This is a genomic window from Cedecea sp. P7760, from assembly GCF_013386425.1.
Lineage (GTDB): Bacteria > Pseudomonadota > Gammaproteobacteria > Enterobacterales > Enterobacteriaceae > Cedecea > Cedecea selenatireducens.
In genome coordinates this window covers 1-46,244 of record NZ_JACARU010000064.1, presented here as the reverse complement: position 1 = coordinate 46,244, position 46,244 = coordinate 1, and the positions used below count along the sequence as shown (strand labels likewise).

The 46,244-nt window shown below is 54.8% G+C and carries 33 protein-coding genes, 1 other RNA gene and 1 other annotated feature; of the genes, 16 read left to right on the top strand and 18 right to left on the bottom strand.

Translation table 11 applies throughout. The features are described from left to right. Together HX778_RS20285 and HX778_RS20280 are read left to right on the top strand one after the other, a co-directional pair. On the top strand, window positions 1-399 hold a 399-nt coding region (locus HX778_RS20285), incomplete at its 5' end, for a hypothetical protein (RefSeq protein ID WP_218167214.1). Continuing rightward, complete coding sequence (locus tag HX778_RS20280; protein WP_176982879.1) at window positions 387-2,327, top strand: hypothetical protein; 1,941 nt, start codon at window positions 387-389, stop codon at window positions 2,325-2,327. The genes HX778_RS20285 and HX778_RS20280, both read left to right, overlap by 13 nt. Window positions 2,328-2,732: 405 nt before the next feature. Here the strand turns inward: HX778_RS20280 and ssrA are convergent. From ssrA to smpB, 6 genes are all read right to left on the bottom strand, one after another. Beyond that, window positions 2,733-3,096, bottom strand: a transfer-messenger RNA (tmRNA) gene (gene ssrA / locus HX778_RS20275). 117 nt (window positions 3,097-3,213) lie between these two features. Beyond that, window positions 3,214-4,404, bottom strand: coding sequence for an HlyD family type I secretion periplasmic adaptor subunit (locus HX778_RS20270; RefSeq protein WP_176982878.1), 1,191 nt, complete (start codon window positions 4,402-4,404; stop codon window positions 3,214-3,216). Beyond that, entirely contained in the window at window positions 4,385-6,592 is a 2,208-nt protein-coding gene (locus tag HX778_RS20265) for a type I secretion system permease/ATPase (RefSeq protein WP_176982877.1), read from the bottom strand. The genes HX778_RS20270 and HX778_RS20265 overlap by 20 nt, the downstream gene beginning before the upstream one ends. Then, entirely contained in the window at window positions 6,589-7,995 is a 1,407-nt protein-coding gene (locus HX778_RS20260) for a TolC family outer membrane protein (RefSeq protein WP_176982876.1), read from the bottom strand. Before HX778_RS20260 ends, HX778_RS20265 begins: the two co-directional genes overlap by 4 nt. Before the next feature lie 81 nt (window positions 7,996-8,076). Next, entirely contained in the window at window positions 8,077-20,649 is a 12,573-nt protein-coding gene (locus HX778_RS20255; protein WP_176982875.1) for a BapA/Bap/LapF family large adhesin, read from the bottom strand. Window positions 20,650-21,431: 782 nt separating this feature from the next. Further along, window positions 21,432-21,914, bottom strand: coding sequence for an SsrA-binding protein SmpB (gene smpB / locus HX778_RS20250; RefSeq protein ID WP_038479670.1), 483 nt, complete (start codon window positions 21,912-21,914; stop codon window positions 21,432-21,434). Between the two features lie 153 nt (window positions 21,915-22,067). Here smpB and HX778_RS20245 point away from each other — a divergent pair, with 153 nt between their 5' ends. Then, a complete protein-coding gene (locus HX778_RS20245; protein ID WP_038479681.1) occupies window positions 22,068-22,505 on the top strand; it encodes a type II toxin-antitoxin system RatA family toxin in 438 nt (145 codons plus the stop codon). After that, the gene (locus HX778_RS20240) at window positions 22,495-22,785 is read left to right on the top strand and encodes an RnfH family protein (protein WP_176982874.1); all 291 of its coding nucleotides are present in this window, start codon (window positions 22,495-22,497) and stop codon (window positions 22,783-22,785) included. The genes HX778_RS20245 and HX778_RS20240 overlap by 11 nt, the downstream gene beginning before the upstream one ends. A 58-nt stretch (window positions 22,786-22,843) precedes the next feature. On the opposite strand, the gene bamE is transcribed toward HX778_RS20240, so the two are convergent. The 3 genes from bamE to nadK all read right to left on the bottom strand — a co-directional run bounded on the left by bamE (window position 22,844) and on the right by nadK (window position 26,157). Further along, window positions 22,844-23,188, bottom strand: a complete 345-nt coding sequence (gene bamE / locus HX778_RS20235) for an outer membrane protein assembly factor BamE (RefSeq protein WP_008458182.1) — start codon at window positions 23,186-23,188, stop codon at window positions 22,844-22,846. 219 nt (window positions 23,189-23,407) lie between these two features. Beyond that, window positions 23,408-25,069, bottom strand: coding sequence for a DNA repair protein RecN (gene recN, locus HX778_RS20230; protein WP_176982873.1), 1,662 nt, complete (start codon window positions 25,067-25,069; stop codon window positions 23,408-23,410). 209 nt (window positions 25,070-25,278) lie between these two features. Beyond that, on the bottom strand, window positions 25,279-26,157 hold the full coding sequence (gene nadK, locus HX778_RS20225) for an NAD(+) kinase (protein WP_008458177.1): 879 nt from the start codon (window positions 26,155-26,157) through the stop codon (window positions 25,279-25,281). A gap of 123 nt (window positions 26,158-26,280) precedes the next feature. On the opposite strand from nadK, the gene grpE reads away from it, so the two are divergent. Beyond that, entirely contained in the window at window positions 26,281-26,859 is a 579-nt protein-coding gene (grpE, locus tag HX778_RS20220; RefSeq protein ID WP_176982872.1) for a nucleotide exchange factor GrpE, read from the top strand. A gap of 48 nt (window positions 26,860-26,907) precedes the next feature. Here grpE and HX778_RS20215 read toward each other — a convergent pair whose 3' ends face one another. Further along, window positions 26,908-28,194 (bottom strand): HlyC/CorC family transporter, encoded by a 1,287-nt coding sequence (locus tag HX778_RS20215; protein ID WP_038479696.1) that lies wholly within the window; start codon window positions 28,192-28,194, stop codon window positions 26,908-26,910. 25 nt (window positions 28,195-28,219) lie between these two features. Beyond that, on the bottom strand, window positions 28,220-29,008 hold the full coding sequence (locus HX778_RS20210; RefSeq protein ID WP_038479699.1) for an inner membrane protein YpjD: 789 nt from the start codon (window positions 29,006-29,008) through the stop codon (window positions 28,220-28,222). Between the two features lie 167 nt (window positions 29,009-29,175). Here HX778_RS20210 and ffh point away from each other — a divergent pair, with 167 nt between their 5' ends. From ffh to rplS, 5 genes are all read left to right on the top strand, one after another. Then, entirely contained in the window at window positions 29,176-30,537 is a 1,362-nt protein-coding gene (gene ffh, locus HX778_RS20205; RefSeq protein ID WP_176982871.1) for a signal recognition particle protein, read from the top strand. A gap of 113 nt (window positions 30,538-30,650) precedes the next feature. Then, the gene (rpsP, locus tag HX778_RS20200) at window positions 30,651-30,899 is read left to right on the top strand and encodes a 30S ribosomal protein S16 (RefSeq protein ID WP_038479704.1); all 249 of its coding nucleotides are present in this window, start codon (window positions 30,651-30,653) and stop codon (window positions 30,897-30,899) included. A gap of 18 nt (window positions 30,900-30,917) precedes the next feature. Next, complete coding sequence (gene rimM / locus HX778_RS20195; protein WP_038479707.1) at window positions 30,918-31,466, top strand: ribosome maturation factor RimM; 549 nt, start codon at window positions 30,918-30,920, stop codon at window positions 31,464-31,466. A gap of 46 nt (window positions 31,467-31,512) precedes the next feature. Continuing rightward, window positions 31,513-32,280 carry a tRNA (guanosine(37)-N1)-methyltransferase TrmD gene (gene trmD, locus HX778_RS20190; RefSeq protein WP_176982870.1) on the top strand — a complete coding sequence of 256 codons (768 nt, stop codon included), beginning with the start codon at window positions 31,513-31,515 and terminating at the stop codon, window positions 32,278-32,280. A gap of 166 nt (window positions 32,281-32,446) precedes the next feature. Continuing rightward, a complete protein-coding gene (gene rplS, locus HX778_RS20185) occupies window positions 32,447-32,794 on the top strand; it encodes a 50S ribosomal protein L19 (RefSeq protein ID WP_038479713.1) in 348 nt (115 codons plus the stop codon). Between the two features lie 74 nt (window positions 32,795-32,868). On the opposite strand, the gene HX778_RS20180 is transcribed toward rplS, so the two are convergent. The 3 genes from HX778_RS20180 to HX778_RS20170 are packed head-to-tail and all read right to left on the bottom strand — an operon-like array spanning window position 32,869 to window position 35,106. Then, window positions 32,869-33,354: an OmpA family protein gene (locus HX778_RS20180; protein ID WP_038479716.1), complete on the bottom strand. Its 486-nt coding sequence runs from the start codon at window positions 33,352-33,354 to the stop codon at window positions 32,869-32,871. Then, a complete protein-coding gene (gene dgcN, locus HX778_RS20175) occupies window positions 33,351-34,595 on the bottom strand; it encodes a diguanylate cyclase DgcN (RefSeq protein ID WP_038479720.1) in 1,245 nt (414 codons plus the stop codon). The genes HX778_RS20180 and dgcN overlap by 4 nt, the downstream gene beginning before the upstream one ends. Next, window positions 34,588-35,106, bottom strand: coding sequence for a YfiR family protein (locus HX778_RS20170; protein WP_038483249.1), 519 nt, complete (start codon window positions 35,104-35,106; stop codon window positions 34,588-34,590). Before HX778_RS20170 ends, dgcN begins: the two co-directional genes overlap by 8 nt. 492 nt (window positions 35,107-35,598) lie before the next feature. On the opposite strand from HX778_RS20170, the gene aroF reads away from it, so the two are divergent. The 3 genes from aroF (at window position 35,599) to HX778_RS20155 (ending at window position 38,751) form a co-directional block, all read left to right on the top strand. Continuing rightward, window positions 35,599-36,669, top strand: coding sequence for a 3-deoxy-7-phosphoheptulonate synthase AroF (gene aroF, locus HX778_RS20165; RefSeq protein WP_038479723.1), 1,071 nt, complete (start codon window positions 35,599-35,601; stop codon window positions 36,667-36,669). Window positions 36,670-36,679: 10 nt separating this feature from the next. Continuing rightward, complete coding sequence (gene tyrA / locus HX778_RS20160) at window positions 36,680-37,801, top strand: bifunctional chorismate mutase/prephenate dehydrogenase (RefSeq protein ID WP_176982869.1); 1,122 nt, start codon at window positions 36,680-36,682, stop codon at window positions 37,799-37,801. A gap of 77 nt (window positions 37,802-37,878) precedes the next feature. Then, window positions 37,879-38,751, top strand: a complete 873-nt coding sequence (locus HX778_RS20155; protein WP_038479729.1) for an SMP-30/gluconolactonase/LRE family protein — start codon at window positions 37,879-37,881, stop codon at window positions 38,749-38,751. Between the two features lie 37 nt (window positions 38,752-38,788). On the opposite strand, the gene pheA is transcribed toward HX778_RS20155, so the two are convergent. The 4 genes from pheA to bamD all read right to left on the bottom strand — a co-directional run bounded on the left by pheA (window position 38,789) and on the right by bamD (window position 41,554). After that, window positions 38,789-39,949 (bottom strand): bifunctional chorismate mutase/prephenate dehydratase, encoded by a 1,161-nt coding sequence (gene pheA, locus HX778_RS20150; RefSeq protein ID WP_038479732.1) that lies wholly within the window; start codon window positions 39,947-39,949, stop codon window positions 38,789-38,791. A 21-nt stretch (window positions 39,950-39,970) separates the two neighbouring features. Beyond that, window positions 39,971-40,095, bottom strand: a sequence feature (Phe leader region). Continuing rightward, the gene (gene pheL, locus HX778_RS25045) at window positions 40,047-40,094 is read right to left on the bottom strand and encodes a pheA operon leader peptide PheL (protein WP_193216298.1); all 48 of its coding nucleotides are present in this window, start codon (window positions 40,092-40,094) and stop codon (window positions 40,047-40,049) included. It overlaps the preceding feature by 48 nt. A gap of 108 nt (window positions 40,096-40,203) precedes the next feature. After that, complete coding sequence (gene raiA / locus HX778_RS20145) at window positions 40,204-40,548, bottom strand: ribosome-associated translation inhibitor RaiA (protein WP_008458158.1); 345 nt, start codon at window positions 40,546-40,548, stop codon at window positions 40,204-40,206. A gap of 268 nt (window positions 40,549-40,816) precedes the next feature. Continuing rightward, window positions 40,817-41,554, bottom strand: coding sequence for an outer membrane protein assembly factor BamD (gene bamD / locus HX778_RS20140; RefSeq protein WP_038479735.1), 738 nt, complete (start codon window positions 41,552-41,554; stop codon window positions 40,817-40,819). A gap of 133 nt (window positions 41,555-41,687) precedes the next feature. On the opposite strand from bamD, the gene rluD reads away from it, so the two are divergent. From rluD to clpB, 3 genes are all read left to right on the top strand, one after another. Beyond that, complete coding sequence (gene rluD, locus HX778_RS20135) at window positions 41,688-42,668, top strand: 23S rRNA pseudouridine(1911/1915/1917) synthase RluD (RefSeq protein ID WP_038479738.1); 981 nt, start codon at window positions 41,688-41,690, stop codon at window positions 42,666-42,668. Beyond that, window positions 42,665-43,396: a purine nucleoside phosphorylase YfiH gene (gene yfiH / locus HX778_RS20130; protein WP_176982868.1), complete on the top strand. Its 732-nt coding sequence runs from the start codon at window positions 42,665-42,667 to the stop codon at window positions 43,394-43,396. Before rluD ends, yfiH begins: the two co-directional genes overlap by 4 nt. A 130-nt stretch (window positions 43,397-43,526) precedes the next feature. Then, the gene (gene clpB / locus HX778_RS20125) at window positions 43,527-46,100 is read left to right on the top strand and encodes an ATP-dependent chaperone ClpB (protein ID WP_176982867.1); all 2,574 of its coding nucleotides are present in this window, start codon (window positions 43,527-43,529) and stop codon (window positions 46,098-46,100) included. The last annotated feature ends 144 nt before the right edge of the window (window positions 46,101-46,244 follow it).

The window sequence follows — 46,244 nt, the reverse complement described above, 5'->3', positions numbered from 1 at the left end:
AAGCTAACGTACTTGATGCAGCTAATTTCTAGCTCAACAGCTATAAATATTTTGATAGAAAATTACAGTGAAGAGAATTTAAAGCCCTTCGATAAAGAATTTTTATTTGATATTTATGTAAAGGCATCATTGCACCAAAGAGAAATATATAAAATAATCAGAAGTCTTGAGAAGAATGGGAAGATTACAGTAATTGATACAGCAAAGGTTGATTGTTATAACATCGAAATTGTAGATAAGATTTGGTTGGGATCCTTTTTTGATACTGATATATTTGATAGAGAATTGAACAATATAGTTATATTGAAGTCTTACTTTAAGTCCATAACCAAACTTGGACTTGATGGTCTAATTGAAAAGTTTTTCACTGAATATGGGTTGAAGTTATGGGCCAATTAAAAATACACAAGATGCACTATGAAGGAAAACGCTACAGCTTTAGTTCTCCGGAATTAGATAATTATAAAATAAATATAATCGAAGCACCAAATGGGTGTGGTAAATCTACTTTTTTTGATCTTATTTATTATGGGCTTGGTGGTAAAGTCTCACATTTTAACAGCGCCGAAAAAGAGACTCATAAAGAAATAGTAAATGATAAGTCGAATTTCGTCGAGCTTGAGGTTTCTCTAGGAAAAATTAAATTTAAATTTATCAGAAAAATCGGTGAGAATCTTATAACAATTTTGTCTGATGAGCCTTTTTTGATTAAAGAAGGTGAATCAGTCGATTTTTTATGCTTGCCAATTAATAGAAATAAATCTGAAGATTATATTTTTTCGGACTGGATTCTTGAGCAGCTTAATATTCCAAGCATTGAAATTTTCCATGCAGGTAAGAATTTCAAGATAGGTTTCAATGACTTATTACGCCTTGTGTATCATAACCAAGGCACTGATGTTAATGGCATCTATAAACCTGCAGATAATCAAAACTATGTCAGTGATTCTGTTTTTCTTAGAAAAGCCATTTTTGAAGTATTAATGGGGAAAACATTAATAAAGTTATATGAGGCTTATGGGAATCTTAAACGTAAGCAATCAGAACACGAAAAAGCTAATGCCATACTTTCTGAATACAGAAATATAGTTTCAGATATGTATAAACAACTCGGATTTAAAGAAGTGATTAATGATTATCACTTGGTTAAGGAAATTGAAGAGTTAGAATTGAGCATTGAACGTTTAGTTACATATCGTTCGAAACAGTTAACATCAAAGATCAGCGAGAATGCCGGACTTGCCCACACTCAGAAGTTAAAAGAAGCGTATAGTCGAACTGAGTTAAATCTCATTGAGTTACAGAAAAACATTGATCTTAAGTATAAAGATATAGATTCTCTTCATCGTGTAATAAAACAAACTCGAGAGGATGCATTTCGACTTCAAAAAATTATCCATACTCATAGACAGTTGGAGATATTTACACCTGATACATGTCCATATTGCTTGAAAAATGTTGATAGACCAAGCGACAAGTGCGTTTGTGGCCATGAAATTGATGAAAATGATTACCGAAGGTACTTTTATGATCCAAGTGAATATTATACTTTACTTAAAAGTAAAGTTAAATCTCTTGAGACAATGGAAGTTGCTCTTAAATCAGCTAAGGATGAATTAAAAAGTCTTGAAAATGAGCTGAAAGAATCAAACATCGAAAACCTAAATTTAAAGAATGAACTTTCACATGCATTAGGTGAAATTGAATATATAACTGACTTCGATGAGTTGGATGATATAGAAGATCTATTGCTTGCAAATAAAGAGAAAATTAGCAATCTGAAGCAAGCTCTTTTACTTGAGAAAAATCTCCAGTCCTATCAAGGAGTGAAAGACTCTGCAAAAAGAGAGATGGAGTTTGCAAAAATTGCAGTTGAAAAATTAGAAGCATCATCTGAATCTGAGCTTATCGAAAAAGTCGATAAGTTCAATAAGTATTATAATCATTTTATGAAAGCGTCATTGTTGGATTGCAGAGTCGCAGAAATTAACTCTGATGACTATATGCCTCTTATAAATAATGGTGATTATAAAGAGGCCAGTGCAGCCGTTCATAAAAGATTTTTGTATTATTTAACACTACTCCAGCTTTCACTCTTGGATGATATACCTTTCCCTCGCTTGCTATTAATTGATACCCCAGAGAATATTGGTATTGATAATATTAATTTAAATCGGATGCTTTCCTGTTTGAAACTGCTTGAGAATCCTAACAATGTTGACTATCAAGTAATATTGTCTACGGGTGAGAATAAATACCCTGAGTCAATGAAAGATAATGTGATCATCAAATTAAACGAAAGTAATCGATTGCTCAAAGAGAAGTAAACAACCGCCTTTCTTGAGGGCGGTTGTTTACGCCCTATAAAGATGTAATAAAGGACTATTATCGCAATCTCTAATAATCCTCTAAACAGTTGAATAAAGCTAAACATGTTTATGATCGTGCTTATGTCTACCCTGCTCATGATACCTTTTCATCTAACGCCTTCTTTATACGGTGTTTTTCATCACTTAAATCGCTGAATTTTTTCTTCAGTGGTAACGCGTAATGAGAGTTAATCGCTTATGAACACATAGTGAAAATAACAAGGTGCCTAAAAGGTTCGGATTTAATTAGTTGGCATCAGACTTCGCGGGACAAATTGCAGGCACAAAAAAGCCCACATAACTTTCGCCATGCGGGCTTTCAGGACTTCATTTCGGGCTCTGGTAACCGTCAACAAAGGATTTTGGTGGAGCTGGCGGGAGTTGAACCCGCGTCCGAAATTTCTACGTCCTCGGTACTACATGCTTAGTCAGTCTTTACATTCGCCGGGCAACTGCGGACAGACACGCCATTACCAAACTATCCTGATTAGTTTTAATGCTTCAACCCCAGGCAAGGCATCCACACGATCTCTTTTGGGTTTGACCTCTCTTTGATCCCCGTCTTAAGAGCGGAAGCTAGGGAGAGAGGGCTCAGAGCAGGTTATTAAGCTGCTAAAGCGTAGTTTTCGTCGTTTGCGACTATTTTTTTGCGGCTTTTTACGAGGCCAACCGCCCCTCGGCATGCACCTTGGGTTTCGCAAATCCCGTCGAATCCAGAATCAGCCCCAATGTGTACCAGCGAGTATAACAGATTTATTACGCGCGTGACCAGCCGTCTAAAGAGAAATCCCGCTGAGTGCCGGGCGTACAAAATTCCTTCAGCACCAGCGGGATAGATGGTCAATTAACGTTCGCGCAGCGCCTCGCGGGCGCGGTTGAACGGCTTAATCAGGTACTCAACGATGGTTTTCTGCCCGGTTTTAATGTCCACGGTCGCTACCATCCCCGGTGAGATAGAGAAATGGTGGCCGACTTTATTCACCAGGTAGTCCTGGTTAGTGCGGATAAACACCCGGTAGTAGACGATTTCCGGCTTCACCTTGTCCTGAATGGTGTCCGGGGAGATGGTTTCTACGGTGCCTTCCAGCCCGCCGTAAATGGCGTAATCGTAGGCGGTGATTTTCACCAGCGCGCGCTGCCCTGGGTGAATAAAGGCGATGTCGCGAGGGGAAAGCCGGGCCTCAATCAGCAGGTGATCGTCCACCGGCACAATCTCCATCATCTCACCGTTCGGCGGAATAACGCCGCCGATGGTGGTCACCTGAATGTTCTTCACGATGCCGCGCACCGGCGAGCGCACGGTCATGCGGGTCACCGAATCCTCACGCCCTTTGATGATGGAGGTCAGCATGTCCACTTCGGCATTGGCTTTCGACAGCGCCTCACGTGCCTGCACGTAATACTGCGAGCGCAGGTCGGTTATTCTCAGGCCCAGGTCGCTTTTCTGCCGCTGCAGGCGCAGCACTTCCACGTGGCTCGCCGCGCCGCTTTTTACCAGCCGCTGGGTGATATCCAGCTCTTTGTTGACCGACGTCAGCGCGTCCCGCAGCTCGGATTCGGAGTCGTTCAGCTGCGCCCGGCGGGTTTTATACAGCCGGGTTTCGGAGGCGACTAGATCGGGCGAGGCCTTGAGCGAATCCGGGAATTTCAGCGGCTGGTCGTTCACCTCTGCGTAAAGCCTGGCGCTGGAGGCGAGCGAGGCGCGGTAGCGAGCCGCGCTTTCGCCCACGTTGGACTCGGAGCGCGTCGGGTCGAGGCGGGCGACAATTTGCCCGGCCTGCACCTTATCGCCCTCGTGCACCAGCAGCTCGGTGACTATCCCGCCGTCCAGCGACTGCAAGATTTGCTCGCGGGAACTCGGCACCACTTTGCCGGTGCCGGTGGAGACTTCATCCAGCGTGCCGAACCACGCCCACACGCCAAACAGAATAAACAGCAGCGTGATGAGCAGGATGATGCGGCTCGCTCCGGAAAATTCGCTTTCGCGCTGGATGTCCGGGTCATCGTTGGTGACGTCATGCTGACTGGTTTTCATTGTTCCACTCCCGCGGTGGTGTCTGGGCGGCGGCCGGGGCCTGAGCCGGTACCGGTCTTGCGGCGCCGAGCGCCTGGGCCTTCGGTGCATCCATCACCAGCTGGCCGTCTTTGAGCACCAGCACGCGTTCGACCAGTTCGAGCACCGGCACGCGGTGGGTGGCGACCACCAGGGTGCGATGGCCGAGCCACTGGTTAAGCCGCTGAATAAATTCGCGTTCGGTGTGGTCGTCCAGCGAGGCGGTCGGTTCATCGAGCAGCACGATGTTGGGCGAGCGCAGCAGCATACGCGCCAGCAGGATCGACTGGCGCTGCCCGCCGGAAAGCCCGCTGCCGCCTTCCATGATCGGGTGATCCAGCCCCTTCGGCAGATGCTTCACGAAGTTGCTCGCGCCGCTGATTTCTAACGCCTCGAAGATCGCATCGTCGCTGGCGTGTGGCGCGCCAAGGGTGAGGTTTTCCCGCAGCGTGCCGTAGAACAGCCGGGCGTTCTGGCTCAGGAAGCCGATGTTGCGGCGCAGATCCGCCATGTCGATTTGGGTCATCGCCAGATCGTCGAGCCGGGCTTCGCCGCTGGCCAGATCGACCCCGCCGGCAAGCGCCTGCAGCAGCGTGGATTTGCCCGCGCCGTTGCGCCCGAGCACGGCAATGCGTTCGCCGCGCTGGATCTCAAGGCGGGCAATACGCAGCGGAATGCGCGGATCTTCGCTGTGGTATTTGAACTGGGCGCTTTCAAACAGGTAGTGGCCGTGGAAGATGTCTTTGTGGATGAGGTTTTCATCGCGCTGGGTTTCCACCGGCAGCTGCATGATGCTGTCCAGCCCCTGTTTGGCGGCTTTGACCTGCTGCCAGCGGGCAAGCACGCCGCACAGGTTTGCCATCGGGGCAATCATCCTTGAGGCCAGCATGGAGGCGGCGACCATTGCCCCGGTGGTCATCTCGCCTTCAATGACCAGCGGTGCCCCGAACAGCACCACTACCACAAACACCAGGCTCTGAATGGTGATCCCCCAGTTGATTAAGCCCTGGGTCAGTTCGCGAGTTTTCAGGCCGGATTCGGCGGTAATGCGGATGTAGCTGTTCCACTGCTGGAGGAAACGGTTCTCCGCCTGCATCAGCTTGATGTCCTCCAGCCCCTGCACGCTTTCTACCAGCACGGCGTTGCGCAGGGTTGATTCGTGCGCGGCCTGGTTTGCCAGCGTGGCGAGCTTTTTCTGCAGCAGCAGGCCGGGTAGCACCATCACAATGGCGGCAACCGGGGCGATCCATGCCAGCTGCGGGGCGATGATCGCCAGCACGCCAACAAACAGCAGGAAGAACGGCAGATCGACGATCGTGGAGATGGTCGAGGAGGTGATCATCTCGCGGATCTGCTCCAGCTCGCGCAGCTGAGAAATAAAGCTGCCGGTGGAGCGGGGCACGGCGCTGTTGCGCAGCCGCAGGGCGTGGCTGAATACGCGATCGGAAATGCGCATATCGGCCCGCTTGCCCAGCACGTCCATGATGTTGCTGCGCGTGACTTTCAGGATGAAGCCGAACACCACGGCGATCAGCACGCCGGTCGCCAGCACGTACAGCGTCGGGTAAGACTGGGCGGGGATCACCCGGTCGTATACCTGCATCGAGAACAGGATCCCGGCCAGCGACAGCACGTTTACCCAAAAGGCAGCCAGCATCACCGGGCCATAAGGGCGAACGTCGAGCATGATCAGCTCTTTCATCCAGTCGGGGCTGAAGCGTGAGATATAGGCGTCGACGCGGCTGTCTTTCAGGGCCGAGAGCGGGCGCAGGGCGGCCACAAAGCGAATTTCCGGCAGCAGCTTGCTGAGCGACTGGCGGTTGGTGTGGCGTTCGTCGTCGAAGTAGCAGATATCCACGGTGTCATCGCCGTCAAACTGTTCGATTACCGCAATCTGGCCGCTGGCTAAGTCCACTACCACCGGCAGCCGCCACTGGGCAATGGCTTTTTCGGTATTGCCGAGCAGGTGGAAGGAAAGCCCGGCCTGGCGTGAAAGCTGGGTCAGCGCGGGCACCCTCGTTTTGTCCTTGAACCACGGGGCGTTGGCCTGAATGGTGCCGGGCGAGCAAACCACGCGGTAATGCCCGGCAACGTGACTGATGGCGTGGGCCCATTGGGTCAGGGCCTGTTCGCTTAAATACTCCCCGGCGGGAGAGGCTGTCTGGCTCATGGCTGAATCTCCAGGGACTGGATGTTGCGGTGTTCCAGACCAAATGCGTTGCGTAGTCTGCCGGTGTTGTACAGGCAGTTAAGCTGCAGTTGATGGAGCTGGCTCAGCGTTTGTTGTTGGGCGAATCGCGCCTGGTAGACTTCCTGCTCGGCGTTGAGCACGTCCAGCAGCGGGCGGGAACCCAGGTCGAGATATTGCTGTTGGTAAAGCTCGCGGGTGCGGGCGCTTAACTGTTCCTGGCGCTGCAGAACCTGGAGCGCGGTGACCAGGCTCAGCGCCTGGCTGCGTGACTCCATCAGTTTTTGGCGTACGTCGAGGCGAACCCGGTCGATGCCGGACTGTGCGGCTTCCACAGCGTGGCTGGCAGCGTTGCGTCTCGCCGTCAGGCCGCCGCCCTGGTAAATCGGCATTTCGACGCGGATATACGCCGAGTATTGCGTGCGGTTCAGCACTTCGCTGCCGGAATAGTTTTTGTTCAGGTAGTGCTGCACGGAGGGTTCCAGCGAAATCGTCGGGGTCATCTGCGCATTGGCGTAGTCGAGGTTGGCCTGCGCGACGTTGGCCTGCGCCCAGGCTGCCAGCACGGCAGGCACCAGACGGTCATCCGGCTTAGCCACGTCGCAGCTGTTGTTCAGCTTCTGCGGGAAATCAGGGCTGATTTTGTTGAGGCTGGTCCAGCCGAGCTGGCTCATTAGCGTGGCCTGGGTGCTGTCGAGGTTCGACTCGTACTGGATGAGCTGTGAGCGGGCGGACTCGATTCGCGCGTCGGTTTGCACCACGTCGGACATCGAGGTTGCGCCCTGATCGTTGCGCTCTTGAGTCAGGCGGCCAACGGCGGTCAGCGCATCCAGTTGTTCTTTGGCGATGTCGACCATTTGCTGCCAGAGCTGCACTTGTACCATCGCCGAAGCGGTGTCGTGCCCGACGGTATCAATACTTACCAGCACGTTGGCCTGGGCCTGGGCTTCCCCGGCGGTTTCGGCGCGAACCTGGCTGGCAACTTTGCCAAAGTCATACAGCATCTGGGACAGGGAAAGCACCAGCGACGGGCTGTAGCCGCTGTTGCTGTAGGTATTGGTGTAGCCGTTGTTCATCCCGGCGCTAATTTGCGGGTAGTACTTGGATTTGGCGACGTTTATCTGTTCGGACTGACCGTAAAGTTTGCCGATGGCTTCACGAATGCCGGGATGCCAGCTGACCGAGCGGTTGACCGCATCGTTCAGGGTTAAGGTTCCGGGCGCAGGGGCATTGAGCGGGAGGGCGGTTGGGCCATCGAGTGAGGGCAGCTCTTGTTGCTGAGCGAGGCCCTGGGTCGTAATAGAGGCAGGCGTGTCGTCGGCCAGAGTCTGGAGTGAAAACAGGCCGCAAGCCAGCCATAACGCAACAGGCTGTAATTTTCCCATGTTCTTTCCCTAATAAATGGCACTGCGTTTTTGTCTTATTCCCCGGGCGTCTGCGCGCCCGGGGATTTTTCGCTTCTACTATCAGGCAACAATATGGTTGTTCTGGATCAGCTCATCGAGCGTGGTGTGTACGTTCTCCAAAGTAACGAGAGTGGTTGAATGGAACGTGCCGGCGGAGCCATCACGGTCGATGGAGATGACCGTGTTGTTGCCGACGGTAGCCACGCTCAGGTAGTTACCTAACGTTGAGGCCTGGCCGTTCCAGCCGACCAGCAGGTCGTGGACGTTGATCTGGTCGCCCTGGGCGAGCGAGAAGTTCTTCCAGACGTCCGCGCCGTTGCCGCCCGTGCCGTCGTTCGCCCCGCCAGTAAGGACGTGGTACACCAGCGTGTCGGCGTAGGCCGACGACCCGTTGATGATGTCCCCATAGGCGGTGCTGACGAACTGCGGGTTCATGTTGATGGTCAGCGTGGCGGTGTCCGAATGCCCATTCTGGTCGTTCAGGGTGTAGGTGAAGGTTTCCTTATTGACGATCGATCCCGGCGCTACGCCCGCATTCAGGGTGTAGGTATAGTTCCCGCCGATGTCGATGGTCAGCGTGCCATACTGCCCCTGAATCGTCGCTACCGCGCTGCTGTTGGTGAGCGGGTTCAGGGTGGCCGTGCTGCCGTTGGCACCGTTGATCGTCAACAGGGTGTGGACGCTGCCAAGCTGGTCAGTCGCACCGGAAGAGTCGCTGCCGTCGTACAGGTTGCCGTGTACCACGGTGCTTTGCGCGGTGAAGCTATCCAGCAGGTGCGAGGTCCCGGTCACCGTCGGTGTGACGGTAATGTTCCCTACGCCTAGTGGGCCCATGTTGCCGGTGTAGGTCAGCGTCCAGGTGCCTGAATGCAGATCCGTGACCGGAACAATGGCCGTGCCGCCCAGCAGTGCGCTGCCGCTAAAGGTGCCGGTGTAGGTATGGCCGAGACCGTCGGTCAGCGTCCAGCTTACGGACAGTCCGCCCAGCGCCAGGAGCGAGGACACTTTGAATACCAGGGCAGCGCCGCTCAGGATGGTGTTATCCGCAATGGTGAACGTACCGCTGCCGTTGCCGTGGGTAGACGCCAGCAGCGCGGCGTTCCAGGAAGCCGAGCCGACGTTGGCGCTCGCGTAAGCCGCGGTGTTCTGCGTTGACGCGATAGCCATAATCGAGCTGATGTCGTTCACGGCATCCACGGTGTGCGGCGTGGCGGTGATGTTCAGCGACGCGGTACCGGTGTCTCCGTTTGGCGCGGTGACGGTATAAACGAAGCTGTCTGGTGTGTTGATGCCGTCGGCACCCACGCCTGCTTTCAGCGTATAGGTGTAGTTGCCGTGGGCATCAATGGTAAGCGTCCCGAACTTGCCGACGATGGTGGTGGTACCGGTCGCCGACACTGCGACGCCGTTCACCGCCGTCAGCAGGCTGCCCGCCGGAGCGATATCGTCCTGCATCACGTTACCGGTAGTTGTTGCCGCCAGGCTGTCTACCGCGTAGGTGTGATCCTGGAGGATATTCAGCGTGTAGCTGGTCAGCAGCGAGACTCCGCTCGCGTTCATCAGCAGGAACAGGTAATCCCCGCCGCCGAGGGTGACGGTCAACTGACCTGACGAACCGCCCAGCAGCGGCGCCGTCAGCCAGGTTTTCTGCACCTGGAACTGTTCATACTGCTGGGTGGCCACGTTGAACTTGTAGATATACAGGTCGAAGGTGGACAGCAGCGCCACCCCGCCAACGCTCGCCTGCAGCGTCATGGTCCGAGTTGACCCGTCTGCGACATCAAACAGAATCGGGTTGCTCATATTGGCCAGCAGGTTGAGGTTAACCACGTTGCCCAGGCCTACGCTCAGCACCGACAGGCCGGTTTGCTGAGATGCGCCGTGGTCAACGGCGACAACGTCCGTGCCGTAAGTCAGCGACCCGGTGTTATCCGTTGCCGTAACCGTGCTGGCCGGCGCGCCGTTACCCAGGGAGACAATCAGCTGTGCAGAGTCGCTGACGCCGTTGTGGGTAATGGTGTAGGTGAAGTTCTCCGTGCGTCCCAGCACCGTGGCCGATGTATTGGTTAAGGTGTAGGTATAGCTGCCGTCCTGGTTGATATGCAGGGTGCCGTATTTACCCTGAATATCCAGCCCGCCAGCGCCCACGGTGTGGCTGACGCCGTTGGCATCGGTAATCGCCGTCACCACGGTGCCGGTAGGCGCGTTATCCACCGCACCGCCAGGGCCTGCATCGGTAATCACGTTCCCGTTGGAGGTGGTAGTGCCGCTAACGACGCCTGCGCCGGTTTGCTCGACGGTGACCGCAAGGTTCGTCGTCGCCCCGGTCGCCAGCAGGCTGGTGTTGTAGCCGAGTACGCGGTATTGCCCTTCGCCCAGTCCGTCAAGGTTCAGGGTCACGCCCGTCGCGCCCAGGGTTAACAGGTTAAGGAACTGCGGCAGAGAAGAGTCGACGACCGTGGTCCACGAGTTGGTGGCCGCGTCATATTTCTGAATGGCGATTTCCAGCGTATTCAGCAACGACAGCACCACGCCGGTGGCGGCGGCATTAATGGTGATATGCCCGGTAGCGCCGCTGCCGATGGTGAAGCCAACCTGCGCGGTATTGCTGCCCAGCACCGAAGCCACGCTCCCCAGGGCGCCAATCAGCAGGCTGCCGTAGCCGCTGTAGTGCTCGGTGGTAATTTCTGCGTTACTGGTCAGCGCTAAATCGACTACGTTGCTGCTCGCTGCCAGAGGCAGGACTGGCGCGGTAATAGACAGCGACGGCGAAACGTTTCCGGCGGCGTCGGCGGCAGAAATCGACAGCGACTGGCCTTCAATCTGGCGAGTCGGCAGCGTGATGCTGAAGGCACCAGAAGCGTTAGCCGTGCCGGTGACGGTGATCCCGCCTGGCAGGGTGATCGTCACGGTGCTGTTGGCTTCAGCTACGCCGGTAATTGTTGCCCCGTCGGCGCTAATAACCCCGGTAGGGATCAGCGGTGGAACGGTATCGACAATTACCGAGGTTACCAGAGACGCAGCACCTGTCCCGTTGGCGTTGGTTGCCGTGGCGGTAAAGGCATGAACGCCATCACCCAGCGCGCCAGTTGGGGTGAACGTCCAGACGCCGCTCGCATTGGCGGTTACCGTGCCGAGCAACGAACCGTTGTCGTAAATCTTAACGGTGGCGTTGGCTTCGGCGGTACCGTTGAGCGTCGGCCGCGTATCGTTGGTGCTCTGGCCGTTGCCCACAATGCCGGTCTTCGGCAGTACATCGTCAACGATGCTGGTGATAACCGGCAGCCCCGGCACGCCGGTGAACGGTGCGGTGAAGCCTGCCGACACGCCGACGTTCCCCGCCGCATCCTGAGCAAAAGCAAGCAGAGACTGGCCGCTGGTTTGCGCAGGCGAGAGCGTAATGCTGAAGTTGCCGCTACCGTCCGCTTTCGCCGTACCCAGTACCGTTCCCGTTGCAGAGGTAATGGTGACGGTGCTGTTGGCCTCGGCAAGGCCGGTCACCACCGAGCCGGTGGCGTTGACGGTCAGGCCGGTTGGCGCCAGCGGCGGCACGGTATCGACGACGATACCGGCAGGCACGGAGGTGACGCTGACGTTACCTGCCGCATCCGTTGCCGTGACGGTGAACGAATGGTTGCCCTGGAGAAGCGGCAGCGTTGGCGTAAACGTCCAGACGCCGCTGCCGTTCGCCGTCGTGGTGCCCAGCAGCACGCCGTTATCAAAGATATTGATAGTGGCGTTGGCTTCTGCGGTACCGTTCAGGGTCGGGCGAGTGTCGTCCGTTGGCTGGTTGTTGCCCACCGGGCCGGTGATTGGGCCGATGTCATCTACCACCGAGGTAATCACCGGCTGGCCAGGCGCCACGGTATCCACAACCACGGTGAAGCCAGCTGTTGGGCTGCTGACCACGCCTGCGCCGTTGGTGGCGGTAATGGTAAAGGTGTGCGAGCCGTTTGCCAGCGTGCTCGGCGGCGTAAATACCCAAATGCCGAGTACGTTAGCGGTGACGGTGCCAATCAGGTTGCCGCCATCGTAAATTTTGATGGTGCTGTTGGCATCGGCCGTCCCGTTGAGGGTCGGACGCGCATCGTTAGTGGCCTGGCCGTTAGTCAACGGACCCACCACTCCGCCGACGACGTCATCCACCACCGAGGTCAGCACCGGCGTATTCGACACGCCGCTGACGATGTTCAGGGTGAAGTCGGCCGAGGCGACGCTGGTGTTACCGGCGGCATCGGATGCCGTGACGGTGAACACATGCTGGCCCGGGGTTAATGCGGTGCCCGGCGTGAAGCTCCAGACGCCCAGCGCGTTAGCGGTGACGGTGCCAATCAGGTTGCCGCCATCGTAAATCTTGATGGTGGCGTTAGCTTCCGCAGTGCCGCTGAGCACGGGCAGGGTATCGTCGGTACTTGAACCACTCACCAGCGGCCCCTGAACCGGCCCAACGTCGTCAAACGCCTGAATCACAATCGGCTGGGTTGGCGCGATGGTATCCACTACGACGTTAAACGGTGCCGAAGGCAGGCTGACGTTGCCCGCGGCGTCTGTCGCGGTGACGGTCAACGCATGGCCGCCGTTAACCAGCGGCGTACCCGGCCTGAAGCTCCATGCTCCGCCCGCATCTGCCTGAACGGTGCCGAGCAGAACGCCGTTGTCGTACACGCTGACGGTGGCGTTGCCCTCGGCGGTACCCGTCAGCACTGGACGCGTATCGTCGGTGGCCTGGCCGCTGGTCAGGTTGCCGGTGATTGGCCCTACCGCATCCGCAACGGTACCGATCGCTGGTGCATTCGGTGCAATGGTGTCGACGGTCAATGCGAAGCCATTAGACGGATTACTGACGTTGCCCGCTGCATCGGTGGCTGTCACGGTTAACGTATGCGAACCGTTGCCGAGCGCTGCTACGGGGGTCAGGCTCCATGCGCCAGAACCGTTGGCAACGGTGGTGCCTATCAGGTTGCCGTCGCTGTATACCTTGATGATGGCGTTAGCTTCAGCTGTCCCGCTCAGTGAAGGCCGGGTTTCGTTGGTGGCCTGGCCGTTGGTGATTGGCCCCAGCACCGGCGCGGTGTTGTCCAGCACGGTGACGATCGCCGGCGGATTTGGCGCAACCGAGTCAATATTCACGCCAAACGAGGCCGTGTTACTGACGTTGCCTGCGGCATCGGTCGCCGTGACGTTCAGGGTATGCGTCCCCTGGCCCAGCGGCCCGGTTGGCGTGAACGTCCAGTTGCCCAGTCCGTCTGCCTGAGTCGTACCCAGTACGTTATTGCCGTCTTTCACTGTGATAGTGGCGTTAGCTTCTGCCGTCCCGCTCAGGGTTGGCTGGGTGTCCTTCGTCAGCTGGCCGTTAATCAGCGGCAGGTTAGTGCCTGGCTGCGTCTGGTCGTCTATTACCGAGAGGATAATCGGCACAATCGGCGGTACGGTATCCACCACCACGTTGAAGCCGACGCTTGGGCCGCTGGCGTTACCCGCCGCATCCGTAGCGGACACGGTGATGTTATGGCTGCCGTCCAGCAGCGGAGCCGTTGGGGTGAATGTCCAGCTTCCGCCCACCGGTACCGTGACCGTCCCGATAACGACATTCCCGTCCTTAAAGGTCAACGTTGTACCTGCCTCGGCTGTGCCGCTGAAGGTTGGCGTATTGTCGTTAGTTGGCTGGCCGGAGGTGATTGGCTGCGCGGTAATGTCGTTGGTGACCGTCAGCACGACAGGCGTACCCGGCGCGACGGTATCCACGTTCACCACAAATCCGCTGGAAGGCGGGCTGACGTTACCGGCGGCGTCGGTCGCCGTGACGGTAAGCGTGTGCGCGCCTTCGCCAAGATTCGTTCCCGGCGTGAAGGTCCAGATGCCCAGTGCGTTCGCGGTGACGGTACCGATAACGGAACCATTATCGAGAATGTTCACCGTAGCCCCGGCCTCTGCGGTGCCGCTGAGCGTTGGTTTGGCATCGTTAGTGGCCTGACCGCTGGTCAACGGCCCGAGGGCACCACCCACTACATCGTCCACCACGGAAAGGATAACTGGCTGTGCTGGTGGCGTGGTATCGACAATGATGCTGTAAAGCGGTGACAGACCGCTGGTCTCGATACCTACCGTCTGGCTGACCGCAAAGGTGTGTGGCCCCTGGCCTAAAGGAAGGATAAATTGATAGGTCCAGCTACCGCCAGCGCCTACAGCGACACTGGTAAACAGCAGGCCATCGACATAGATATTGACTGTCCCTCCAGCTATCCCTCCAGAGCCGCTCAACGTTGGCAGCGTATCATCAGTGGTTTTCCCGTTGCCGACATTACCGGTTATCGTGCCAACGTTGTCGTCCACCAGATCGATGGTTGGAGGGTGAGGGATAATCGAGGTCGTTGCGTTAAAGTTCACGCCACCACTCTGGTTACCCGCTGGGTCCTGTGCCACGGCAGTAAGCTGTGCGCCAGTCGTCTGGGCTGGTGAAAGCGTTACGACCCAGGCACCGGTTATTGGCGCCGCCACTCCCGTTCCCAGGACGTTGCCGCTGGAATCTTTGATAATCACCGTCGCCCCGACTTCAGCGGTACCGGAGACCAGGGTCCCGGTCGGGTCAATGACCAGAACCGTAGGATTTCCTGGCGCAGTGGTATCGACGTCAATCACAATTGGCGCAGATGGCCCAACGCTATGGCCGACATCATCGGTCGCTTGGATGGTAATGCTGTGCGGGCCTTCCGACAGCGCGGAAGTGGTTATGCTCCATTTGCCGTCCTGGCCTACGGTACCGGTACCCAGAATGGTTGTGCCATTAGTGTCGTACAGCGTAACTGTGCTGCCGATTTTCCCGGTGCCGGTAAATGTTGGCGTTGTGTCATCGGTGACGCTGCCGTTAACCAGCGGCGTCTTGATTGGGCCAACGTCATCAATGATTTCAACGACGACCGGCGCGGTAAGCGGTACGGTATCGACGGTCAGTACGTAATCGGTTGACGGCCCGCTGATGTTACCTGCCTTGTCGGTTTGAACGGCGGTGAGGGTATTTTCGCCATTGGCCAGGGCGGTATCTGGCGTGATGGTCCAGTTACCCGTGCCGTCCACGACCGCAGAGCCTATCGCCGTGGTGCCGTTGTACAGCGTGACGGTTGCACCGATTTCCCCCGTACCGTGGAACACTGGTTTCGGATCGTCGGTGATCCCGTTGGTGATAGTACCGGTAACCGGGCCAACGTTGTCATCCACGGTGCCAATAGTCGGTGCCCCAGGCGCCGTAGTATCTACGGTAATGGCAATCGGTGCTGACGGCAGGCTGGTGTTGCCCGCCGGGTCGGTCACCTGCACGGTAATGTTATAGGTCGTTTCGCCAAACGGCGTGGTAGGCGTCACGCTCCATGTGCCGTCAGAACGCACGGTGGTGGTGCCGACCAGCTCGTTCCCGTTGTTGTAGACGTTGATGGTAGAGCCCGCGACGCCGGTGCCGCTAAAGGTCGGCGTCGTGTCGTTGGTGCTGCCGCCAGGGGCGACGGTGCCCACTACCGGCGGCACGTTGTCAGTCACCGTAGGCGCAACAGGCTGAGCCGGAGGTGTCGCGTAAACCGACAGCGTAAATCCGCTCGACGGTGCCCCGACGTTGCCCGCCGCATCCGTTGCCGTGGTCGTGAAGATATGAGTCCCGCTACCCAGCGGAGAATTTGGAGTAATACTCCAGTTGCCGTCGGCGTCAACGACCGCGCTGCCGATTGGCGTTGTTCCGCCGTCAGCGTACAGCTTGATGGTGGCGCCTACTTCGCCCTTACCGGAGAGCACCGGTTCGGTACTTTGGGTGCTGCCGCCGTTAACCAGGGTGATTGGCGTGCCGGCGACGTTGCCCAGCGCACCGTCAATGGAAGGCGCTCCCGGAGGTGCGGTGTCGATAATCACAATCTGTGTTGTGGCAGAGCTGGTGTTTCCGGCCGCATCCGTCACGTAGACATTAAGCGTATGCGAGCCTTCGCTCAGCGGCTGGCCTGGCTGGAATGTCCAGGCGCCGGTGCCATCCGCCGTAACGGTACCGATAAGCGTTGTGCCATCGTATATTTTGACGACCGCATCAGCGGCTGCTGTCCCGTTGATAATGGGTTGCGGATCGTTGGTTGAGCCGCCAGGCAGTACCGGGCCAAGATCCGGGTTAACGTTATCCACTATCTCGCCGATCGTCGGCGCGTTTGGCAGGGTGGTTATCTGTTCAACGTTCCACGGCGTGGAATGCGCGGTGACGTTTCCTGCGGCATCAGAAGCCGTGACGGTAAAGGAGTGAGGTCCATCCAGCAACGGCGTGCTTGGCGTAAATGTCCAGGTGCCGCTGCCGTTCACGGTGGTGGTGCCCAGTACGTTCAGGCCATCGTAAACCGTGATGGTGGAACCTGGCTCGCCGCTGCCGCTGAGGGTTGGCGTTGGGTCGTTGGTCGCGCCGTTATTGCTGACCGGCCCTGTTACGGTGCCCACATCGTCATACACCTGAGTAATCGTCGGTGCCGTAGGCGCGATAGAGTCTACTTTAATGTTAAAGGCGTCGCTTGGCTGGCTGACGTTACCTGCGGCGTCGGTAGCGGTGACGGTCAGGTTATGAGAACCCTGTCCGAGAGCCGCCGTTGGCGTAAATGTCCATGCGCCGGTACCGTCTGCATTTACAGTGCCAATAAACGTGCCATTGTCATAGATCTTCACGGTTGAGTTGGCCTCAGCCGTACCGGAGAGCGTCGGTTTATCGTCGTTGGTCAGGTCGCCGCTGTTCAGGTTGCCGGTATGATCCGGCACGTTATCTACCACTGAGCCGATGATCGGCATGTTCGGCGGGGTGATATCCGGCGCGGTAATCGGGGCGTCAGGGCCGATGTTCCCTGCTTTATCCGTGGCGTTTACTTCCAGATGCTGGCCGTTAGCCTGCGGCGTAGTCAGGGTGATGGTAAAGCTGCCGTCCGGCCCGGCGACTGCCTGGCCCAGCGGGTTACCCTGGTCATCGGTAACTTTTACCGTGCTGCCTGCCTCCGCTTTACCGGTCACAATAGTGCCGTCTTCGTTAACCTGCAGATTAGTTGGTGCCAGTGGAGGAGTGTGATCCTGGGCAATAACTGCTGCTGGTGAGCTGGTGTTGTTCGCGGCATCCCTGGCGGTGACCATCAGCGTCTCGCCGTTAAGCTGCGGCGGCGTGAGCGGGAAAATATCAAATGTGCCGGTGCCGCTGGCGACACCGGTGCCAATCGCGTTGCCGTTACCGTCCCAAATGGTGATGGTACTGTTTGGCTCTGCGGTGCCGGTCACGTGCAGGCCATCCGCGCTGACGGCAAGCCCTGTCGGTGCATTCGGTGCAGTATGGTCCGGTGCAGGCACGGTTGTACCCGGGCCGGTATTGCCCACCGCATCGGTGGCCTTCGCGGTCAGAACTTCACCGTTCAGTTGCGCCGGGGAAAGCGTCACGCTGAAGTGGCCCGTACCGTCTGCCGTAGCGGTGCCGAGTACGGTACCGCTGGCGTTAGTGATGGTCACTTTGCTGTTGGCTTCAGCTGTCCCGGTCAGCGTTGTCCCGTCGTTGGAAACGGCCAGGCCGGTCGGCAATCCAGGAGGAACAGTATCAACCTCTACGCCAAACGGTGCGGACAAGCCGCTTGTGCCGCTGCTATTCGTTGCGGTGAAGGTGAAGGCATGCGGGCCATCCAGCAGAGGCAGTAACGGCGTAAATGTCCAGTTACCGTTCGCGTCAGGTACCGCGTTCCCAATAAACAGGCCATTATCATAGATATCGATGCGAGTTGTGCCCGCTTCGGAGGTACCGGTCAGCGTTGGGCGGCTGTCATCCGTGGCCTGGCCATTGGTCAGCGGGCCCTGGATAGTACCGACATCGTCTGTCACTGAAACCAGAACCGGCACGGTCGGGAAGCCGGAGTTTGAGGCCGGGAAAGTCGCATCCGGGCCTGAATTACCCGCCGCATCCTGTACCTGAGCGGTTAATGTTCCGCCGTGGGTTTGAGCCGGAGAGAGCGTCAGCGTGAAGTGCCCGGTTCCATCAATTTGTGCCGTACCGAGCACTACGCCATTTGGACCGACAACTTTGACGGTATCGCCAATTTCGCCGGTCCCGGTTACGGTCGTCCCGTCCTGGCTCACGGTGTCAATGGTGACGGCAACCGGTGCAACTGTATCGACGGTGAAGGTTGGGCCGGCGGTAATGGTACTGACGTTGCCAGCAGGGTCGGTCTGCTGCAACGTAATCGTGTGTGGGCCTTCACCCATTGCGTTGGTTGGGGTAAAGGTCCAGTTCCCGTCATTACCGACGATGACCACACCAATCGGAAGAGCATTATCAAAGATGGTGAGTGAACTGCCCGGTTCACCGGTGCCGCTGAAGACAGGCTTGCTGTCATTCGTGATGCCATTATTGGCGATTGGCCCGGTAAAAGGTTCAGCCGTATCGAGGATCTGACCAAGTACCGGCGGATTTACGACGGTATCCACCACCACGGTATAAGAAGCGGAATCACTGCTGTCGCCGCGAATGTTAGAGGCGGTGGCGGTGAAGTTATGCGGGCCGTCGAGCAGATTTACGCCTGGCGTAAAGCTCCATGTACCGCCGGGAAGCACAACGGTGGTGCCAATCTCAAGCCCGTTATCAAAGATATGGATGGTTTCACCGGCTACGCCTGTCCCCTGAATAGTCGGGGTCTGGTCATTGGTTGGCTGATTGTTTGGTACTGTGCCAACGATTGGCGGTGCGTTATCAATGATGGCGGTGATCGTCGGCACCGTGGGTAACGGGAAGAATGGCGCAGTCGCCTCACCTGGCAGGCTGACGTTGCCTGCCGCATCGGTCGCCGTGACGCTAAGCTTGGAGCCGTCCAGCTGCGGCGTGGTCAGGATAATATTAAATATACCGGTCACAGGGGCGGCGGTGCCGGTACCAATCACGTTGCCGTTAGCGTCTTTGATGGTGACGGTGCTACCCGGCTCGGCAAGCCCCGTCACTGTATCACCATCAGCGCTGACTATCAGGCCGGTGGGTTCGGCTGGCGCGCTAGTATCCACGGTAACGGTGTAGCTACCGGAAACGCTGCTATCACCCCGGACGTTGGAGGCCGAGGCGGTAAAGGTGTAGGTGCCTTCGCCCAGCGGGCTCTGTGGCGTAAAGCTCCAGGTACCGTCCAGCCCAACTTTGGCGGTACCAATCTCGCCGCCGTTAGACAGAATATGGATGGTATCGCCGGGCTGGCCTGTGCCCTGCAGCGTTGGGGTGGTGTCGTTGGTGGTCTGGTTATTCCCTACGTTGCCGGTGTTGGGCGCCGCATCGTCAATGATGGCGGTAATCACAGGCTCTACCGGCGGCAGAACGTTTGGCGCCGTCGCCGTGGCCGGTGGGCTGGTATTCCCTGCCGGATCGGTGACGACCACGGTCAGCGTTTCGCCGTCTACCTGAGGCGTTGTCAGAGTGATGGTGATGTTACCGTTGTTATCGGCAGTGCCGGTGCCCACGATCGCGCCATTCGGATCTTTAATGGTTATCGAGCTACCGGCTTCTGCGTGCCCGGTAAGAACTTCGCCATCCGGGCTGACGACCAGGCCCGTTGCCGCCGCTGGTGGGGCGGTATCAATGGTGACGGTGTACGCCGGGGAAGTGGCGCTTTCGCCTCTTTCGTTAGTCGCCACAACGGTGAATGCATGGGAGCCGTCCGGCAGGGCGGTGCCCGGCGTAAAGCTCCAGGTGCCGTTAGCGCCGACAACCACGGTGCCAATCTGCACGCCATTGTCGTAGATATGAACGGTTGTGCCCGCCTGACCGGTACCCTGCAGGGTTGGAGTATTGTCGTTGGTTGGCGAGTTATTACCTATGTTGCCACCGTTTGGCGCATTCACATGATCGTTAGTGAGGCCGGTAATGCCTGGCTCGCCGGGCAGGGGAATATTAGGGGCGGTGACGGTGGCACCCGGCCCGGTGTTGCCTGAAGGATCGGTCGCCGTGGCGGTTAGCGTTTCCCCGTCCAATTTCGGAGAGGTTAATGTGATGGTAAAGCTGCCGTCGCTGCCCGCGGTGCCGGTACCGATGACATTTCCGTTGGCGTCTTTGATGGTGACCGTGCTGCCTGCTTCGGCGTTACCGGTGATGGTTTTACCGTCCGCCGATACGGCGAGGCCGGTAGGGGCTGCCGGTGGCGTGGCGTCTGGTCTGCCCGGATTCCCCGGGTTGCTGCCGCTGTCCGAATGGCCGCCGCCGCCGCTTGATGCGGCGGCAATGGCTCCGCCGGCAGCAACCGCCAGTCCACCCAATATCCATGGCCATGCTGCCCCGCCTTCAGCGTGGGCGCCTGTGGCGGCCATCAGTGCATCAATATTGGCAATTTGCTCATAGTGAGCCGCAGCCTCTGGATCCTGAACCCACCAAAGCACGCCGTCGTGGCCTTCCAGTACCAGCTGATTGCCGCCCTGGTCGGCAAAGGCGTAGTAGTTTTTGATGGTAATGGTTTCGCCGGAATGGAGTTTGATCACCAGGTCCTGGCCTGAACGAGTGAAGCTGGCGACCTCTTCACGTTCAATTTTTAGCTCGACAATTGAGGGACCTTTTAAGGTGATTTCAGAGGCTTCGACGTTATTTTTTACGCCGGTTAATTTAGAGATAATTGAAATTGAACGCATTGTTATCACTCCATTCGCGATGAACGTGGTGGTAGTCTGATGCCCGGCATAAGGTGTTAATTACCGTTAGCAAAATGTTTAAGTGAGCGGGGTCCTTCGCTATGAAGAAGCGAAAAAGGAATCCGGCATCAAAAAATTGATGACAGTGATTATTAATAAATAGAGCGTTTCCGTTGCGGAATCGAAATTAGTTAATTCTCAGGGTCATAGGCTCGTCGTTTAATAAATAGAGACTATTGATGATATAGACAGGAAAAAATGAAAGCGCAACTTAAGCCATGTTTAACAATATGTAAGTAACTCTAAAGTACCAGCGTTGGCAGAGACCTCACCCAAACGGCTGACGTCAACTGGCCTGCAGGCTGGAGATTGACGGTAACTTTATCGCATTGAAAAGTTTAGGGTAAGTTTTGAGGGGCGATCGCGTGATGGGGTATTTTGCTATGACTGTAGATATGAAAGACCTTGTGTCATATATGGGTATGGTGATTTTTTTAGTGAGGTATTTTCTGTTGTAAGTCAGAAATTAATAGAAGGGATTGTCTATTTTGTGAGGGGCGTTAGGTCAGGACTGGCGCTAGCAGAAATATTATATATTTGAGATTTATTATTTCTAAGGGAATCGATAATAGTGAAGGAAAGTAGCATATATCATTTAGCATAGCTTAATTAACGGCGATGCGGCTTTTTAGACCGCGCAATAATAGCTGATAATTAAAAATGCGTGAATATTTTTATACTGGCCCTTCGCATGAAGAGCCAGTGAGGGAGCAAACCGCGCCTTAACGGCCAGCGTTCTTCATGATACGGGCTTTATCAACCGCCCATTCGCGATCTTTAACGTCGGTACGCTTATCATGCTGCTTCTTACCTTTCGCCACGCCAATTTTCACCTTGCACCAGGCGTTCTTCCAGTACAGGGACAGGGCGATGACGGTGTAGCCGTCCCGGCTAACGCTGCCGAAGAGGTTATCCAGCTCGCGCTTGTTCAGCAGCAGTTTACGGGTACGCGTTGGATCGCAGACTACGTGGCTCGAGGCCACGTTCAGCGGGGTGAAGTTGGCGCCAAAAAGATAAGCTTCGCCATCTTTAAAGATAACGTAGCTGTCGCCGATGTTCGCCTTCCCGGCGCGCAATGATTTTACTTCCCAGCCCTGCAGCGCAAGGCCCGCTTCAATCTCTTCTTCGATAAAGTATTCGTGGCGGGCACGCTTGTTTAGCGCAATGGTGGCTGAGCCTGGTTTGTGTGCTTTTTTCTTAGTCATAGTGCTGCTCAGTATACGTAATCCAGGAGTTCAAAGACACCCCGCAGCCTGCGCGAGGAGGAAGCGCTTATCTTAGCATGAGCGGCAGAGAGTTTTTGTTTGCGCGGTGATAAATGTTATTATTTGTCCGATTTATGACTCCCAGGAATTGTTATGCCGCAGATTAGCCGTACTGCGTTGGTGCCCTACAGCGCCGAGCAGATGTACAAGTTAGTGAACGACGTGAAGTCCTACCCGGAATTTTTACCTGGCTGTACCGGTAGCAGGGTGATAGACGCCTCGGCTAATCAGATGACGGCGGCGGTAGACGTTTCAAAAGCCGGGATCAGCAAAACGTTTACTACCCGTAATACGCTTACCGACAATCAGACCATCCTGATGCAGCTGGTGGACGGGCCGTTCAAGAAACTGATGGGCGGCTGGAAGTTCACCCCGCTGAGCGAAGACGCCTGCCGGATTGAGTTCCAGCTTGATTTTGAATTTACCAATAAGCTGATTGAGCTGGCCTTTGGCCGCATCTTTAAAGAGCTGGCGGGCAACATGGTTCAGGCATTCACTACCCGCGCCAAAGAGGTTTACCGTGTCGCGTGAGATTCAGGTAGAGGTGATTTATGCCCTGCCGCAGAAGCAGTACCTGCGCCAGGTTAAGCTTGAGGAAGGCAGCACGGTGGAGCAGGCGATTATCGCCTCCGGCCTGCTCGAGCTTCGCGACGATATCGACCTGAAGAAGAACAAAGTGGGTGTTTACAGCCGTCCGGTGAAGCTGGGCGATAAGGTGAATGACGGCGATCGGGTTGAGATTTACCGCCCGCTGATTGCCGACCCTAAAGAGCTACGTCGCCAGCGAGCAGAGCGCTCCGCCCAGAAATAATCCTGCTTTCAAGCATAAAAAAGCCGCTTTCGCGGCTTTTTTTGTCCATTGAGTAAACCTACTCCCCTTTGGTCAGGGCTGGTTTGTTGTCAATGTTGGTCAGCACGCCGCTGCTGTTGAAGGTCAGGGTCAGCGTCTGCTGAGTCACGTTCTCGTGGCCTGGCTGCTGGCGGAAGACGTAGAACCAGGTATTGGTGCCGAACGGATCGGACATCATTGGCGTACCCAGCGTGTAGGCAACCTGCTGCTGCGTCATACCGACGCGGAGCTTGGAGACGTCATTCGGTGCCAGATAGTTACCCTGGTTGATGTCTGGGCGGTAAACCACTCGCTCCAGAGTGGAACAGCCTGCGGTCAACATCAGAAGAACCGCTGCGGCAGCAGTCAGCATTTTACAACGCATAGTGATTTGATTCCTTTTCGGGCCCGAGTAGTGCGTGGCTCATTCGTATTATGCCGATGATAATAGACCTTTAAGCAGTTTAAAACCTTAAGGCGCTCAACTCTGACAGTGGGAGCGTAAAAAAGTTGGCTGAAAAGGGGACAGAAAGGCAGATTACTGAATGGGGTGGTCGTTTTTTGCACGATGCGCGGCATGCAATATACCGCGCATCGTAAAGCGTTATGCGGCCAGCAGCTCTTTGGCGTTCGCCAGAGTATTGCGGGTCACCTCGCTACCGCCGAGCAGACGGGCAAGCTCCTGCAGGCGAGAACGTTTGTCCAGCGGCTGCATATGGGTTTCCGTCATTTCGCCATCGGTTTCCTTGCTGACGAAGAAGTGATGGTGACCACAGCCGGCAACCTGAGGCAGGTGAGTGACACACATCACCTGCGTAGATTCGCCCAGCTGGCGCAGCAGTTTACCTACCACCGCGGCGGTAGGGCCGCTGATCCCCACGTCTACTTCATCGAAGATCAGCGCTGGCGTTTCCATTTTACGAGCGGTAATCACCTGAATCGCCAGCGCAATACGAGACAGCTCGCCGCCAGACGCCACTTTCGCCAGCGGCTGAAGCGGCTGGCCGGGGTTGGTGCTGACGCGGAAATCAATGCGGTCCGCACCCTCGGCGGTCAGGTGGTTTTCGTTAAAGTCGACATTTATGGCAAGTTTACCGTGCGGCATCGACAGGGAATGCATGCTCTCGGTGATCAGCTGGCACAGCTCATTGGCGTGTTTTACCCGACTTTGGTGCAGCGAGCGGGCTACGGAAAGCGCCTGCTGGTGGTGCAGCGCAACGGCCTGCAGTAATTCTTCCAGCGAGCCGGTCTGGTCATCCAGTAGCTGCTGTTCATCGAGCAGTTTCTGATGGAAGGCCGGCAGTTCTTCTGGCGTGATGTGGTGCTTACGCGCCAGGGAGATCTGGCGGGAGATACGTTGTTCCAGTTCGTACAGGCGGTTTGGATCCAGATCCAACCGATCGCAGTAATGACGCAGTTCGTCGCTGGCTTCGGAGATCTGAATCGCGGCTTCTTCCAGCATATTCAGTACGCCAGAGAGCTTATCGTCCATGCTCACCAGCTCGCCCATTAGATGGCGCACGGTGTGCAGCTGGCTTTGTAAATTCGTTTCTTCGCCGTCGGCCAGCACGTCAAGCGCCTGCTGGCTGGTAGAGAGCAGCTGGCCGCTGTTGGCGAGGCGTTTGTACTCTTCGTCGATCAGCTCAAACTCACCGGCGACGGGGGAAAACTCGTTCAGCTCTTTCAACTGATAGTGCAGCAGTTCCGCTTTGGCTGAGCGCTCCTGCGCCAGCTGTTGGTGCTGCGCCAGCGTGCGGCAGCTCTGGTGCCATTCACGATAGCGCTCCGCCATTTGCAGGGTCAGCGCCTGTTCACCGGCATAGCCGTCCAGCAGCGTTTTTTGATGCTCGGGTTTGAGCAGCAGCTGGTGCGCGTGCTGGCCATGAATCTGGATGAGCAACTGGCCGAGATCGCGCAGTTGGGAAAGGGGAACAGCGGTGCCGTTGATGAAACCGCGGGAGCGGCCATCGCTGCTGATGACGCGACGCAGCAGGCACTCACTGCCGTCTTCCAGCTGGTTTTCTTCCAGCCAGCGCAGCGCCGCCGGAGTGTCTTTCAGAGAGAAGCGGGCGCAGAGATCCGCACGGTTTGCACCAGAACGCACCATATCCGCTTCCGCGCGACCGCCCAGGCACAGGCCCAGCGCATCTATGACAATAGATTTACCGGCACCGGTTTCCCCGGTGATGGCCGTCATCCCGTGATGAAAGTCGATTTCGAGTTCACGAACGATAGCGAAGTTACTGATGGTGAGTTGAGCGAGCATAGCCACCTTCCTGTATGAACTCGTCATACTTCAAGCTGCAGGGGTGTTGGCTGCTTTCACTTACCCCAGTCACTTACTCAAGTAAGCTCCTGGGGATGCACTCTCTTGCCGCCTGGCTGCAACTCGAATTATTTAGAGTTCGATTTGGTTACTGTGTTTTCATACAGTATAAACTGGTTTTATATACAGTAAAGTGGCCAGGTGGTTTTTTAGAACAATTTTTTCGACCAGCCGAGCTTCGAGCTTAATGTGTTGAAATAGCTGTAGTCTTTCGGGTGAATCAGATTGAGATGATAGTCGCAGCGGCGAATGAGCACGTCCTCACCTTCCTGTATCGGCAACGCAATCTGGCTGTCACAGCTGATTTCAAGGTCGCTGCGCATGTGGGAAAAACGCAGACGAATGGTGCTGCTGCTGTTGATGACCAGCGGGCGAGCCGAAAGCGTGTGCGGGAACATCGGCACGAGCGTTATTGCATCCAGCGACGGCGTCAGGATTGGGCCACCGGCTGAAAGCGAATAGGCGGTTGAGCCGGTCGGCGTGGAGATAATCAGCCCGTCAGAGCGCTGGGAGAAGGCAAAGATTTCGTCGATGTAAACTTCGAACTCAATCATATGCGCGACTTTACCAGGGTGCAGCACCACTTCGTTTATCGCCGTACTGAGGCGCGTGGGCGTATCGTGCTGGCAGACCTGAGCCTCCAGCAAAAAGCGGCGTTCGGTAATGTAGTGCCCCTCAAGAACGTCCGCCAGCTGCTGCTGGGCGTTGTCCGGGTCGAGGTCGGTCAGGAAGCCTAAATTGCCGCGGTTGATGCCGATAACCTTGATGTCATAGCGAGCCAGTACTCGCGCCGCGCCCAGCATGTTGCCATCCCCGCCAACCACCACGGCCAAATCAGCCTGCTGGCCAATCTCCGCCAGCGTGCCGGTTTTTACCTGCTTGAGGTTAAGCTCCTGGGCGATTTGCTGTTCCACCATCACTTCATAACCTTTGGCGCACAGCCAGCGATAGAGCATTTCATGCGTGGTCAGGGCGGTGGGGTGGCGCGGGTGCCCGACGATACCGATGCAGTTGAAATGTTTGTTCATTATCCTGGTGGTCCTTATTCGCAGAGGTTCCTGCGACAATATGACAGGTTCCCTTGAAACCCTGAAACTGATCCCCATAATAAGCGAAGCAGCGAGATGAATGCTAAAAACGCGGAGAATTTCATGAGTAGTAAAGAACAGAAAACACCTTACGAGCAAGCCCCGGAAGATATCGCCATGGATCAGCACGAAGAAGTCGAGGCCGTAGAAGGTGCCGATGTCGTGGATCCGCGCGACGAAGAGATTGCAAATCTGCAGGCTCAGCTGGCTGAAATGAAGCAGCGCGAGCGTGAGATTGAGCCTCGCCATCAGGCTGACTTAGCTAACCTGCGTCGCCGCACCGAACAGGATATCGAGAAAGCGCACAAGTTCGCCCTGGAGAAATTCGTGAACGAACTGCTGCCGGTTATCGACAGCCTGGATCGCGCGCTGGAAGTGGCCGACAAGTCCAACCCGGATTTAGCCCCAATGATCGAAGGCATTGAGCTGACCCAGAAGTCGATGCTGGATGTGGTTCGCAAGTTCGGCGTGGAAGTGGTGGGCGAGACTAACGTGCCGTTTAATCCGGACGTGCATCAGGCCATTGCGATGGTTGAATCTGCCGACGTTGCGCCAAATAACGTGCTGATGGTGATGCAGAAAGGCTATACCCTGAACGGCCGTACTATTCGCGCCGCGATGGTTTCCGTAGCGAAAGCCTGATCCGTTGCCCGAAGTAAAAAGCCAGCCCTGCGGCTGGCTTGTTTGTCTCTATTGCTCAACGCTTTGCCGCAGCGGCTTCACCGGCGTGACGCGTACCTGCTTAATCATGTTGTCCTGAACGTCGAGAATATCGATGTCGTACTGGCTCAGGCGGATACGGGTCCCGGCCGCCGGTATTTCCTGAATCTCTTCCAGGATCATGCCGTTGACCGTACGTGCGTCATCTTCCGGCAGCGTCCAGTTGAAGGCTTTGTTAAGTTCACGGACGTTGGCACTGCCTTCGATAATGACCGAGCCGTCGTTTTGCGGTGTCACTTCTTCAGCAAGCGAGGGGGACATTGAGGTGGTGAAGTCACCCACAATTTCCTCCAGAATATCCTCTACCGTGACCAGCCCCTGAATATCGCCGTATTCGTCCACGACCAGGCCGACTTTCTTTTTGTTGCGCTGGAATTTCACCAACTGCACGCTCAGCGGCGTGCCTTCCGGCACGAAGTAAATCTCGTCGGCGGAGCGCAACATCACCTCTTTGGTGAACTCTTTCTTCTCGGTCATCAGGCGGTAGGCTTCACGTACGCGCAGCATGCCGATGGCATCATCCAGGCTGTCGCGGTACAAGACGATGCGGCCGTGCGGGGAGTGGGTCAGCTGGCGGACGATGGATTTCCAGTCGTCATTAATATTGATGCCGACGATTTCGTTTCGCGGCACCATGATGTCGTCAACGCTGACTTTTTCCAGGTCCAGTACCGAGAGCAGCATGTCCTGGTTACGCCGTGAAATCTGCGAGCGTGATTCATGCACGATGGTGCGTAGCTCATCTTTGCTGAGCGCGGTGCTGATGATGTTATCGACCTTAATCCCGACCATACGCATCAGCAGGCGGGTAATGGTGTTGAGCAGCCAGACCAGCGGCATCATAAGGATCAGCAGCGGGCCGAGCAGCCAGCTACTTGGGTAAGCGACTTTTTCCGGGTACAGCGCGGCGATGGTTTTAGGCAAAACTTCGGCAAACACCAGCACGACGAACGTCAGTACCCCGGTGGCAATCGCCACGCCCGCGTTGCCGTAAAGGCGAATGCCGACGATGGTTGCCAGCGCGGAAGCAAGAATATTGACCAGGTTGTTCCCGATTAACACGAGGCTAATCAGGCGGTCCGGTTTACGCAGCAATTTTTCAACGCGCTTCGCTGCCCGGTTGCCCTGTTTGGCGCGGTGACGCAGGCGGTAGCGGTTTAGCGTCATCATGCCGGTTTCTGAACCGGAGAAGTACGCTGACACCACCACCATGATGATCAGGGTGACGATCAGCGTGGTGGTTGAAATGTGTTCCAAAAGAGGTTCCTTTAAAGAGAAGGGGTTAGCTAACGAACTGCTGCAGGACGCGGCTGCCGAAATAGGCGAGCGTTAGAATGCCCGCGCCGGCAACGTTAAACCAGACAACGCGACGGCCGCGCCAACCTTCATGATAGTGTCCCCACAGCAAAACGACGTAGACAAACCAGGCAAGAATCGACAGCACGGCTTTATCGACGTTCTCCATGCTGAACAGATTCTTCATGTAAAACAGGCCGGTGCATAGCGTCAGGGTCAGCAGAACCACGCCAACCTGGGTGATGTGAAACATTTTACGCTCGATAACCATTAGCGGCGGCATTTCTGCGCTGAACGCCAGTTTTTTGTTTTTCAACTGGTAGTCAATCCATGCGAGCTGTAAAGCGTACAGGGCGGCGATGATAAGCGTCGCGTAGGAGAAGAGCGACAGGCCAATGTGCACCATCATTCCCGGCGTCGCTTCGAGATGGGTGATAAATTCATTGGGCATAAAGGTCGCCAGCGCCAGATTTATCAGCGCGAAGGCGTAAACAATTGGCAACAGCAGCCAGCCGCGATTGCGGGAGGCGACAATCGTCATCACCGTACAAATCATCAGGCTGACGAGAGAACCCACGTTCAGCAGGCTAAGATTTTGCCCGCCGTCGACGGTGAAGAAACGGGCTTCCAGCGCCAGCGCATGGCTAACCAACGCGATAGCTGCGGATAAAATGGCAAAGCGTCGCCATCCGCTGTTCTTCCGCAGAAGACCGGGAATGATCAGCGCGAGGCTGACGGAGTAGGCTACAAGCGCAAGAATGGCGAAAACGGGCATATTAAGGTGTCGGTCAAATTGGCCAGAGAACGAAAAAGTCAGTATAACGTTACCTGTCGCCTGCTCCAACCGTTGGATCACACCCGAGGCGGCTTCATGATATAATCCGCCAAATTCAGTTTTGTGTCGCGAGCTGCGGCCCCAGTTACCACGTTAGGCAAAATACCATGTTTGATAATTTAACAGACCGTCTGTCGCGTACCCTGCGCAATATTAGCGGCCGTGGGCGGCTAACCGAAGAAAACGTTAAAGAGACGCTGCGCGAAGTGCGCATGGCCCTGCTGGAAGCGGACGTTGCGCTGCCGGTGGTGCGTGATTTTATCAGCCGCGTAAAAGAAAAAGCGGTTGGTCATGAAGTCAACAAAAGCCTGACGCCGGGCCAGGAGTTCGTCAAAATCGTTCGCGCTGAACTGGTTTCCGCGATGGGCGAAGAGAACAGCAGCCTGAACCTGGCGGCGCAGCCACCGGCCGTTGTACTGATGGCGGGCCTGCAGGGCGCGGGTAAAACGACCAGCGTCGCTAAGTTAGGTAAGTTCCTGCGCGAAAAGCAGAAGAAAAAAGTGTTAGTGGTTTCGGCGGACGTTTATCGCCCGGCGGCGATTAAACAGCTGGAAACTCTGGCCCAGCAGGTTGAGGTGGATTTCTTCCCGTCCGACGCTCAGCAAAAACCGGTCGACATTGTTAACGCCGCGCTGAAAGAAGCGAAGCTGAAGTTCTACGACGTGCTGCTGGTGGATACCGCCGGTCGTCTGCACGTCGACGAAGCAATGATGGACGAAATCAAACAGGTTCATGCCGCGATTAAACCGGTAGAAACGCTGTTTGTGGTCGACGCAATGACCGGTCAGGATGCGGCCAATACCGCGAAGGCGTTCAGCGAAGCGCTGCCGCTGACCGGGGTAGTACTGACCAAAGTAGACGGTGACGCCCGCGGTGGTGCTGCGCTGTCGATTCGCCATATCACCGGTAAGCCAATCAAGTTCCTTGGCGTTGGCGAGAAAACCGAAGCGCTGGAGCCGTTCCACCCGGACCGTATCGCTTCCCGTATTCTCGGCATGGGCGACGTGCTGTCGCTGATTGAAGATATCGAAAGTAAGGTTGACCGTGCGCAGGCTGAAAAGCTTGCCACCAAGCTGAAAAAAGGCGACGGCTTCGACCTGACCGACTTCCTCGAACAGCTTAAGCAGATGAAAAATATGGGCGGCATGGCGAGCATGATGAGCAAGCTGCCGGGCATGGGCCAGCTGCCGGACAACGTCAAATCCCAGATGGACGACAAAGTTTTGGTGCGCATGGAGGCGATTATCAGCTCGATGACGCTGAAAGAACGTGCCCAGCCGGAAATCATTAAAGGTTCCCGCAAGCGCCGTATCGCGCAGGGTTCCGGCATGCAGGTGCAGGACGTTAACCGCTTACTGAAGCAGTTTGACGACATGCAGCGCATGATGAAGAAAATGAAGAAAGGCGGAATGGCTAAAATGATGCGCGGCATGAAAGGCATGATGCCGCCAGGTTTCCCAGGCCGTTAAGCTCTTTTCGATTGCTTTTTACGCCGAAATGAGTAAAATTTTCGGGCTTTTAATATGACTCCGGGCTCCATCCCTCGATGGGGCCCGGCGTTTTATTCACTAAAGAGGATGTTATGGTAACTATTCGTTTAGCACGTCACGGCGCTAAAAAGCGTCCGTTCTACCAGGTTGTCGTTACTGATAGCCGTAATGCACGTAACGGTCGCTTCATTGAGCGCGTTGGTTTCTTCAACCCTATCGCTAACGAGAAAGAAGAAGGCGTTCGCCTGGATCTGGATCGCGTAGCTCATTGGGTTGGCCAGGGCGCAACCGTTTCTGATCGCGTTGCTGCGCTGATCAAAGAAGCTAAGAAAGCAGCTTAATCTGTCACGGTGGTCATGATGAGCAAGCAACTCGCCGCACAGGCTCCTGTTAACCCAATTGTGTTGGGCAAGATGGGCTCCTCCTACGGTATTCGTGGTTGGCTCAGAGTGTTTTCCTCCACCGAAGACGCCGAAAGCATTTTTGACTACCAGCCCTGGTTTATCCAGCGCGGCGGTCAGTGGCAGCAAGTACAGCTGGAAAGCTGGAAGCACCACAATCAGGATCTGGTCATCAAGCTGCAAGGCGTTGACGATCGGGATGCCGCGAATCTTCTGACCAATTGCGAAATTGTCGTGGATTCAACGCAACTGCCGGCTCTTGACGCAGGTGACTATTACTGGAAAGACCTTATGGGTTGCCAGGTAGTGACCACTCAGGGGTACCAGCTCGGTAAAGTCATCGATATGATGGAAACCGGCTCGAATGACGTTCTCGTCATCAAGGCAAACCTGAAGGATGCATTTGGCATCAAGGAGCGGCTGGTTCCGTTCCTCGATGGGCAGGTTATCAAGAAAGTCGATCTCGCTACTCAAACCATTGAAGTAGATTGGGATCCTGGTTTTTAAAACTCCGAAATCATACGGTAGTCGTTAGCATAGTGGGGATTGGCTTGTGTTTATTGGTGTCGTTAGCCTGTTTCCTGAGATGTTCCGCGCAATTACCGATTACGGGGTAACTGGCCGGGCAGTAAAAAATGGCCTGCTAAGCATTCAAAGCTGGAGTCCGCGTGACTTCACCTATGACCGGCACCGTACCGTGGACGATCGTCCTTACGGCGGCGGACCGGGAATGCTGATGATGGTGAATCCTTTGCGGGAAGCCATCCACGCAGCGAAAGCGGCGGCAGGAGAAGGTGCTAAGGTTATCTATCTTTCACCTCAGGGGCGCAAGCTTGATCAAGCGGGCGTCAGTGAACTGGCAATGAACGAGAAGTTAATTCTGGTTTGCGGCCGTTACGAAGGGATCGATGAGCGCGTGATCCAAACCGAAATTGACGAAGAATGGTCAATCGGCGATTACGTTCTCAGCGGCGGTGAGCTGCCAGCGATGACGCTGATTGACTCAGTCTCCCGGTTTATTCCGGGCGTGCTGGGACATGAAGCTTCGGCAACCGAAGATTCGTTTGCTGAAGGGCTGCTGGATTGTCCTCACTATACCCGTCCTGAAGTGTTGGATGGCATGGAAGTACCGGCGGTCTTACTGTCGGGGAACCATGCAGAGATTCGCCGTTGGCGCCTGAAACAGTCGCTGGGCCGTACCTGGCTTAGAAGACCTGAACTTTTGGAAAACCTGGCTCTGACTGAAGAGCAAGCAAGGTTGCTGGCGGAGTTCAAAAAAGAACATACGCAACAGCAACATAAACATGATGGGCAGGGTTAATCCTTCCCAAAGCCCCTAAATAGTTGGAGTTGCAGCAAGATGGCAAGCGAGTGAATCCCGATGAGCTTACTTTGGTAAGTGACTCGGGTGAAGGAGAGCAGCCAGCGCAGATGCAGCTTCAAATATGACGGGGATATATCAGTTTACCCAGGATAAGAGATAAATTATGAGCAACATTATTAAGCAACTTGAACAAGAACAGATGAAACAGGATGTACCTTCCTTCCGTCCGGGCGACTCCGTGGAAGTGAAAGTATGGGTCGTTGAAGGTTCTAAAAAACGTCTGCAGGCATTTGAGGGCGTGGTTATCGCTATCCGTAACCGCGGTCTGCACTCTGCATTCACTGTTCGTAAGATTTCTAACGGCGAAGGTGTTGAGCGTGTATTCCAGACTCACTCCCCAGTAATCGACAGCATTACTGTTAAACGTCGTGGTGCCGTTCGTAAAGCTAAACTGTACTACCTGCGTGAGCGTACTGGTAAGTCTGCTCGTATCAAAGAGCGTCTTAGCTAAGATTCGCTTAGGCGACATCCAAATAAAAGGGCTGCCATCTGGCAGCCCTTTTTTATGCGCTGAATTTGTTTAGATTATGGGGCGGTAATCACGACCGCGACGCGGCGGTTTTCGGCACGTCCCTCGCCGGTACTGTTGCTGGCAACCGGGTATTTCTTACCCAATCCTTGCGTGGTGAGGTTACTGCGCGGGATTTTAGCGCCTTCGGCCCAGGCATCCGCGACGATGTTCGCGCGCTTGAGAGAGAGCTGTTCATTGTAGCCGTCTTCGCCGTAGTTATCGGTGTGGCCATCAAGACGGGCGTGCTTCAGGCCGGTTGCTGAGAGCTTAGCGGCCATCGACTGAATGGTTTGATAGCTTTCAGGCTGTAGCTTGTACTGGTTTTTACCGAACAGAATTTTATCCGACAGCCCAAGCGACCAGCCGTCGTTTGACTCTGAGAAGCCGTAGGAGCGCATGGCGGCAACTTGCTCAGGGGAGAAGGTTGACGGTGGTGCCTGACAGCCGGTTAACAGGAATGAAAAGAGCATTGCTGGTGCAAATAAGCGCGAAGCTATCATAATGAATCCCTTTGGTGCTGTTTTGTAAGCAACTCACGCTGCTTGTGTTTTTCTATGTACATGTTGCGATCGGCCGTTTCCATGAGGGTTTCTGCTGACGTAATGTCTTTCGCGAGCGCGACGCCAACGCTTAGAGTCATGGTGACCCAGTGTTCGCCCGGTAAGAGAATCGGCTGCTCAATAATTTCCTTTAGCTGCTTTAGCACTCCTGCGGCCTGTCCTTCATTGCAGACTGCGTGAAGCAGCATGGCAAATTCATCTCCGCCGAGACGGAATGCAAGATGGCGGGTATTGGCAAACATCAGCAGCCGTTTTGCGACCTCAATAAGTACTGCATCGCCGGCAGCGTGCCCCCAGGTGTCGTTAATAAATTTGAAATTGTCGCCGTCCATAAATAGCAGCGCGCTGTTCTGGAGCGTATCGGCGTCCTCAATTAGCTTATCCAGCGCCGTGCGGAAGGCTGCGCGATTTGCCAGTCCTGTCAGCGGATCCTGAAGGGCAGTTTTTTGCAGCGACGCGTTCTTCAGCTGCAGCTGTCTTTGCCACTCTTCCATCTCGTCCAGCAGACTATTGAAGTCCAGGGCAAAAAGGTGAAACTCTTCAATCTTTTCCGGCGACACGCGGCGAGAAAAGTTACGGTTACTGCGGACGTCGTGAACAACGTCGGTAATATTCTGCAAAGCGGCGTCGATATCACCGTGCAGATGGCGTGAAATACCCAATGCGATAATGGAGGCAAGCAAAATGCAGGCCGTCAGCACGCCTAGCGAAAGCCAGACGAACAGGGTAACGGTGGCATCTGTGCCTATGAGGCGCATTTCACCGATGATTTTGCCGTTGTGCCAAATCGGCTGTCTTATAGGGTGAGGGTAAAGCCACCGCGTGACCAGGCCGCCAACCATGTCATGTTGAGACGGCTTATCTGCCTGCCAGTGGGTCAGTTCCCTGCCTTCAGAATCTACCACCTTCGCGGCGGTGAATTGCCCTTGCCTGCCCAGCACCGAAAGGGTTTCATTGGCGGAGGCACTGTCGCGGAAAACAACGGCAGCCTCCAGGCTGTGGCTCACGGTTACCGCCAGTAACTCGAGGTTTTTTTGAGCGTATTGTTTTAGCGTCAGCATCGAGGCGACGGAAAGCAACAGCCAGACAATCAGCATGGCGACAACCACGCTAATGATGCTGATTCTGCGTAATGTTCCTTTAAACGTCGGACGTGACGAGGGGGTCAAATCCTTATTCATGACTATTATTCCCTGGCCGAGCCAGCAGTAATACATCCGGGCTAACCCTGACGCCGCTGCGCGTAAGGGCATCAAGGTTTACCGAAAAAGAAACTGCGTCATTATGAATATTCAGGCAGAAAGCGCTGCCAATTATGCATTGCGGGTTCTGCTCGGCAATTAACAATAAAGGTCGAGATTGATAACGTTCTATTAATTGCAACTGCTGTTGTGGTGACTCGTTACCAAAATAGATCCCGTCACACTGGGCTCTTAATGCCTCTTCGTCAGACTTAACGAGCAACGGTTGGAACGATATATCGCTATTTTTATCGCTTAGCGTGGCGGCATAGGCGGCGGTTGAGAAGATACACAGCTTGGGAAGCCCCTGCGTCTGGGGCCAGCGCGTATAGCTTACAATGCCGGAAACAATGGTGCGAACCTTGTCGGACAGTACCGGACTTGCCGGCGGTGAGGCCAGCGTTCTGGATATAAATAGCAGGCAGACGATAAACGTCGTAAATAAAGGCATCCCGCGAAAAATAGGCGAAGTTTTCACGCGCCACCAGCCCTAAAGCATCGTAGCCGCAGTAAACAGCTTTTATTATTTATGATGTCGCCGTTGAGCATATCACTCCTGCATAATCCCGTCATTCATTCCTGAGTGTGATGATATTCCTGATTATCAAAAATAATAACGAGAATAGCCCTGGAATGATGGCGTAAATCGTTATCCTTCTCCTCTTAAAAAAATGTTCTCACGAGGATAATATCAGCATAGAAGGGGGAATGAATTTTTACGCGCTGTTTTGTATGTTAATGCAATTTTGCCCACAAAATACGCACTTTTATGCCGCGTGTAATTTAATGTTTACGGTTGTTGCGCTTTTAAGCGCTATTAAATCATTGGTGTAACGATTAATTTACGTATAATGGATTGCAATCTTTACTGTTGGCGGTTACAGTAAGTCCTCCTCCACGAGGAAACGACTATCGCAAACGAGCTAAACACAGGACTGCCATCATGCAAAAAGACGCGCTTAACAATGTTCATATCTCTGACGAACAAATACTCATCACTCCGGATCAGCTGAAAGCAGAGTTTCCACTCACCGCAGCGCAGGAAGCGCAAATTGAGCAATCACGTCAAACGATTTCCAACATTATTGCTGGCCGCGATCCGCGCCTGTTGGTTGTCTGTGGACCTTGCTCGATCCACGATCCGGAAGCCGCGATTGAATACGCTCGTCGTTTTAAAGCTCTGTCTGAACAAGTTAGCGATAGTCTGTACCTCGTGATGCGCGTCTATTTTGAAAAGCCTCGTACTACCGTTGGTTGGAAAGGGCTTATCAACGACCCGCATATGGATGGCTCGTTTGATGTGGAAGCAGGGCTGAAAATTGCGCGTCGCCTGCTGGTTGAGCTGGTTAGCCTTGGTCTGCCGCTGGCAACCGAGGCGCTGGATCCGAATAGCCCACAATACCTGGGCGACCTGTTTAGCTGGTCCGCAATCGGGGCTCGCACCACTGAGTCCCAGACTCACCGCGAAATGGCTTCTGGCCTTTCTATGCCGGTTGGTTTTAAAAATGGTACAGATGGCAGCCTGGGGACGGCGATTAACGCCATGCGCGCTGCCGCTATGCCGCACCGTTTCGTGGGCATTAACCAGGCCGGCCAGGTTTGCCTGCTGCAAACTCAGGGTAACCCGGATGGGCACGTGATTTTGCGCGGTGGCAAAGCCCCTAACTACAGCCCGGCGGACGTTGCCCAGTGTGAAGCCGAAATGCAGAAAGCAGGCCTGCGCCCGTCCTTGATGATAGATTGCAGCCATGGCAACTCAAACAAAGACTTCCGTCGTCAACCGGGCGTGGCAGAATCCGCCATTGCTCAGATTAAAGATGGTAACCGCTCTATTATTGGCCTGATGATTGAAAGTAATATCCACGAGGGTAATCAATCGTCAGAGCAGCCGCGTAGCGAAATGAAATACGGCGTGTCCGTGACCGATGCATGCATCGACTGGGAAACTACGGACAGCCTGCTGCGTGAGATCCACAAGGATCTGAGCGGTGTGCTGGCGGCTCGTCAGGCATAAGAGGTTTACTATGGTGGCTGAATTGACCGCGCTGCGCGATCAAATCGATGAAGTGGATAAAGCGCTACTGGATTTGCTGGCTAAGCGGCTGGAACTGGTAGCGGAAGTCGGCGAAGTGAAAAGCCGCTTCGGTTTACCGATTTATGTGCCGGAACGCGAAACTTCAATGCTGGCGTCGCGCCGTAAAGAAGCCGAAGCCTTAGGGGTTCCACCGGATTTAATTGAAGATGTTCTGCGCCGCGTGATGCGCGAGTCGTACTCCAGCGAGAACGACAAGGGTTTTAAAACCCTGCATCCTTCACTGCGTCCTGTGGTGATTGTGGGCGGTGGCGGCCAGATGGGGCGTCTGTTTGAAAAAATGCTGACGCTTTCTGGCTACCAGGTTCGCATTCTTGAAAAAGAGGACTGGGACAAAGCGCCTGAGCTGTTGGCCGATGCGGGCATGGTGATTGTGAGCGTGCCGATTCACATCACCGAGCAGGTTATTGCCAGTCTGCCTCCGCTACCTGCGGACTGCATCCTCGTGGATCTGGCTTCGGTGAAGAATGGCCCACTGCAGGCGATGCTTGCCGTGCACTCTGGCCCGGTATTGGGTTTGCACCCGATGTTTGGCCCGGACAGCGGCAGCCTGGCAAAACAGGTCGTGGTTTACTGCGACGGCCGTCAGCCTGAAGCGTATCAATGGCTACTGGAGCAAATTCAGGTTTGGGGCGCGCGTTTGCACCGCTCCAGCGCCGTGGAGCACGACCAGAATATGGCATTCATCCAGGCGCTGCGTCACTTTGCGACCTTCGCATATGGCCTGCATCTGGCGGAAGAAAACGTACAGCTGGAGCAGCTGCTGGCGCTGTCATCGCCGATTTATCGCCTTGAACTGGCGATGGTTGGCCGACTGTTTGCCCAGGATCCGCAGCTTTATGCCGATATTATTATGTCGTCAGAAAGCAATCTGGCGCTGATCAAGCGTTATTACAAACGCTTCGGCGAGGCGATTGGCCTGCTGGAACACGGCGACAAGCAGGCGTTTATCGACAGCTTCCGTAAAGTGGAGCACTGGTTCGGGGATTACGCTCAACGTTTCCAGAATGAGAGCCGCGTCCTGTTACGCCAGGCAAATGATAACCGCCAGTAAGTGGCAAAAGGTTTTATAATCAAAAGCCAGTGGGAGTTTGCCCGCTGGCTTTTTTGTTTGCCAAAAGGATACCTGAAATGGCTGAGCCGCAGCTGCTGTTCGACTATACCGGTCACTTACCCGAATGCCCTACGTGGAGCGCAGAAGAAGGCAGCCTCTATTGGACGGACATTCTTGAGAACGAAATCCACCGCTACCATCTTGCCAGCGGCAAACATGACGTTATTCAGTTTTCTGAAGAGGTGGGTTGCTTTGCCCTGCGTGAGTCCGGCGGGTTCATCGTGGCGATGCGCAGCGGAATCTGGCTAACCAATAAAACCGGGCTTATCGTGGGCAAAGTCTGTGATAACCCAAGTAACCCGGATTTGGCCCGTTTCAACGACGGCGGTACCGACAGGCAGGGGCGTTTTTACGCCGGCACGTTTTGGGGCCCCGGTGACTATAATGGCGCGTTACTTTGCCGGGTGGATAACGACCTGACGCCGCATGTGATTCAGCATGATATCCACGGCGCTAACGGGCTGGCATTTAGCGCGGATGGAAAATGGATGTATACCTCGGACACGCCAAATGCCGTGATTTACCGCACGCCGCTGGATGCCCATGGCGAGCCGGGCATACGTGAAGTCTTTAAGCGATTTGCCCAAGGCGAGGGCATGCCTGACGGCGCGGCGATGGACAGCGAAGGGCATTACTGGACGGCGCTGTTTGATGGTTACCGCATTGCGCGTATTTCTCCACAAGGGGAGATAGTGGAAGAGCACCGCTTGCCCGTGCGCTGCCCAACGATGGTTTGCTTTGGCGGCGATGATATGAAAACGCTATTTATCACCACTACCAGAGAAAACATGGACGATGAAGAAGTGGCTCGGTTACCGCTGTCTGGGGCACTTTTCACCCTCCGCGTTGAAGTGGCCGGAATGGAAAAGCTGAAGTTTCGGGAAATGTGATTTATCCAGCCCGGTTGAAGCCGGGCTGGCATTGTTATCAGGCCGGGTCGACCGGTACTACGTTTTCGCTTGGGTAGCTGCCGAGTAGTTTCAGGGAGCGGGTGATTTCGCCCAGCTCTCGTAGCGCCTTACGCATGGCCTCATCTTTCAGGTTGGCCTGAATATCCAGATAAAACATCTCTTCCCACGGGTTGCCGTTGATTGGGCGTGATTCCAGCCTGGTCATGATCAGATTGTGGTTGCGTAAGACCAGTAACGCCTCTACCAGCGCACCGGCCTGCTGGCCAGTTGCCATCAGCAGAGTGGTTTTCGCGGGGACCTGATCGGACACTTCAACGGCCTTACGCGCCAGCACGATAAAGCGAGTAATGTTCTGGGTCTGATTTGCAAGGTTGCGTTCCAGCACCTGCAGGCCGTAAAGAGCGCCACCGGCTTCACTGCCCAGCGCGGCGACGTGAGGCGAGTTAGCCTGTGCGACTTTTTCCATCGCCGCAGAGGTGCTTTCCGTGTATTCAATTTTCCAGTGAGGATAGCGATTAATGAACTGGCTGCACTGCTGGAAAGGCTGAGGGTGACTGTAAACAGTCTGGATCTGTTCGAGGTCGGTAGAGCCGGAAACCAGCACGCAGTGGTCAATCGGCACCGTCATTTCGGCCACGATCGACAGGCTGGTGTGCTGCAACAGGTCGTAGACGTCGTTGATAGCCCCCGAGCTGGTGTTTTCAATCGGCACGACGGCGTAATCCGCCTGGCCGGTTTCCACCTGGTTGAAGATATCGTGGAATTTGGCGCAGCCGCTTTCGATGAACTGTTCAAAGTGGCGAGCGGCGTACTGGCGAGCGGCCAGGTGAGAGTAAGAGCCTTTAGGCCCAAGGAAAGCGACGCGGGCAGAGTGAGGGTTAGTTTTATTCAGGTGCTGCTGCAGCAAGGTCTGCTGGGTAAGAACTGAGTCTTCAATAATGAGCTGGAACAGGCGCGTGATGTAGTGGGCATCGAGATGGTGGTCTTTACCGAGGGTAATCAGGCGTTCCAGTAAGTCTCTTTCTCGATCGATATCGCGTACCGGGCGGTGAGAAGCGAGCTTTGCTTTGCCAACCTCAACCGCCAACAGGCGGCGCTCTGCCAGCAGGGCTAACAGCTTTTCATCCAGCGCGCTGATTTTATCGCGCAGGGCCAGCAACGGATTAATTTCGGTCATAACGCTACCTTTTCGATGTCCATAAAAAAAGCCTCCCGCTTGGGAGGCTTGTTTGTTCGTCTTCGCATTCTTTATCACACGACGAATTGCCTCCCAGTCAGGGGAAGGTAAAAAAGAATGCGAAGAAAAACGGGAAAAGTTTCATGTCAGGTTTCCTGAGGAATCTGAGAGGTAAAGTACCTGCTCTGTTTTCGTTCTGTCAATAAAAAACGCGCCCGAAGGCGCGTTGCGGTGAGTGGAAGGAGAGTGATGTATTACTCTTCGTCAGCTTCTGCTTCTGCGAAGGACACGTCTTTCACTGAACCTGCTGCGCGACGTGCTTCACCTTTGTGTTGCACTTTATTTAACTGCCGCTCCAGTTTGTTGATTAAATCGTTGATAGCCGTATACATATCTTCATGTCTGGCACTGGCTACGAGGTGCCCATTCGGTGTGTTAATCGTGGCATCGGCCACAAAACCCTGAGGCTCTTTGGACAAGATAATATGTGGATTAATTAGATGAGTTTGCCACTTGTCCAGCTTACTGAGACGGTCGGCGACATGCTGGCGAATAGCTGGGGTGATTTCCATTTGCTTGCTGGTAATGTTCATTGTCATAAAGTTACCTCTTGTCTTTGCCGTCTTGGTAACTTCAGCATACCGTTCCTAATGTCAAAATGTGTGATGTAAATCACATTATTTTGTCACTTTTTGTCAAGGAAGGCTTTTTGTGAGGCAGAACAGGATATGTATTTTTAAGGCTTGTGGTTATCGGAAATCGCGTCCATATTTGATGGGATGACCTGACGCTAAACCGTTTCAGTTTTTGCGTCGGCAGATAAAAAAACGGCAGCCGAGGCTGCCGTTTTTCTTGCGATATCGTCGATCAGGTATTGCTGCTATTGGCGGCAATAATCTTCGCAACTTTGTCAGCCTGACCCGGCATCTGCATCTCGCGGTAGGCATTTTCCATCAGCTTCAGGCCGTCACGAGTGGCCTGAGTGTCCGGATAATCACGCAGCATACCTTCAACGCGATTAACTACTGCAACCCAGGCGCCGCGTTTCGTGTAATATTGCGCCACGGAAAGCTCATACTTCGCCAGGCGATCTTTGAGGAACACGAGGCGTTTGGTCGCATCGGTGACGTATTGGCTGTTTGGATAGCCGCGAACCAGCTTCGAGAAGTCGTTGAATGCGTCGCGAGCATGCTGCGGATCGCGGTCAGAACGATCAACGCCGAAGAAGCCTTGCAGCGCACTGTCATCCAAAGCCATGTCCGTCAGGCCACGCATGTAAAGTACGTAGTCGATGTTTGGATGAGTCGGATTAAGGCGCATGAAGCGATCGATCGCCGCCTGAGCCAGCGGTAAGTCCGCATTTTTGTAGTAGGCGTAGATCAGGTCGAGCTGCACTTGCTGAGAGTACGGGCCGAACGGATAACGGTTATCCAGCGCTTCCAGTTGCGTTATCGCCGCTTTAAAGTTACCGTCCTGCAGCTTTTGCTGGGCAGTCGCATAGATCTCAGAAGGCGGATTATCAGGAACCTCATCCTTGGAACTGGAGCAACCAGCCAAAGCCAGGCTCAACGTGGCCGCTGCCACCAGATATTTCATGCGCGTCATGACGTTTGACTTTCCTAAGTAATTTTATTTCCGGGAGAGTTCGTGTTCCAGCTCCCGATAAAGACCAGCTACAATAGCACATTATATTAAACGGCATTGCCGTAAAACCCAACGTTAACGAAAGAAGCTGTCTATGGCACAACTAGTACAACTCACCGAAACGGTGTCCGATTCACAACTGGGTCAACGCTTAGATCAGGCATTGGCCGAATTGTTCCCGGATTATTCGCGTTCGCGCATAAAAGAATGGATTCTTGACCAGAAAGTCACGGTCAACGGCGTTGTCTGGGACAAGCCGAAAGAGAAAGTGTTGGGTGGCGAACTCGTTGCTATCAATGCAGAAATTGAAGAAGAAGCGCGCTGGGAGCCTCAGGATATCCCGTTGAATATCGTTTATGAAGATGAAGATATTCTGGTGATCAATAAGCCGCGTGACCTGGTAGTGCATCCTGGCGCAGGCAACCCTGACGGCACGGTGCTGAATGCGCTTTTGCATTACTATCCGGCGATTGCGGATGTACCGCGTGCGGGCATCGTCCACCGCCTGGATAAAGACACCACCGGCCTGATGGTCGTGGCGAAAACCGTTCCAGCACAGACTCGCCTGGTTGAAGCACTTCAGCTGCGTGAAATTACCCGTGAGTACGAAGCCGTTGCGATTGGTCATATGACCGGCGGCGGTACGGTGGAAGAGCCTATCAGCCGCCATCCAACCAAACGTACCCACATGTCCGTGCACCCAATGGGAAAACCTGCGGTGACTCATTACCGCATTATGGAACACTTCCGCGTTCATACGCGTCTGCGTCTGCGTCTGGAAACCGGGCGTACTCACCAGATTCGCGTACACATGGCGCACATCAGCCATCCGCTGGTGGGCGATCAGCTGTACGGTGGCCGTCCTCGTCCGCCGAAAGGGGCTTCGGAAGAGTTTGTCAGCATACTGCGCAAGTTTGACCGGCAGGCGCTGCATGCCACCATGCTACGTCTTTACCATCCAGTCAGCGGTATTCTGATGGAATGGAGCGCGCCGATCCCGCAGGATATGGTTGACCTTATCGAAGCCCTGCGCGTCGATACCGAAACCCATAAGGATCAACTGGACTGGCTATGACCAAAACGATCGTCCCGCAGTGGCCCCTTCCTGAAGGGGTTGCCTCCTGTAGCTCAACCCGTATCGGCGGTGTTAGCGTCGCGCCGTATGACTCGATGAATCTGGGCGCCCATTGCGGCGATGATTTGGAGCATGTCGAAGTGAACCGCCGGCTGTTTTACACAGCGGCAGGCTTGCCTTCCCGGCCGGTCTGGCTTGAGCAGGTTCACGGCAAAACGGTGTTGAAGCTGACGGGCGAGCCTTATGCCTCAAAGCGTGCGGATGCTTCTTATAGCAATACGCCGGGGACGGTTTGTGCGGTGATGACGGCAGATTGTCTGCCGGTGCTGTTTTGTAATGAGGCGGGAACCGAGGTTGCCGCAGCACATGCCGGCTGGCGAGGCTTATGTGAAGGCGTACTAGAAGAAACAGTTGCCTGTTTCCAGGACGATCCGCAGAACATTCGTGCCTGGCTTGGGCCGGCGATTGGCCCCCTGGCGTTTGAAGTCGGGCCTGAAGTGCGTGAAGCTTTTATGGCAAAAGACGAGAAAGCGGTGAGCGCTTTTCGTGCCGCCGGTGAAAAGTACTATGCTGATATTTACCAGCTTGCAAGGCAGCGGCTGGCAAACGTAGGCGTCACGCAGGTGTACGGCGGCGACCGCTGTACCTGGACCGAAAGCGGCGATTTCTTCTCTTACCGCCGCGACAGAACCACAGGTCGTATGGCAAGTTTCATCTGGCTGATATAACCTATCGAATCAAGACGATCCAGTGCGTGTCGCTCGCGCTTCATATATTTCAGGTCATTAACCTTGAATAATTGAGGGATGACCTCATTTAATCTCCAGTAGCAAATTTGACCTGTTTATGGGAGGAGTTATGCGTCTGGATCGTCTTACCAATAAATTCCAGCTTGCTCTCGCCGATGCCCAATCTCTTGCGCTTGGGCACGACAATCAATTCATCGAACCTCTTCATCTGATGAGCGCTCTGCTCAATCAGGAAGGAGGATCCGTGCGTCCGTTACTGACCTCTGCGGGGGTGAACGCGGGCAAACTACGTACCGACATTGAGCAGGCCCTAAGCCGTTTGCCGCAGGTGGAAGGCACCGGCGGTGACGTTCAGCCTTCTCAGGACCTGGTGCGTGTATTAAACCTGTGCGACAAGCTGGCACAAAAACGGAACGATAACTTTATTTCGTCAGAACTCTTTGTTCTGGCGGTGCTTGACTCACGCGGCACTCTGACTGACCTGCTGAAAGCAGCGGGCGCAACGCCAGCGAACATAACCGCCGCGATTGAGCAAATGCGTGGAGGGGAGAGCGTGAACGATCAGGGTGCCGAAGACCAACGTCAGGCATTAAAGAAATACACCGTCGATTTAACCGAACGAGCTGAGCAAGGCAAACTGGATCCGGTCATCGGCCGTGATGAAGAAATTCGTCGTACCATCCAGGTACTGCAGCGCCGTACCAAAAACAACCCGGTGCTGATTGGTGAACCGGGCGTTGGTAAAACGGCCATCGTCGAAGGGCTTGCGCAGCGCATCATCAATGGTGAAGTGCCTGAAGGCTTAAAAGGCCGTCGGGTTCTCGCGCTTGATATGGGCTCGCTGGTGGCTGGGGCTAAATACCGCGGTGAGTTCGAAGAGCGTCTGAAAGGCGTGCTGAACGATCTCTCTAAGCAGGAAGGTAACGTCATTCTGTTTATTGATGAGCTGCATACTATGGTTGGTGCTGGTAAAGCAGACGGCGCAATGGATGCCGGGAATATGCTCAAGCCGGCGCTTGCTCGTGGTGAACTTCACTGCGTTGGCGCGACCACGCTCGATGAATATCGCCAATATATAGAGAAGGATGCTGCGCTCGAACGACGCTTCCAAAAAGTTTTCGTGGCGGAGCCTACTGTAGAAGACACCATTGCGATTCTACGTGGGCTGAAAGAACGCTATGAGCTGCATCACCATGTACAAATTACCGATCCGGCAATTGTGGCGGCAGCCACGCTGTCTCATCGCTATATTGCCGATCGTCAACTGCCGGATAAGGCCATCGACCTTATTGATGAAGCCGCATCCAGCATTCGTATGCAGATAGATTCCAAGCCGGAAGAGCTGGACCGTCTCGATCGCCGCATTATCCAGCTCAAGCTGGAGCAGCAGGCGCTGAAGAAAGAGTCTGATGAAGCCAGTCAGAAACGACTCAGCATGCTGAATGAAGAACTGGAAGATAGAGAACGCCAGTACTCTGAGCTTGAAGAAGAGTGGAAGGCGGAGAAAGCCTCTCTGTCAGGTACGCAGACCATTAAGGCTGAACTTGAGCAGGCGAAGATTGCGATTGAGCAGGCTCGACGCGTGGGCGATCTTGGGCGTATGTCCGAGCTGCAGTACGGTAAAATCCCTGAGCTGGAGAAACAGCTGGCCGCGGCGACCCAAAGTGAAGGGAAAACCATGCGCCTGTTGCGTAATAAAGTGACGGATGCAGAAATCGCCGAAGTCCTGGCGCGCTGGACCGGGATCCCGGTTGCCCGAATGCTGGAAGGCGAGCGCGACAAGCTATTACGTATGGAAAAAGATCTTCATCAGCGCGTCATTGGCCAGGATGAAGCCGTCGAAGCGGTATCCAACGCTATTCGCCGTAGCCGCGCAGGGCTATCGGACCCGAATCGCCCAATCGGTTCGTTCCTGTTCCTGGGACCAACCGGGGTAGGTAAGACCGAGCTGTGCAAAGCGTTGGCGAACTTTATGTTCGACAGCGACGATGCGATGGTGCGTATCGATATGTCCGAGTTTATGGAGAAACACTCCGTATCGCGGCTGGTGGGTGCGCCTCCGGGCTATGTGGGTTATGAAGAAGGCGGTTATCTGACGGAAGCGGTACGTCGCCGTCCTTATTCGGTGATTCTGCTGGATGAGGTCGAGAAAGCACATCCGGATGTGTTTAACATCCTGCTGCAGGTGCTGGACGATGGTCGCCTGACCGATGGTCAGGGCAGAACCGTTGATTTCCGTAATACGGTTGTCATTATGACTTCAAACCTCGGTTCCGATCTCATTCAGGAACGCTTTGGTGCGCTCGACTATGGTCATATGAAAGATTTGGTGCTGGGTGTCGTTAGCCAAAGCTTCCGGCCGGAGTTCATTAACCGTATAGATGAAGTCGTGGTGTTCCATCCGCTGGGTGAGCGTCATATTGCTTCTATTGCGCAGATTCAGCTGCAGCGGTTGTACAAACGTCTGGAAGAGCGTGGCTATGGCGTGAGCATCTCTGATGAAGCGCTGAAACTGATAAGTGAGAATGGCTATGACCCTGTTTACGGAGCACGTCCGCTGAAACGAGCTATCCAGCAGCAAATTGAGAACCCACTGGCTCAGCAAATCCTTTCCGGAGAGCTGATTCCTGGGAAAACTATTAAGCTGGAAGTAAAAGACGATCGCATTGTGGCAGTGCAGTAAGTCACACAACGTAAAAAACGAGCCCTTTTGGGCTCGTTTTTGTTTGTAAAATAACCACTCCTGGCCAGGATTTATACTCTTAGCCTGGAAAGTGAGCGGTCGGCAATTATTTTGTATTTTATACTTGTCAGGCTCTGAGAACTC

Excerpts from the sequence above, each read along its gene's own strand:
- tyrA (WP_176982869.1), top strand. The coding sequence starts at position 36,680 with ATGGTGGCTGAATTGACCGCGCTGCGCGATCAAATCGATGAAGTGGAT.
- HX778_RS20210 (WP_038479699.1), bottom strand. The coding sequence starts at position 29,008 with ATGCCCGTTTTCGCCATTCTTGCGCTTGTAGCCTACTCCGTCAGCCTC.
- HX778_RS20265 (WP_176982877.1), bottom strand. The coding sequence starts at position 6,592 with ATGAGCCAGACAGCCTCTCCCGCCGGGGAGTATTTAAGCGAACAGGCC.
- HX778_RS20260 (WP_176982876.1), bottom strand. The coding sequence starts at position 7,995 with ATGGGAAAATTACAGCCTGTTGCGTTATGGCTGGCTTGCGGCCTGTTT.
- rpsP (WP_038479704.1), top strand. The coding sequence starts at position 30,651 with ATGGTAACTATTCGTTTAGCACGTCACGGCGCTAAAAAGCGTCCGTTC.
- bamD (WP_038479735.1), bottom strand. The coding sequence starts at position 41,554 with ATGACGCGCATGAAATATCTGGTGGCAGCGGCCACGTTGAGCCTGGCT.
- HX778_RS20280 (WP_176982879.1), top strand. The coding sequence starts at position 387 with ATGGGCCAATTAAAAATACACAAGATGCACTATGAAGGAAAACGCTAC.
- nadK (WP_008458177.1), bottom strand. The coding sequence starts at position 26,157 with ATGAACAAACATTTCAACTGCATCGGTATCGTCGGGCACCCGCGCCAC.
- rimM (WP_038479707.1), top strand. The coding sequence starts at position 30,918 with ATGAGCAAGCAACTCGCCGCACAGGCTCCTGTTAACCCAATTGTGTTG.
- HX778_RS20170 (WP_038483249.1), bottom strand. The coding sequence starts at position 35,106 with ATGCCTTTATTTACGACGTTTATCGTCTGCCTGCTATTTATATCCAGA.
- HX778_RS20255 (WP_176982875.1), bottom strand. The coding sequence starts at position 20,649 with ATGCGTTCAATTTCAATTATCTCTAAATTAACCGGCGTAAAAAATAAC.
- yfiH (WP_176982868.1), top strand. The coding sequence starts at position 42,665 with ATGACCAAAACGATCGTCCCGCAGTGGCCCCTTCCTGAAGGGGTTGCC.
- rplS (WP_038479713.1), top strand. The coding sequence starts at position 32,447 with ATGAGCAACATTATTAAGCAACTTGAACAAGAACAGATGAAACAGGAT.
- recN (WP_176982873.1), bottom strand. The coding sequence starts at position 25,069 with ATGCTCGCTCAACTCACCATCAGTAACTTCGCTATCGTTCGTGAACTC.
- clpB (WP_176982867.1), top strand. The coding sequence starts at position 43,527 with ATGCGTCTGGATCGTCTTACCAATAAATTCCAGCTTGCTCTCGCCGAT.
- HX778_RS20155 (WP_038479729.1), top strand. The coding sequence starts at position 37,879 with ATGGCTGAGCCGCAGCTGCTGTTCGACTATACCGGTCACTTACCCGAA.
- HX778_RS20270 (WP_176982878.1), bottom strand. The coding sequence starts at position 4,404 with ATGAAAACCAGTCAGCATGACGTCACCAACGATGACCCGGACATCCAG.
- HX778_RS20180 (WP_038479716.1), bottom strand. The coding sequence starts at position 33,354 with ATGATAGCTTCGCGCTTATTTGCACCAGCAATGCTCTTTTCATTCCTG.
- pheA (WP_038479732.1), bottom strand. The coding sequence starts at position 39,949 with ATGACCGAAATTAATCCGTTGCTGGCCCTGCGCGATAAAATCAGCGCG.
- grpE (WP_176982872.1), top strand. The coding sequence starts at position 26,281 with ATGAGTAGTAAAGAACAGAAAACACCTTACGAGCAAGCCCCGGAAGAT.
- rluD (WP_038479738.1), top strand. The coding sequence starts at position 41,688 with ATGGCACAACTAGTACAACTCACCGAAACGGTGTCCGATTCACAACTG.
- smpB (WP_038479670.1), bottom strand. The coding sequence starts at position 21,914 with ATGACTAAGAAAAAAGCACACAAACCAGGCTCAGCCACCATTGCGCTA.
- HX778_RS20245 (WP_038479681.1), top strand. The coding sequence starts at position 22,068 with ATGCCGCAGATTAGCCGTACTGCGTTGGTGCCCTACAGCGCCGAGCAG.
- bamE (WP_008458182.1), bottom strand. The coding sequence starts at position 23,188 with ATGCGTTGTAAAATGCTGACTGCTGCCGCAGCGGTTCTTCTGATGTTG.
- raiA (WP_008458158.1), bottom strand. The coding sequence starts at position 40,548 with ATGACAATGAACATTACCAGCAAGCAAATGGAAATCACCCCAGCTATT.
- ffh (WP_176982871.1), top strand. The coding sequence starts at position 29,176 with ATGTTTGATAATTTAACAGACCGTCTGTCGCGTACCCTGCGCAATATT.
- dgcN (WP_038479720.1), bottom strand. The coding sequence starts at position 34,595 with ATGAATAAGGATTTGACCCCCTCGTCACGTCCGACGTTTAAAGGAACA.
- aroF (WP_038479723.1), top strand. The coding sequence starts at position 35,599 with ATGCAAAAAGACGCGCTTAACAATGTTCATATCTCTGACGAACAAATA.